Source organism: Asticcacaulis sp. AC402, assembly GCF_000495835.1.
Lineage (GTDB): Bacteria > Pseudomonadota > Alphaproteobacteria > Caulobacterales > Caulobacteraceae > Asticcacaulis.
In genome coordinates this window covers 115344-170959 of sequence record NZ_AWGC01000014.1, presented here as the reverse complement: position 1 = coordinate 170959, position 55616 = coordinate 115344, and the positions used below count along the sequence as shown (strand labels likewise).

The window sequence follows — 55616 nt, the reverse complement described above, 5'->3', positions numbered from 1 at the left end:
ATAGGCCAGTTCGGCATGGGCCAGAGCCCTGTTCTGGAACGCCACGCGAAACCGGGTGTCGCCCTGCATCGGAAAGCTGGGCACCGTGACCTTCAGCGCACAGACGCCGACACGCGACGGCACCATCTCGCCAACCGCTATCAGCTTCCAGTTAACGCCGCAGTCGTCGGAAATAACCGTCTGGGTATTGGAGGTCGCCCGTTCGCAAGCTGCCAGAAACAGCAAAGGCAGGGCCAGAAAAAAAAGATGTTTGCGCATGAAAAAGTCCCCTCAAAAAAAGAATCGTATCGTGGAAGCTGATCGGACAATCGTCAAGGGTCGCAAAAATCGCCTGAGTTCGGTTGACAACGAAAACGCCAAAATGTATTAGCACGATAACACATTGATACAACATCCAAGAGGAGGAAAGCTGTCATGACCGACGTCTGCCCACATGGTACAGCACTTTCCGGCGACATCACGGGATAGTTTCCCTTGCGCACCGCAGCCGGCTGACGTATCAGCCCGCTGGCACACCCGGAGACACGCGTATGGCGGCCGACCATCCCAGCCTCAAGGACGACATCACCCTTCTGCATCAGGCCTTCCTGGAGCTAAAAAGCCAGGAGGAGGTCAAGGATTTCCTGACCGACCTGTGCACGCCGAAGGAGATCCGGGCCCTGGCGGAACGCTTCCGCGTCGCCTGGCTATTGGATGACGGTGAAATGTCCTACCGCCAGATCTCAGACCAGACCGGCGTCTCGACCACCACAGTCACCCGTGTCGCCAATTTTCTGAACAATATGCCTCATCAGGGCTACCGCGCGGTGCTCGCCCGCATGAAAACCGATAAAAAACAGAAGACCTGAATTATGACCGAACCCCGCCTCCGCATCGCTGTCCAGAAGTCCGGCCGCCTGGCCGAACGCTCGCTGGAGCTGATCACCGGCGCTGGCCTGCGCGCCATCCGCGGCGCCAACGAACTGCTGTACCGGGTCGAAAATCATCCGATCGACCTGCTGCGGGTGCGCGACGACGACATTCCGACCTTCGTGGACGACAATGTCGCCGAGCTGGGCATCGTCGGCTTCAACGTGCTGAAGGAACACTTCCCGGACAAGGACCTGGAAGATATCATCGTGATGCGCTTAGGGTTCGGCAAGTGCACGCTGAAACTGGCCGTGCCGACCGGTTTCGACTACCAGGGGCCGCAGAGCGTCGCCGGCAAGCGCATCGCCACGTCATATCCAAATATTCTGAAACAATGGCTGAGCGAGAACGGCATCACCGCCGACATCGTCGAGATGCGCGGCGGGGTCGAGGTCGCACCGCGGATGCATATTGCGGACGCCATCTGTGACCTGGTCTCCACCGGCACCACGCTGGAGGTCAATAACCTCAAGCCCGTCGAACTGGTGCTGAAATCCGAGGCCGTCCTGATCAAGGCACCGCACGCCCCACAACCCGACCTGGCGCATATCTACGACATGGTGGTGCGTCGCTTCGACGGCGTCACCAAGTCGACCGGTGCCAAGTACGTCATGATGAACGCGCCGCGCGATCATCTCGATGAGATTATCGCCCTGATCCCCGGTTCCGGCAGCCCGACCATCATGAGCCTGGTCGACCCGTCCATGGTCGCCATCCATGCCGTGTGCGACGAAAGCGTCTTCTGGGAGACCCTGGACCGGCTGAAGGCGGCGGGCGCCTCGGCCATCCTGGTGCTGCCCATCGAAAAAATGATGCCGTGATGCGCACCTTCATCTGGAAAGAACTGGATGGGACGCAGCGCAAGGCCGCCCTCGCCCGGCCGAAAAACCGCCGCGACCCGACTGTTTTGGCGCGGGTGCGCGAGATCTTCGACGATATCGGGGCGCGCGGCCTGGACGGTTTACGCGACTGGGCGGTGAAACTCGACGGCTACGCGCCGCGTTACATCAAATTGGGCGAAAGCACTGTCGATGCTGCACGCGCCCAACTGACATCAGACGATCTCGCCGCCATGGAACTGGCTATCGAGAATGTCCGCGCCTTTCAGCAAGCGGAACTGCCCGGCGACGGCCCCGTCATTTCGCCCAAGCCGGGCCTGTCCTTGCGACGCCTTTTCCGCCCGATCACCACGGCTGGCCTGTATATCCCGGGCGGCCTGGCGCCACTGTTCTCGACCCTGATCATGACCGCTGTGCCGGCAGCCGTCGCCGGCGTACCCAACCGCGTCTGTATCACGCCGCCGGCGAAGAATGGCTCGATCCACCCAATGATGATCGCCTGTGCCGCAGCTTCTGGACTGAATGAAATGTGGGCTGTCGGCGGCGCCCACGGCATCGCCGCCCTTGCGCTTGGTGTCCTTGATGGCGTTCCCGCGGCCGACAAGCTGTTCGGCCCCGGCAACAAGTATGTCACCGAAGCGAAGAGATACGCCACCGAGCGCGTCTCGGGCCTGGCTATCGACATGCCGGCCGGCCCGTCGGAACTGCTGGTTATCGCCGACGATACGGCCAACGTGAAACTGGTCGCCGCCGACCTGCTCAGCCAGGCCGAACATGACGCCGACGCCCAGGTCATCCTCGTCGCCCTATCGGCTGACATCGCACAACGCGTTATCGCCGAGGTCGCCGTCCAGGTCGAGGGTCTGCCGCGCGCCGCTATCGCCAAGGCATCCCTCAATCAAGCCCGCGTCTTTATCGTTTCTGGCATTTCTGAAGCGTCCCACGTGTCCAATCTTTACGGCCCTGAGCACCTCGCCATCCAGATAGAGGACGTTGATGCCATCGTGCCGCTGCTGACCGCCGCAGGGACCATTTTTGCCGGCACCTATGCCGCCGAAACCTTCGGCGACTATGCCGCCGGCCCCAGCCACGTCCTGCCGACCGATGGCGCTGCCAAGGCCTATGACGGCATCACGGTGCGGTCCTTCCTGACCAGCTTTGTGGTTCAGAAGGCGACCCGCGAAGGCGCCGCCGCCATCGCCCCTGCCGCCGCCCGCCTCGCCCGTCTGGAAGGTCTTGAAGCGCACGCCCTGGCCGCAGATTTCAGGCTGGAGGTGTAGCGTGACGGAAGCAAGAAAAACCACCAAAACCCCCGAGGTTTTGATCCATGTTTAACTCTCCCTTCTCGTCTCTCGGCGGACAGGCTCTTGAGTCGATCCCGCCCTCGCTTGAGCCGCTGCGCGAGCGCATGGCCGCCTTCTACGGTGTCGAGCAACACCAGTTGAGCGTCACCCGCGGCGCCTCGCACGGCCTGGAAATCCTGATGCGCCGCCTGCGCGTCCACGGCCACGAATTCATCTGGGCCGGCCAGGATCACTATATCGAGGACTTGTGCAGCGTCTATAACCTGACCATCCGAAAGCCGCCCCAAACCGGCACCTTGACGCGTGGCGGCGGCTTCTACCTGATCGACAACCCCAGCCAGACGGACGGACGAGCGCTTGATCTCGTTGCCGCCCGCACCCTGGCGGTCGAGATCTTCCCGACCTTGCTGGTCATCGACGAAAGCTATGCCGACGCCTCCAACAACTCGCTGACCGAACTGGCGACCGGCGAGCCCAATGTCATCGTGTTGAAAAGCATGTCCTTTTTGTTCGGCATGTCCGGCGCCCGTGTCGGCGCCCTGATCGCCAACACCAAGACGCTTCAGGGTTTACTGAAGTATTGCGAGCCCCACCCTTTGCCGACGCCGTCGGTGCGCGCTGCCGAAAGCGCCCTGTCGCCGTCGCGCGCCTTGTCGGTCCAGGCACGCATTGACCTTATCCGCAGTGAACAGGCACGCCTGCGCGGTTGCCTCAAAGACTCCAGTCTGCTGGAATCGTTCGACCTGAACGACGGCCCCTTCCTCCTGCTGCGACCGAAGAACCTGATCGCCACCCAGACCGCCTTGAAACGCCTGGGCCTGTCGCCCCAGGTGACGCCGACCGGTCTGCTGATGGCGCTGGGCGATATCGCCACCAACAACCGCATCCTGAAGGCGCTTGACGTCGCCGACGAAACCAAGCCGCCCCGCGTCGGCGAGGTCATGCGCGACACCAAGGAGACGCGGATTTCGGTCCTGGTCAATCTCGACCAGCCCAAGCCCGTCAAGATCGAGACCGGCATCGGCTTCTTCGACCACATGCTGGACCAGGTGGCGACCCACGGCGGCTTCTCGTTGCAACTGGCCTGCGAAGGCGACCTGCACATCGACGGCCACCACACGGTCGAGGACTGCATGCTGGCTTTCGGTTCAGCACTGAAACAGGCGCTGGGTGATCGCATCGGCATGGCCCGTTTCGGTTTCGTCCTGCCGATGGACGAGACCGAGGCCAAGGTCAGCATCGATCTGGGCGGCCGGCCGTTCTGCGTCTTCAAGGGCGATTTTCAGTCGACACACATCGGCGACTACCAGACCGAGATGACCGGCCACGCCTTCCGTTCGCTGTCGGAAACTTTGGGCGCCTCGATCCATGTCGAGGTTAGCGGCGGCAACGACCACCACAAGACCGAGGCCTGTTATAAGGCCCTGGGCCGGGCGCTGCGCCAGGCGACGCGCATCGAAGGCGACGCATTGCCCTCCACCAAGGGCATGCTGGCATGATCACGATCGTTGAACTCGGGTGTGCGAATACCGCGTCTGTACTTTTTGCTTTGGAACGGCTGGGCGTCGAAGCGCGTCTGTCGTCCGATGCCGAGGAAATCGCCGCGGCGACCAAAGTCGTCCTCCCGGGGGTCGGCGCCGCCGGCTTCGCGATGAGCCGGATCCATGAGCTGGGATTATTCGCGCTTCTGAGAAATCTCAAAAGCCCGATACTTGGCGTGTGCCTCGGTCAGCAGCTATTGTTCGACAGTTCGCAAGAGGGTGACGTCGAATGCCTGGGGCTGATTCCCGGCCGCGTTACCCGGATGGAGGGCTCGAAAGACCTGGTCGTGCCGCACATGGGCTGGAACCAGCTTCAGGTCACCCTCGACGATCCGCTGACCGCCGGCGTCTCGAACGGCGACTACGCCTATTTCGTCCACTCGTTCGCCTGTCCCGTCAATGATTTTACCCTCGCGACTGCCACCTACGGCGCACCCTTCGCTGCCATGGTTCGCAAGGGCCAGGTATGGGGTTGTCAGTTCCACCCGGAGCGGTCATCGGTCGCCGGCGCCCGGATTTTGGAGAATTTCGTCAAGCTTTAGTTCGAGTACCCCTCACCTCAACTCTTTCCCCTCTAGTGGGGCGAGGGTTGGGGTGAGGCGTTGGTTGTGTCACGCAAGGACTTTGCAGAACAAAATGATTCTCTACCCCGCCATCGACCTGATCAATGGAGAATGTGTCCGCCTGTCGCAGGGCCGGTTTGACGCCGTCACCAAGTACGACTCCGACCCGTTCAAACGACTGGGCCTGTTCAACGGCGAGCATGCGCAGTGGGTGCACATCGTCGATCTGGACGGCGCCAGGGCCGGATCGCCGCAGCAACACGACCTCATCGGTCGGCTGGCCAAGGCGTCCCAGGCCAAGATCCAGACCGGCGGCGGCGTCCGCACGCGCGCCCACGTCCAGACCCTGCTCGACGAAGGCGTGTCCGCCGTCGTCGTCGGGTCGGCCGCGGTCAAGAACCCGGACGAGGTCCGCGGCTGGCTGAGCGATTTCGGCAAGGACCGAATCACCCTGGCTTTAGACGTCCTGCCAACGACCGACGGCGATTTCGACGCTGCCCTGCATGGCTGGGTCGAAGGTTCGGGCATTTCGCTGTGGGACGTGTTGGACTACTACCCGGTGGGCATTGCGCAGCGCATATTGGTTACCGATGTGTCGCGCGACGGCATGCTTATGGGACCGAACATGGCGCTGATGACGGCCTTGCGGCGCAAGCGGCCTGACCTGGAAATTCAGGCTTCGGGCGGGGTCCGTTCGATTGAGGACCTTTACGAACTCAAGACCCTTGGTGTCCACGGCGCCATCGTCGGCAAGGCGATTTACGAGGGATTGATAGATTTAAAGGCCGCTTTAAATGTTGGCTAGACGCATCATCCCCTGTCTCGACGTCAAGGACGGCCAGGTCGTCAAGGGCGTGCAGTTCATAGGCCACGAAGTGCTGGGCGACGCCGTCAACATGGCACTGCGCTACCGTGACGAAGGCGCCGACGAACTGGTGCTGTACGACATCACGGCGTCATCGGAGGGCCGGACGGTCGACTACAACTGGGTCCGCGACATCGCTCGCGCGCTCGATATCCCGTTCTGCGTCGCCGGCGGCATCCGTTCGGCCGAACAGGCGGTCAAATGCCTGAACAGCGGCGCCGACAAGGTGTCGATCAATTCGCCGGCTTTGGAACGGCCCGACCTGATCAACGAACTGGCTGACATGGCCGGGTCGCAATGCGTCGTCGTGGGTATTGATAGTCGTGAAATGGACAACGACTATTACGTCCATCAGTATTCCGGCGATCCGGACAAGATCCGTCAGGCCGGACGCCGTACCCTGGACTGGGTCGTAGAGGCCCGCGACCGTGGCGCCGGCGAGATTGTGCTCAACTGCATGAACCAGGACGGGGTTCGCAAGGGTTACGACCTGAAGCAATTGCGTCTGGTGCGCGACCTGCTGGATATTCCACTGGTGGCGTCGGGCGGCGCCGGGTCACCGGAGCACTTTGTCGACGTGTTCGACCAGGCCGACGTTTCGGGCGCTTTGGCGGCCAGCGTCTTCCACAAAAAGATCATTCACATCCCTGACCTGAAGCGCGACTTGCGCCAGGCCGGGATAGCTGTGAGACAATAACTATGCCCGAGCAGCACCACCTGCCCAACCCCCTCAGCGTCGCCGACATCGCCCGCATCGACTTCGCCAAGTCCGGCGGACTGGTGCCCGCTATCGTGCAGCATGTCGACACGCGTCAGGTCCTGATGCTGGGCTATATGAACGCCGACGCCTTGCGCGAAACCCTGACCGGCGGGCAGGTCGTGTTTTATTCCCGTTCGAAAGACCGGCTCTGGCGCAAGGGCGAAACTTCGGGCGATGTGCTCGTGCTGGACCACGTCCTGGCCGACTGCGACGAGGACGCGCTTCTGGTACTGGCGCGACCAGAAGGCCCGACCTGCCATACCAAGACGACGTCTTGTTTCGGAATGGAGACCGCGCCGGGTATCGGTTTCATGGCTCACCTCGCCAAGGTGGTCACTGAGCGCGCCCTGGCATCACCGGCCGATAGCTACACGGCCCGGCTGATGCACAAGGGGATCGCCAAGATCGCCCAGAAGGTCGGTGAGGAAGGGCTGGAAACGGCGCTTGCCGGCCGCGCCGGCGATCTCGACGAACTGCATAACGAAGCCGCTGATTTGTTGTATCATCTTAGCGTCCTGTTGATGGCCCGGGAGACAGGGTTAGGGCCTGTGCTGGATATCCTCAGGGAACGGCACAAAGGCTGACCGTTTACGCGGGCGATAGGGGAAACTATGCGGCTTGGCGTTTATGTGCCCCCGGTTATCCGGGGTATCTTCCATCCGGGCGACCGGATCGACCGGCTGACCTTCTTCTATTACGGATTAATACTGATCCTGATCCAATATGTCTTCCCGGTCCTCCTGCTGGGCCCCGGACTGTTCGCCGCCGATTTGCCGACAGGCCTGGCGATTTTCCGCGACAGTGTTCAAATGGTGATCGGTTTAGTTGTGCTCTATGGCCAGTTTTGCCTCTATGCCAAGCGGCTGCACGATATCAATCTCCCGGCTATTGTGGCCATGCTGCTGTTCAGTGGCCTTTTCGTCGAACTGTTTTTGCCGGTGACCGCGGCTGATTTCGATCCGATGACAGCTGCGCCGCTCACCTGGCAGGCCACCGCGGTTAGCCTTGTCGACAAGGCCGTCACGGTCGGGCAACTGTTCCTGCTGATCATCCCCGGACTCCGCCGGCCCAACCGATATGGCTTTAGTTCCAGTGGGATCGAACTGCCGCGGTCGAAGCCGCTGGAAGGCTGAGCCTTCGCGTCTTCGCGTCTTCGCGTGAGGCATCCTTTCTTCGACCGAGTTGTCGGCGACGACGGCGAGCGTTTCACGCGAAGGCGCGAAGACGCGAAGAAGACACGACGTCTCAATCCTCAGCCAGGTTCTTGCCCAGATGTCTGCGCAGGCCCAGACGCTGCTCGAAGGTCATGTCACCCATCAGGCCGCGACGGTCGGGCGGAAGGTGCTCGGCCGGCGGGCCGTTCTTTTGGAAGACGAAGTGGTCAAACATGCCTTTCCAGGCGTCGCGCTGATCCTCGGGCAAATCACGCACAGCCAGCATCGCCAGGACCAGGGCCTGCATCGGCTGGCCGCCGGCCGCCTGGATATCCAAAGCCGGGTTCCACCAGTAGTTCATCTGAACATTGAAACCGCCCGACGACACGACATGGTGCCACCACATGTACGGGATGTAGAGCACGTCGCCCGGTTCCAGGTCGGCCACCGTCGCCGATTTCAACGCCTCGGCGAAGCGCGGATGGGTCGCGAAATCCGGGCTTTCGAGGCTGGCCATCGAGGTTGGCACGTTCGACACCGTGCGTTCGAACGGCCCCATATACAGGTTCGGCAACTGATCGGGCGGGAAGAGGATAAAGCGTTTCTTGCCGCCAATCATGCACACCAGGTTTTCCGACAGGTCGAAATGAATTTGGGTGATCGAGGTGTTGCCGATCCAGATACGCGGCTCGGCCTCAACGCCGGGCAGTTGGTTCTCGGCCTTCATCCGCGGCAAATGGTCCCTGACCGGCGCCGACTGGATGTAGATATGTTCGGCATCGGGCTCGTTCTGGATTTTCCGTAAGCGTTCCAGAGTTACCGAGACCGGCAAATTGCCGCGCTGGAAGGTAAAGCCGTCAATGGTGGAGTTGTAGAAGAATCTGCCGTCCCCCGTTGGCTGGCGAAAGGTCGCCGCCGGCGTGCCGTTGTCGCAGGATTTGAGATAGTCGATCAGGGCGTCGGGGGATTTCAGCGCCGCCCGGACGGACGGCCAGTCGCGTACCACGCCTTTGAAAATGACAGGTGTTTTCGCTTTGGCTACCGCCAGGGACAGGGTGGCCAGAGTGACATCGTCACGGGATTCGACAGCGGGAAACGGCGGCATGGTGCCAGCGATATCCTATTGTCTTGGCGGCGACAACATCCCAGCCTTTGCGAAACTGCGGGACAAACACATATGTCTTTGTTACCGCCCAGGCGAACTTTGGCATCTTTCTGATGCCGCGAAGCGGCCTTGTCTGTCCATTCGTGGCTTCAACCCCTTCCTGCCAAATGTCGCTACACGAGCGTTCAGGAAACCTTGCCGTCAATGTGGTCGGTGGAAAACATCCCACATGCAATAGGCCTGTACAGGACACTGAGTCATCGCGTAAACTTGGTTAACAGGGTTACGGAGGTTGGGATGATCGATCTGACATGGAATACCCACGGCCGCATCGGCCGTCGCGCCTACAAGGACACCGCCGGTAAGCTCGACTGGATGACGGTCCTGGGTATCATCCTGGCCTCGGTTGTGGCGGTCACCTTCACCAAACACAACATGCCGCTGTCCATTGCCGCCGTCGCCGTCATCATTGTCGTCATCCTCTACCTCCAATACCGCGCCGCGCAGCTGTCGATCCGAAGACTGCATGATCGCGGCTTGCCCGGCTATCTCCTGTGGCCGGTCCTGCTGGTGGGCCTTGGCGTGACGGGATTCGGCGCCTGGGTGCTGGTGAAAGCCATGTATTCCGGCGATTTTCTGGCGTTTTTCTTTGCGCTTTTCGAGCTTGTTACCCCCTTCTTTCAGTTGGTTGTGTTCAATGGCATCGGCACAATCGCCTTCGTCCTGCTGGCAGTATACAACGTGTTTGTCGCTTACAATCTCAGCGCCGAAGGAAAACCCGGCGACAACCGCTACGGCCCCGGCGCTGACACGTGACGGAACAGCCCCGGAACGGACAACAAAACGGACAAATTCCTGTCCGCAATCTGATGAAATCCTTTGCTAAATTAGCCCTTTGCGGCTAGCTTTCCCGCGTTGGGAGAAACCGATCCTGTCCGCTTCGCGCAAAGGCCGTTGACGTGAACCTGAGTCGGGCCACAGGATACTTGAATGAAATCACGCCGCCCCCCGCTGAACCTGACCGAACCGAAAGGCATCCGCCGACGTACCCCGCGCGGTGATCTTGTCAGCGAGGACGCCTTTGAGCCTGTGGACTCTGCCGCCGAGGACATCCTCGAGTCGCCGCTCACGACGACAGCGCCCGAGGCACCGGAAACGACTGATTTCGATATTCCTGAAACAGTATTCGGGCCTGAAACCGTATTCGGGCGTGAGGCGGTTTTCGGCGCCGAATCTATCGCCGCCAAACCCAACGCCCCAAGAGCCAGCGCCCCCCAAGCGAGCGCCCCCCAAGCGAGCGCAAAGTTGACTCCCCCGCCAGAGGCCACTCCGCCGGCCCGCCCGGCCTCCGCGAAGACTTCGAACGAGGAACCTGTGCGCCGCGACCTGTCGACCCTGAAGGTCGAGCCCGAGGGCGTCATGAAGGCCACCGGAGCTTCACCCACGCTCTTTTGGGGCGCCACCGCCCTGGTCAGCCTGCTGTGGGCCGGTGGACTGGCAGCCTTCGTCCTGGGGGCACAGGGCTCGTTGAGCGCCTTTGCTTCGGAGCCTGTGCGTCTCGCCATACTGGCGTTCCTCGCTCTATTCCCCATCGGCCTGATTTTCGCCTCCGCCTTTGCCCTGCGCAACGCCGCCGCCCTGTCGCGCCAGACCCAGCGCACCGCGGCCCTGGCCGACGCCCTGCTGGCGCCCGCTGCCTCGGCCGCGTCGCAAACCACCGAACTGGTCGACGCCCTTCGCAACCAGGTCGACCACGCCGTCCGCGCCGTCCGCCTGGCCCATGCCGATATCGCCGAACTCAGTAACCGGCTGAAAAGCGAAACCGATCGGCTGCAGGACGCCGCCCAGATCGCCCGCGCCGCCACGGCCAGCATCACCCGCTCGCTGGAACACGAACGCGACGCCGTCGCCGTGATGACGCAATCGCTCAGCGCCCAGTCGAGCGGCATCATTGAAGCCGTCGATCGACAGGCCCGCATGGTCGCCGATGCCTCGGACCTCGCCCAGACGCAACTGCGCGAAGCCGAAGCCTCTCTGGCCTCCACCGCTTCCGACATGATGGGCGCCGCTTCGGATGTGTCCGACACGGCCCGGCGCATTTCCGACGATCTGGACCGTCAGACCCAGCGCCTGGAAACCGCCGGCTCCGGCGTAGCCGACCAGATCCGCAGCGTCGAGGAAGGTCTGTCGCAGCAGCGCGCCGGCCTGGTCTCGGCCGCCCTGAGCTTGCGCGCCGACCAGGAGGACTTTGCCGTCCATATCGAGAACCAGCGCGCCCAGCTGACCGAGGCCCTGTCGATCACCCGTGTCGCCACCGTTGACCTGGGCGAGACCTCGGCGCGCGGCATCGACGTGCTGCGCGACATCGTGCTGACGGCGCAAGAGAACTTCCGTTCCGTCATGGGGGCTGCCGAAAACGAACGTACGGCGTTCGAAACCCGCATCCACGCCACCTTGTCCAACATCTCGACCATGGCCGCTGACGCCCGCGACGATCTGATCTCCGAAACCCGCCGCGCACTTGATCAGTTGACCACGTCGGCCAGCGAGGCACGCAAGGCCGCCGACCAGGCCGCCCAGACCGCACAGAACCGCGTCGACCGGCTCAACGAAACCATATTTGAAGCCAGCAAGAAGGCCGACGAGGTCTTCGACTCGCGCTTCAACGCCGCCCGACGTCTGATTGAGAATTCGGCCGAATTGATCGCCGAGGCCGGCGACCAGACCGCCGAAAAGCTGGACCAGAGCTTCTCCCATGCCCGCGAAGCGATTACTGAGGTCGCCGCCGCGCTGAACGAACTGACCAGTTCGGCCGACCAACTTCCCATTATGGCGCGCGATCGTCTGGACGAGATCCGCAAGGCGGTCGAAGACGGGGTCGCCGCCATGACCGCGGCTGCCCGGCGGGCCGCTATCGAGACCGAAGCCGTCGACCAGGCTTTCCAGGATCGCGTCAAGCGCAATTATGACATGTTGACCGAGGCGGTCCGCCTGATGGGGGTGATTTCCGGCGAGCAGCCCCTGCCGCAGAACACCGCGGACGCGGCAGTGCGCGACCGCGACTATGGCCGAAATGTCCCGGCGCGCCGTCCCGCCGAACCGCCGGCAGCGCCGGCTGCCCAGCCGGCGCCTGCTTTGCGCACGACACCGCCTACAGCCATGAGCCAATCGGCCCAACGCCTGCGCCTGTCACCCGTTAGCGAGACTCGTCCCTCCCCGGGACCTCAGCTGGCAACACCCCGGCCTGCACCGCAGGCTCAGCCGCAAGCCCAGCCTTTGGCTGCCAACAAGGGCGGCGCCGACGGCTGGTCGTGGCGCGATCTGCTGAACGGCATGGACAGCACCACCGAAAGTCGCGCCGAGGCCTCGGTCCAGACCTATGAGCCAGCGCCGTCTGCGCCCCAGCCGCCGCATGATCCCGAGTTCGACAGCCTGGACGACATCATGATCAATGAAGTCGCCGCCATGGGTGTCGACGCCGTTGCCCTGCTGTCGCGGTCGCGCATCGAGGAAACCATTTCCGCCATCATGGCCGAGGACAATGAGGGCGCGCGCATGGTCGTTCGCCGCGTCGCGCCGGCGGCCATCCGCCGGCTGAGCCGGCGCTTGCTGACCGACGCCAACCTGCGTCAGCAGGCGAACGACTTCGCCACCTATTACGACCAGCAGATCAATATGGCGCTAATGTCGAAGGAGCCGTCTCGGGCGTTGAACGATGTGCTGGCGACCGATCCCGGCAGGGCTTACCTGCTGCTGGATGCGGCGATTTCCGATCTGATTTAAGGTTTGGAACCGCGAATGAACGCCAATAAACGCGAATTTCAGAGATTGGCCGGCCGAGGCATGTGGAAACTTGAAACCCGAGCGCCATTGGCGCTCAAGATTTGCGTTCATTCGCGTTCATTCGCGGTTCCAAAGCTTCTTCCTGGCTTGTCATGAGACTTGTTGTACGCGACGAAACCTTCCCGATCTCCGGGCACTTTACCATTGCCCGCGGTTCGAAGACCGAAGCCAGGGTCATCTATGTCGAACTTCATGATCGTGATTTTATCGGCCGTGGTGAGTCCGTGCCCTATGCCCGTTACGGGGAAAGCCTCGAAGGTTGTCTCGAGCAGTTGGAAGCGGCACGGCATCGGATCGAAACCTCGCTCAATTTCAGCGAACTGTATCAGATTCTGCCGGCCGGAGCAGCACGCAACGCCGTCGACTGCGCCCTGTGGGACCTGAACGCCAAGCGGACCGGCATTCCGGCATGGAAGACGGCCGGGTTACGCCGGTTCGATCCGCTGAAGACGGCCTTTACGCTGAGTTTGGATACGCCCGAGGCCATGGGCCAGCAGGCCAAGGCCAATAGCCGCCGGCCGATGCTGAAACTGAAAATCGGCGGTGCTGACGATATCGATCGGGTGGCCGCGGTTCGGCACAATGCGCCCAATGCCCGGCTGATCGTCGACGGCAACGAAGGTCTGTCGTTCGAGGACCTGCAACGGGTGGCGCCCGAGTTGAAACGGCTGGGGGTTAAGCTGATCGAGCAGCCGCTGAAAGCGTCAGAAGACGAGCAGTTGTTGAATTATGAGTGCCCGGTGCCGTTGTGCGCCGATGAAAGTCTGCATACCCGCGCCGAGTTGGACCGGGTATCGCGGCTATATGCGGTGGTCAATATCAAGCTCGACAAGACGGGCGGTTTGACCGAGGCGCTGGCCTTGAAGACGCGGGCGCTGGAGGCCGGCATGGGCATCATGGTCGGGTGCATGGTGGCGACGTCGCTCAGCATGGCGCCGGCGATGATTTTGGCCCAGGGGGCGGAGTATGTCGATCTCGACGGTCCGCTGCTGCTGGCCCAGGATCGCGAGAACGGATTGGAGATTACCGGTTCGGTGCTGCATCCGCCCAGGCCGTCGTTGTGGGGGTAAGGCCCGTGGCGCGTAGACTGGTTTTCGGGTTGGTCCTCATTCCGCAAGACGTTTTAACACGAACCACACGAACCGCCGCTGCGCGGCATCAAGACAAAAAACCCGCTTCGCGGTCAGAGTAAATTGACCTTAAGTTCGTGTCTGTTCGTGCCGTTCGTGGCAAGAATCTTTGCGTCAATGCCGAGACACCAGCAATTCAGGTGGCCGCCAGAAACCGCTCGCGTTTCAGATACAACCAAGTCGCACTGAACAAGCCCACGCCTGCTAAACCCGCCATCAGGCCATAGCCGCCGACACCGAAGGCGGCGAACACCGCCCCCGAGGCAAGGGTGCCGATACCCATCATGACCCCGTTGGCATAGGCGGCGTTCACGGTCTGGGCCAGGCCCTCATAGCCTTTCGGCGCTAAGCGATAGATCAGTTCCAGCCCGGCCATATAGACCGCTGCGAAACTGAACAGATGCAGCAACTGTAAGGGCCACAGGAGCCACAGTGGTGGTCCGAACGCCATCACACCCCAGCGCACTACCGTTAGAACGGCCGCCAGGATCAGCATCCGCCACGGCCCCGTCCGGCGGCGAAAGCGGTCGGCAAACATCATGAAGGCGATCTCCCCGACCACTCCGACCGCCCACAGATAGCCGCAGGTCGCCATTGACAGGCCACTGTCCTTCCAGATCAGGGTCGAAAAGGCGTAGTAGAAGCTGTGCGACGCCTGCAGACACCCAACCGCCAGCAACAGCCAGCACAGGCCGCGATTGCCTGCCAGGACACGCAATCTCTGCCACGACGATTCCGAACCTTGAAGGTGTCGCAGGTCTTGCCGTGGCTCGGCCGGCAGGACGAACCGCGCCGACACCGCCATAAGCCCCGCCGATGCTACGACCCACAGCAGAATCAGGTCCGATGGCGCCCATGCCAAAAGCAGGCCCAGGAGCACCTCGGCGACTACGAAGGCGAACGATCCGACCGAGCGCGGGATGGCATAGTTAAATCCCTGGCTGCGCGAAAGTTGAATCGTCATCGAATCGATCATCGGCGACAGGCTGGTCGAGCAGGTATAGGCGCAGGCATATAGGATCAGGAAGGCGGTGAAACGCCATGGACCGTACAGCTCCGACAGGCCCATTGTGGCGTAGATCAGCGCCGCTGCGGCCGCAAACACCATCATAGGTGTCCGGTACAGCGTGAACCGGTCAGCCCACAGGCCGCTGGCCGGCCCGGATACGGCACGCAACAGCAAAGGCAATGCCAGGATCATGCCGATCTGTGCGCCGCTCATGCCGTGATCGGCCAGCCACACCGGCATAAACGGCAGACTGGCGCCGGTCATTGAAAACAGCAGGATGTAGAAGACGGCCTGCCGCTTTTGTGTCGTGAAAAAGGTTGTGGCTTGCGCCATTTGGGCCTTAGAGTGATACCGGAAACCTGTCGCCTCCGAAAACTTACCTCTTGTCTTAGAGCTCATGACCGATTCTGCCAATTCGAAGCCCAGGCCCGCGCCGCGCCTTTATCCCGACATCGAGCCGTTCGACACCGGCTATATGGCGACGGAAGGCAAACATCGTATCTATTACGAACAAAGCGGCAATCCCGCCGGCCTGGCCGTCGTCGTGCTGCACGGCGGTCCCGGCGGTGGCACCTCGCCCAACCTGCGTTGCTATTTCAACCCCGATGGCTACCGTATTGTCATGCTGGACCAGCGCGGCTGCGGCAAGTCGACACCCCATGCCTCACAAGACGTTTCGCTGGAGGATAATACGACCTGGCATCTCGTGGCCGACATTGAGCGGCTGCGCGAAAAACTGGGAATCGACAAATGGGTGGTGTTCGGTGGCTCGTGGGGTTCAACCCTGGCGCTGGCCTATGCCTTGAAACACACCGACCGTGTTGCAGCTCTGATCCTGCGCGGCATTTTTCTGGTGCGTAAATCGGAGCTCGACTGGTTCTACCAGGAGGGTGCGTCGCACCTCTATCCCGACATCTGGCAAAAATTCATAACGCCGATCCCTGCGACTGAGCGCGGCGACATGCTGAACGCCTATGTCCGGCGGCTAAACAGCGCCGATCGCGCCGAAGCCACGCGCTGTGCCCTGGCATGGAGCGGCTGGGAGGGCGATACATTGTCGATTGAGGGCCCTTCGGAAGCCGCGTCGAAATTCTCCGACCCCGAGTTCGCCCTGGCCTTTGCCAGGATCGAGAGTTGGTACTTTAAGAACGGCGGATTCTTTGAATCCGACAACTGGGTTTTGGAAAACATCCGCCGGCTCAAGGACGTGCCGGCGTGGATCATCCAGGGCCGCTACGACGTCGTTACGCCAATGACGACGGCTTGGGAACTGCACCAGGCGTGGCCGGAAGCGAAGTTCAACCTGGTCAAGAAGGCCGGCCATTCGTCCAGCGATCCCGGGATATTGGAAGGGTTGGTCGCGGCGGCGGATGAGGCTCTGGTGGCGTTGGGGACGTAACAGGCAGCGGCCTGTGGATTGTCGCCGCTTGCGTCTCGAGCCTCGCCGGCGGGCAGCACTTCGGCCCATAAAGGGCATCGGTTGCGTGACACCTCCCCGCACGTGGTGGAGGACAAGGCAGTAAGGGTTTTCGGAGAGCCGCCCTTTCCGGGTCAAGTTTCAAAACGCGCGCTCGGAAAATTGGCAGCCTTGAGTCAGGCAGCCGGAGGCAAGCGACGCAGGTATACGTCATTCCTGCAAGCGCAGCCGACGCACTGCTCGGCCAGGGATGCGGATTTTCCCTACTCGAAGGCAGCGAGGAGGGACGACTGCTTGGGCAACTCCTGGTAGCGGTGGACCTTGACGCCCAGGATCAGCCCGAAACCGGCCATCACCGTCAGCATGACTGACCCGCCATAGGACACCATCGGCATGGGAATCCCCACCACCGGGAAAAGGCCCATCACCATGGCTCCGTTGATCAGCACATAGCAGGCATAGGTCGCGATCGCTCCTGACGCCGCCAGCCGGCCAAAGTGCGAGTGCGACAAAGCCGCCATACGCAGTGCCATAATGATGATAAGGCCGTTCAGCAGCAACACCATGGCGCCGCCGACCATGCCCAGTTCCTCGCACACCGCTGCCATGATGAAGTCGGTATGCTTTTCCGGCAGGAAGTTCAACTGAGACTGCGAGCCCAGCCCCAGCCCCTTGCCCAGCAGGCCGCCCGAGCCCATGGCGATCTTGGACTGCAGGATGTGGTAACCGTCGCCGGATGGGTCGCCTTCGGGGTTGAGGAAGGTCAGGATACGTTTGCGCTGATATTCGTGCAGGATGAAGAAAAACGCCAGCGGAATCGAGGCCGCCGCGCCGACCGCCGCCGCTGCGATGGCCTTCCAGTTAAGGCCGGCCAGCACCATGACGGCGCCGCCGGTCAGCATGATCAGCATGGCTGTGCCCAGGTCCGGCTGGTGCATGACCAGACCCGACGGCACGGCGATCATCAGGGCCGGTACCAGCAGCCACCACGACCAGTTTGCGTCTTCGGGCTTGCGTTCATGGTAGAATTGCGCCAGGGCCAGGACGATGGCGAGCTTCATGAATTCCGACGGCTGGAACGACACCGGGCCGAACTCCAGCCAGCGCTGGGCGCCCATGCGGGTATCACCGAACAGCTCGACCAGGACAAGCAGGATCAGCGACACGGCATAGGCGGGATAGGCCATCCACAGCCAGAAGCGCAGGTCGACCACGGCCAGAATCAGGGCCATGGTCAGGAACAAAGCAAAGTTGCGAAGTTGCGTATAGGCCCACGGCTCCCAGCTCATGCCGCCGACGCTGTATTGGATCAGGGCACCGATACCGGCGACCATCAACAGCAGGGCGACGAAGACCCAGTCGATCTGGCCGATCTTGCTGTCGTAACGTTCCCGCTGACCGGGACGTGAAAGGGCGCTCTGAACCATTGTACTCTCTAATCCCCCGGCGGAGCTTCGGCCCGCAGGCCTTCATTGGGCATGTCGCTGGCGCCGGCAACCTCGCCGCGTTCCAGCGCCGCCTTGTCCAGCGCCGTGTTGACCGGGCCCGTGATGCGCTTTTGAATTTCCGGATCCTTGATCATGGCCAGGCGCATGATCTCGCGCGCCTTAGGGGCGGCGAAGCGGCCGCCGGCGACGCCATGTTGGACCACGACGGCACAGGCATATTTCGGTGCATCCGAAGGCCCGAAACAGACGAACAGGCCGTGGTCCTTGTACTTCCATTCCGCGGCCTTGCGCGTCCCGGCCTTGTCGTAACCGCGAACCTGAGCTGTGCCGGTCTTGCCGGAAATCTGAATGTTTGGCCCAAGATCAAGCTGCGAATTGGTCCTGCCGGTGCCGCCGGGTTCGTTGGACACCGCCCACATGCCGCCGCGCACGATGTCGAGGTGCGCCTTGGGGATGCCGAGGTCGGCATATTCCTTAGTGTGGTCGATGACCTGATCGCCGATCTTGCGCACCAGGTGCGGTTCGACGGCCTTCATGCCGTTGGCTATACGCGCAGTAAAGACGGCCAGTTGCAGCGGCGAGACGTTGACATAGCCCTGACCGATGGCGACCGACAGAGTTTCACCCGGATGCCATTTGGGATCGAGATGACGCGCTCTTGTGCTGCCGTTGAACCATTCGCGCTTCCATTGCTCGGTGGGGATAAGGCCCTTCTTCTGGCCGCCGATTTCGAAGCTGTCAAAAACATGGCCCAGACCCAGCTTGCCGGCGAACTTGGCGATGCGGTCGACGCCGGCGCGGTTGCACATGGCATAGAAATAGGTGTCGCACGAAAACTTGTGCGCGTTACGCATATTGACCGCGCCGTGAACACCGTGACAGCGGAAAAAGCGGTTGCCGGACTGCAATCCGCCGCGGCAAAAAACCTGTTCCTCCGGGTCAATACCGGCGTCGAGGATCGCCAGGGCGGTCGCCATCTTGAAAGTTGAGCCCGGCGCGAAAGTCGAGCCCACCGACTTGTCGAGCAGCGGCTTGCGTTCATAGTCGGCCAGGACGCGATAGGCCTTGGACGAGATACCCGAGACGAAAAGATTCGGATCGAAACTGGGCGCCGACAACATGCAGATGACTTCGCCGCTGTGGATGTTCATCATCACCGCCGAGCCGGAATCGGTGCCAAAGGCTTCCAGCGCACGGTTCTGGATGTCGAGGTCAAGGGTCAGGGTGACGTCCGTTCCGGGCTCGGGCGGAATAGAACCGTCGCCGTCTTCGCCGACCACCTTGCCGCCAGCGTCGACCTCTATCTTGCGCCCGCCGGCTGTACCGCGCAGCACATTGTCGAACGACTTTTCGATCCCCTGCTTGCCGATGCGGAAACTGGGGTGGTGCAGCAGGTTGAGGTCGGCATCCGCCCTCGTCTCCTGGACCTTCATATCGGCGGCATTGATCTTGGAGACGTAACCGACGACATGGCTGAAGGCGCCGCCGTGGTAATAGGCCCGAAGCTGATCCATGTCGGCGACCACACCGGGAATATCGGCAGCGTAAAGGCTGACCTTCGAAAAGTCCTCCCACGACAGATCACCGGCGATCAGGGTGGGGACCGAGCGCTTGTTCTGGTTGATGTCGCGCAGGATGCGGCGGCGCATAGTTATGGTCTGGGGCAGGATGTAGGACACCTGATCCAGCGTCGTATCGATGTCCTTGACCTCATTGGTCTCGATCATCACGCGAAAGGACGGGCGGTTGCCGGCGATGACCTTGCCGTTGCGGTCCAGGATGTCGCCGCGTGGCGGGGGAATGACGCGGAAATTGAACTGATTGCCAACCGACATCTTGGAGTACTTGCTGCCCTGCAGGATTTGCAGATGCGCCAGTCGCCCCGTCAGCGCGACCAGGCCAAACGCCACGAAGCCGCCCATCAGGAAGGCGCGCCGGGTGAAAACCCCCTGGCTCTTGTTGATATCGTTGAAGACGATCGACATTTCAGCCATGACGAACCGCCCTACTGAAATCGAACATCGGCATGGAGATACTTCTCCATGAGATACCACACCGCCGGAAAGAACAGAGTGGTGGCGAAGGCCTGCTCAAAAACGCCAAACAGGCGCGGCACGCTGCCAGTGTCGATGCTCATCACCACGGTGCAGAGCCCGAAGAAGACGAGTTCCGTCAACAGGAAGACGCCGAAAACGACGAGCCAGTCCTGGCCGATGATATAGGTGCGCGCAAACACCAGGACGGCATAGACCAGCATGAGGTTGAGCGTCCAGAAGCCCAGCGGCGCACCCCAGAAAAAGTCCAGGAAGATACCCAGCCCCCCCAGGACAAAGGGCGCAATATAGGATGGCCGGATCAAAGGCCAGGCAAAGGCCAGAAGCAGGGGCGTTACCGGTTCAGGCAGGTACAGGCCTAACGGCTGGAAGGCCGTCGCCAGGACAATGGTCGCGGCAAGGCTGATCAGCGCCGGCGCCAGAATCCAGTCCCACGGGCCGATAATCCTGGACGCCATGCCGCCGCGCATCCCCCGGTTCAGCGGGCTGCGTTCGAACAGGCCGCGCTTCATCAGGGGTTTCATGGCTGAGCCCCTGCTGGCGATGAAGAGGCGGCCGTCGAAGTCTGAGCCGCTTCCGGTGGTAATGCCGAACTGGACGACGACGAGGAGGCAGCGGCAGGACGCGGACGCGGTGCCGTCGAAGACGACGAAGCGCGATTTACCGGCCGCGCTGGGGTTGCGGCGGGCGATGCACTGCTGCTCGTGGCGGCGGCCGGGGCCGGGGCTTGAGATTGGGCCACGGATTGGGGATCCACCCTGGGCATGGCGGGCGGCGGCAGGATATCGCTGACGGGCGGACTGCGCAGAAGCGTGGAGGGGTCGGGCAATTGCGAGAAGTCTTTGAACTTGACGACCTTGACCAGTTCGATCGGGGCGCGGTTGGAATAGAGGCGCACGCGCCAGACGCCGTCGACGCCCTTGACCGCCTCGCCCACTGGCAGGCCGCGCGGGAAGATGCCGCCGTCGCCGGACGTCAGTATCTGGTCGCCGACGCGGACACTGTCCCTGCCGCGGACGAAGTCGAGCTTAGTGTATCCGGTATTGCCGTCGCCGTTCATCATGGCGCGGGCGTCCGAGCGCATAACCATGACCGGAACGTGCGAAGTGACGTCGGTCACCATCAGCACGCGCGACACGTCGGGTGAGACGCCGACGATGCGGCCGACCAGGCCCTGGTCGGTAATGACCGGATTTCCGAAGGTGATCCCCTTCTTCGAGCCGGCATCGATCAGGCGGTTATTGGCGAAGGGGCCGCGCGAAACCGATACCGAACGCGCCGCCACCATGTCCATTTCCGGCTCGGTGCGCAGGTTCAACAGCTTCTCGTAGCGCGAGTTGAGGTCGCGCTCCTGCTTGTACAAGTTTTCATACTGCGACAACTGGGCGACCTTCGTGCGAAGGACACGGTTCTCGCTGACCGCGAAGAAATAGTCGTCCAGCCAGTTCGTGCCGGCACCGACCTTTTGCACCGGCCAGGAGATGGCGTTGTTGACCGGTCCCGCGGCGCTGTCGAAGCCGGAGCGTTTGGCGTAGGCCTCCGCTTCGACCTGTTCACTGCGGTCGCCCAGCAGCATCAAGGCTGCGATGATACAGACCAGACCGACCACCCCCATCACCGCCCAGGTCATGGGCAGCTTGATGTGTTCGAAATGCTTGTTGTCTCCGTACGACACGCTACTCATCCCCTACTGTCGGAGAACTACAATGGTAATTTAGGTCCGCCGTCGGTCGCTTTCAGTCTACGCCGATTCTAGGTCAAAGTGGTTGAAGATTGAATGTCACTTTGCCCTAGTTTTTCTGACGCCTCATGTTTATCCCAAAATGCGGCCGCCCGTGCGGTGGAGCCACTTTCAGGCATGAGGCTAGGACATCGTGGCGTCAAGAATGCCCTTCATCCACCGGGGATGTTCGAGCACCCGGCCGCAGCCGATGGCGACGCAGCTCAGCGGGTCTTCGGCAACCGACACCGGCAATCCGGTCTGGTCGCGGATTTCGATATCCAGGCCGCGCAGCAAGGCACCGCCGCCGGTCAGCATGATGCCCTTGTCGGCAATGTCGGCCGCCAACTCCGGCGGAGTCGCTTCCAGCGCCACCTTGACGGCATCAATGATCTGGGCAACCGGTTCGGCCAGGGCTTCGGCTGCCTGCCGTTCCGACATGCGGACTTCGCGCGGCACGCCCTGCATCAGGTCGCGGCCCTTGACGTCGATGGCCATACCTTCGCCGTCGTGGGGGACGCGGGCAGTGCCAATGTCCTTCTTGATGCGTTCGGCGGTAGTTTCACCGATCAGCAGGTTGTGGTTGCGGCGCATGAAGTTGGTGATGGCTTCGTCCATCTTGTCGCCGCCGACGCGAACCGACTTGGAATAGACGATACCCGACAGCGACAGCACGGCGACTTCGGTGGTGCCGCCGCCGATATCGACGACCATCGAACCGGTCGGCTCGTGGATCGGAAGGCCAGCGCCGATGGCCGCTGCCATGGGTTCGTCCAGCAGGCCGACGCGGCGTGCCGAGGCATTGAGGCAGCTGTCGTTGATGGCACGGCGTTCAACAGCGGTGGCGCCCGAAGGCACGCACACGATGACCTTGGGGTTCACAAAGCCCTGACGGTTGTGAACCTTGCGGATGAAGTGCTTGATCATTTCCTCAGCCACTTCGAAGTCGGCGATGACGCCGTCCTTCATCGGCCGGATGGCCTCCATGTGGCCAGGCGTGCGGCCCAGCATCTGCTTGGCCTCGATACCCACGGCGTGGACGATCTTGCGGCCGCCGACATTGCGCAGCGCAACCACGGACGGCTCGTTGAGGACAATGCCCCGGCCCTTCATGTAGATCAGGGTATTGGCCGTACCGAGATCGATGGCGATGTCATTGGAAAATCCGCCGAAGAAGGACTTGAACATGGAGGAAACTGCCTTGGGACGCGTCTTTTTGGCGTCTGTAATCGATGCTTGGGATGCCCGGATACACCACCTGCCACGCCAAGGATTACGCCTTGAATCAACAGGTCAGAGCTGCCGGAATGGCTTCAATTGCCCTTAATGGGACCCAATTTCAAGAGGGTTGTCAGGCTTGCAAAGAAAAAGTTGTATTCACCCCCCGGAAGAATTGGTTAATCATTTGTATTCTCTCACTAATCATACCCGTGACAGCACGTGATCACGTATTATTGTCATCGTCTGTGCAAGGGCCGTTTCAGCCCTTGTTCTTGGCCCGCATGTACAGGGTCCGGGCCAGCAGCATCAAGGCCAGCCAGACCGCTGCGAGGGCTGCCATGGACAAGGCCAGTTTCCACTGTCCCTCGCCAGTAAAGGCGCTGAGTGACCCGCCCATGAGGGCGACCAGAATGATCTTGGGCAGGCTGCCCAGAGCGCAGCCTGCGGTGAAGCCCCAGAAGGATGCGTGGGAGGCGCCGAAGGCCATATTGACCACGATCGGCGGCGCCGTCGGGATGTTGCGCACAATGAAGGAGGCAGAAAAGGCGTTGTTGCCGACATAGGTCGAGAGCTTGTTGAGCCGGTCGCCGCCCAGTTTTTGCAGCAGCCCGGAACCAGCGAACCGTCCGATATAGAACTGCATTGCCGCCGCCACCTGGGTGGCGAACCAGCTGTAGAATCCGCCCCAGACCGGTCCGAACGCGACAACGCTGGCGGCGATCAGGACAAATTGCGGCGCGCCGACCAGACCGGAGACACAGAAGACGACAGTCACGATAACGATGGCCAGCGGAGAACGCGCATATTGCGCCATCCAGTGCTCGAGGCCGGACATCATCTCCTGGCCCCACGGTGACCGGCCAATCAGGATCACGCCGACGACCAGAGCCAGCAGCAGCAGGCTGACCCACACGGCGCGGATCATTTTGGCATCGAGATTGAGAAGAAAGTCTGAAACCTTTTCCCAGATTTGGTGTAGTTTATTGTGCATCGCACACCATTATGGCCTGAAGGATACACTTCAGACAAGTCTTCTATCTACGCAAGAGAATTTGACTCGTATGCACTATGAACCATGGACAAACGAGCGCCACCGGGTAAAGAAGGGGCTGCATTTTTCCGCCCCAGCTATCGATCCCAGAGGACCCGTCATGGCCGTGTTTTCCGAATCCGAGACCCTTAAACGGGTAAAGCCCTCGCCCACCCTGGCCGTTTCAGCCAAGGCGCGAGAACTGGTTCGCCAGGGCAAGAAGGTCATCAGCCTGTCGGCCGGGGAACCCGATTTTGACACACCGGAAAACATCTGTGATGCCGCCATAAAGGCGATAAAGCGTGGGGAAACCCGTTATACCGACGTCGATGGCATCCCGGAGCTGAAGTTGGCCATTGTCGACAAATTCAGGCGTGAAAACGGCCTGGAGTACAAGACGACCCAGGTATCGGTTTCCCCGGGCGGCAAGCCCGTGATCTACAACGCCATGATGGCATCGCTAAATCCTGGCGACGAAGTCATCGTCCCCGCCCCTTACTGGGTCAGCTACCCCGACATGGTGCTGCTGGCTGGCGGCACCCCCGTTTTCGCCATCGGCGAGATGGAGACCGGCTTCAAGCTGAAGCCCGAAACCCTGGAAGCGGCGATTACGCCGAAGACCAAATGGGTGATCCTCAACTCGCCTTCTAATCCCTCTGGCGCGGTTTATACCGCGGACGAACTGCGCGCCCTGGGCGAGGTACTGAAGCGCCATCCGCAGGTGTGGATCCTGACCGACGACATGTACGAACACATCCTGTTCGACGGATTCGAATACGCCACCATCGCCCAGGTCGTGCCGGAACTGTATGAGCGTACCCTGACCATGAACGGCGTGTCGAAGGCCTATTCTATGACCGGATGGCGCATCGGCTACTGCGCCGGGCCTGAGCCGCTAATCAAGGCCATGTCGAAGATCATTTCGCAGTCGACCTCCAATCCGTGCTCAATCGCGCAGTGGGCCGCTGTCGAGGCGCTGAACGGGCCTCAGGACTTTATCCCGCAGCGCAGCGCCATTTTCCAGAAGCGCCGCGACCTGGTCGTGGCCATGCTGAACGGCGCCAAGGGGATCCACTGCCCGACTCCGGAAGGCGCCTTCTACGTCTATCCGTCTGTGGCCGGTTGTATCGGCAAACAAACACTATCGGGCAAGATTATCACGTCGGACGAAGACTTCGCCGGCGAGTTGCTGCAGCAAGAAGAGGTGGCCGTGGTTCATGGCGCCGCCTTTGGTTTATCGCCTTTCTTCCGTATCTCTTATGCGACGTCGGAGGTCGTACTGACCGAAGCCTGCTCGCGCATCCAACGCTTCTGTGCCAGCCTGAAATAAGCGCCTGACGGCGAAGACTTTACTTTGTACGTGCGTTTTGCCTTTTGATAGCAACCCTCGATGACCTTGATTCATCGCGGGTTGGCACCAGAGCTTTTGCGAGGCGCCATCGGGACCGCCCTTTCGGCGGCGTTTGATCTGAAAAAAGCGAATACCAAGCGTCTTTCTTTATGGGGCTTGGTATAAGCCAAACGCCGGGTCTTGTCCCGAGAGACAAAACCGGGCAAGACTTCCACTATATGAGCATTTCGTCGCATTCCTGGCTGATCTCGCCTGCCCTTGTCCTGCTTGGACTGGCAGGTTCCGCCGTTGCGGCGGTCCTGTTCAGTCTTCTGGTGCTTTGGGGCGGCCCCGTCGACCGGCCGCGCGAACGCGGCGCCCACACCACCCCCACGCCGACCAGTGGCGGCCTGGCCATCATGGCCGCCTGCGGCCTGGTTACGGCCATAGCACTAGGGTTATTCGGCAACATGATCCCCGGGGGATGGTTCAATGGTGCCCTCCTGTTCGGGTTCGCCAGCCTGATGGGCCTGTCGGGTGCGCTGGATGACCTGATCGACCTTCCACCTAAGCTGCGTCTCGGTTTTCAGATCGGTCTGTGCCTGCTGTTTGCCTGGCTGTTCCACGTCGATACCCTGACCTTCGGCCCTGGTATGACTGTAACACTTCACCCCGTCATCAGCACGCTGGGCTGTACCCTGTGGCTGGTGCTGGGCATCAACACCATCAACTTCATGGACGGCGCCAACGGCCTGGCATCCGGCACACAGAGCCTGGCCCTGGTGGTTCTGGCCGGCCTGATCCTTCTGCTGGCGCCCATGGTGCCGCTGGGCAACGATCTCGGCGTGGTACTGCTGATCTGCCTGTGCGCCGCCGGCGCCCATCTCGGCTTTCTGCCCTTCAATCTCACGGGCAAGGCGTTCCAGGGTGATGCCGGTGCCCTGTTCGCAGGCGCTTTGATTACCGGTACCAGCCTCGTGGTCAAGGCCTACGGCATTGGCTCGGTGTGGTTTGGCGGTTTCCTCCTGGCGCCGCTGATCGTCGATGTGGTCCTGACACTGATCACCCGCCTGCGCCAGGGCAAGGACGTTATGCGGCCGCACAAGGAACATCTCTATCAGCTGTGGCTACAGCGCCGTGACCCAAGCCACTTCCGGCTGGCGGTCCGGGTATGGCTCCTGTGCGCCGTTTCCAGCGCCGTCGGCCTGGCGGCACGCGCTGTCGACCTGCTGTATCAGATCGATATTCGCTTCGCGTGCCTGACGACCGTAATCCTGTTGTACAGCCTGGTGTGGGGACGGGTTCGCCGCGAATTGCTCAAAAATCAGCCTTTAACCACATCGTCATCTTCTGGCGTCACCGCACCAGAAGTCCCATAACGAGGTCGTCTTCGTAGAAACCGGCCTCGTCATAGATCCGGTTCTTCAGACGCCCTTCGACGACAAACCCCAGGCCGTGGTACAACGCGAGAGCGCGAAGGTTGCTCGCACGGCAGCCCAACTCGACCCGGCGAATATGCTTAAGACCGCTTTCGATTTCGGTGATCAGCGCCGCGAACAGAGCCCGGCCTAAGCCCTGGCCCTGGAACTGCGGATGAATGGCGATGGTCAGGTCGCCGAAGACGTGGGCGAACTGCGACTGGGGCATCGGCCAGCCATGGATCTCGCCGACAACCCGGCCGTCAGCCATGACCAGCAGACTCAAGCCTGTCTGGGTTGCCTGGTTCAGAAAGCCAGCGACGTAGGTCGCCGTAATCTCTTCAGGCTTGCGCGCAAGGCCGCCTGACGCGGCTGCGGCCCGGTACATGGTCGTGATGCCGTCAAGATCATTCAGGGTCGAACGGCGAATGTCAGGCGTCATCGTCGTCTCCCGGCGTGGCGCGACCGGCCTTGATGCCGGCGCGTATTGCTTTTCCGGCGAGGCGTCGGCGCACCGAGCCCTTGGTCGGCTTGGTACGGATGCGCGGCGGCGGCGGCGGTTCGGCAGCCTTCTGGACCAGTTCGACAAAGCGTTCCAGAGCGGCCTTGCGGTTCATATCCTGGGTGCGGTGAGTCTGGATAAACAGCACCAGTTCACCCTGACTGTTGACCCTGCGACCACCCAGCCGGATCAGGCGCTGCTTGACGTCGTAAGGCAGGGTCCAGTTGTTGACGATCGAGAAGCGCAGCTCGACAGCGGTTGAGACCTTGTTGATATTCTGACCGCCAGCCCCTGACGCCCGCACGAAGCTTTCGTGCAGTTCGTCGTCAGGAACCGATAACTGGGGCGTGATGAAGACCATGCCGCCTTTTGGCGGAGAGCGTGGCCGATGTCCAGAGTTTGCGGATGGCGGCGCGGGGTGACAGGACCAGCGCCAGAAGCGGCGCGAGGCGCTCGATCATCGGTGTCGTCGCCCGTCCGGTTGGTCTGCCGTTCAGCTGTTGCACAGCGAGGCAGATGAAAAACCCGCTGGAATATTCCCGTTCACCGGCGTTAGAGCGGGATTTGTTTTTCCGCGCACTTTTTCCGGAACGTGGCTTTCACTTTACCGTATTGCGCCTTAACCCAGAGTGGCACTTAGCATCCAAAGGTGCTTTTCATGAGCCGCCAGGCGCGTATTGGCCAGGTCCTGCGACGGACCGTCGCCGGCCTTTTCAGATACCGCGACCAGCGCCTTCAGCGACGTGATTACCTGCCTGTGGCCTTCGGCCAGATCCCTGACCATGTCTTCGGCTGCCTTCGAAGGATCGCCTTCCGAGACGGAGGTCAGTTTGGCAAAGGCGGTATTGGTCATCGGCGCGGCTTGGCCCAAGGCGAGGATACGCTCGGCGATCTCATCCAGAGCCGTCCACTGTTCGGTGTACTGGTCCATGAACAGCAGGTGCAGCGAGCGGAAGGTCAAACCGCGGACATTCCAATGGTAACCATGGGTCTTCAGATAAAGGGTGTAGCTGTCGGCAAGAACCTGCGACAACGCCTTGCCAACGGTCTTGTCGTGATCGACCTCAGTGGAAACGACAGTATCAGCCATGATAACTCTCCCTATAAATACACCGCAACGAGATATGAACAGGGCTGTAAGGAATCAAGTAGGTTCGCCGGATTTCACCAATTGTCATAATTCGTGATCACGGTATTTGCTCGGCCATATTGCATCCTGCTCCGTTCTGGCTATTTTAAGGCTACCTTATGCTGAAAATGAGCATAAGGGTCGAAAAGGACCAGGCCGATGCCCGATAATGTTCTTGGCGCTACCGCTCCTCCGCTTGAGCGCAGGTTCCCCCTTGAGTTCACCCCGGCTGTCGAAGCCGAAACCGCGGTCATCCGCGGCCGTCTGGCCGGCAAGGTCTCCGAGTTGGAATGGCAGCTGCAGGCGCCTTTGATTGCAGCCATCAACCGGTTAAAAAAGGAAAAGAACGCGGTCGTCCTGGCCCATAATTACATGACACCGGAGATCTTCCACGGCGTCGGCGACTATGTCGGCGATAGCCTGGGCCTGGCGCGCGAAGCGGCCAAGTCCGATGCCGCCATCATCGTCCAGGGCGGGGTCCACTTCATGGCCGAAACCTCGAAGATCCTGGCGCCCGAAAAGACGGTTCTGATCCCCGATCTGCGTGCCGGCTGCTCGCTGGCCTCCAGCATCACCGGCGCCGATGTCCGCCTGATCAAGCAGCGCTATCCCGGCGTGCCCGTGGTGACCTATGTCAACACCACCGCCGATGTGAAGGCTGAAACCGACATCTGCTGCACCTCGGCCAATGCCGTCCAGGTGGTGGAATGGGCCGCCAAGGAATGGGGTACCGACCGGGTCATCATGATCCCCGACCAGTTCCTGGCGAAAAATGTCGCCCGCCAGACCCACATCAAGATCATCGCCTGGGCGGGCGCCTGCGAAGTCCATGAGCGCTTCGATGCCGACGATATCGCCCAGGTGCGCCTGGCCTATCCGGATGCGATTGTCCTGGCTCATCCGGAATGCCCGCCCGAGGTGATCGCCGCCTCGGACTTCACCGGTTCGACCACGGCCATGAGCGACTACGTGACGCGCAACAAGCCAAAGCAGGTGGTCATGGTCACCGAATGCTCCATGGCGGATAATGTCACCGCCGATGCGCCGGGCGTCGAATTCCTGCGGCCCTGCAACCTGTGTCCGCACATGAAGCGCATCACGCTGCAAGGCATTTATGACAGCCTGGTCAAACACCAGTTCGAGGTGACGGTCGATCCCGAACTGATCCCGCGCGCCGCACAGGCGGTGCAGCGCATGATCGACATGCCGCCACTCAAGGTCCCGGCTCGCTACGACATGGTCAAGGCCCGGCATCACGTCGATGTCGAGATGATAAGTTAATCCCCTCTCCCCGTTCTTTTGCCTGCCGGCGAGGCCGGGGAGAGTTTAGGGTTAGGGGCATACTGAACATTCAGGTGTTCAGCCGTTCTTGGAAGGCCCCTCACCCGATCGCCGTCACTTCGTTCGGCTCTCGTCCTCTCCCCTCAGGGAGGGGAGAGGGAAAGTCAGAAGGAGGCCTGTCATGGCCGCGAAAATCTATATCCATAACGGTCCCCTGGTCATCGGCGCTGGTCTGGCCGGTCTGTCGGTCGCGCTCAACACCGCTCCGCACAAGACCCTGGTCCTGGCACCCGTGGCGCTGGGCGTGGCCTGTTCCTCGGCCTGGGCCCAGGGCGGGATCGCCGCGGCCCTGTCGGACCAGGATTCGCCCGAGGCTCACGCCCGCGACACCATTGCCGCCGGCGCCGGTATCGTCGACGAACTGGCGGCCAAGACGCTGACGGATATGGGTCCGGAGACAGTACGTAAGCTCAACGAGATGGGCGCGCCTTTCGACCACGCGGCCAATGGCGACTTCGTCCTCAACCGCGAGGCTGCCCACGGCCTGGCCCGCGTGGCCCGCGTCGGCGGCGACCTGGCCGGCAAGGCGATATTGGAGGCGGTCGTCAATGCCGCACAGGCTGCTACGCATATCGAAATCTGGGAACCGAGTTTTGCCCTCGGACTGATCACATCGCACGAGGGAGATGTGATCGGCGCCGTGGTGCAGCACGGCGAACGGCGCGTCCATGTGTTTGCTCAGGCTGTGATCATGGCCAGCGGCGGATCGGGCGGGCTGTTCGCCGTTACAACCAACCCGGCCAACCTGCGCGGCGAAGGCATGGCCATGGCCGCCCTGGCCGGCGCTGTTATCGCCGATCCGGAATTCGTCCAGTTCCACCCGACGGGTTTGAAATTCGGCCTCGACCCGGCCCCCTTGGCCACTGAGGCCCTGCGCGGCGAAGGCGCTACCCTGGTCGACAAGGACGGTGTACGTTTCGCCTTCGAGGATCACCCCGATGGCGAACTGGCGCCGCGCGACATCGTCGCCCGCGCCGTGCATAAGGCGAACGCGTCGGGCCGTGGCGCCTTTCTCGATTGCCGTCAGGCCATCGGCGATCACTTCCCGGAGGAGTTCCCGACGGTGTTTGCCTCGTGTATGGCGCAGGGCGTCGACCCGCGTACCATGCCCTTGCCCGTCGCTCCGGCGGCCCATTACCATATGGGCGGCATCGCCACCGACATCTCCGGCCACACCTCCTTGAAGGGGCTATACGCCGCCGGGGAATGTGCCTCGACCGGCGTTCACGGCGCCAACCGCCTGGCATCGAACTCGCTGCTGGAAGCCGCGGCCTTCGGTGAAAGAGTTGGGGAGGCCGCAATAAAGGAACTGCGCAACCCCGATCCGAAGGATGCCATCATCCCAGAGGTGCCACCACTGGTTGCAAACGCCGACATTCAGCGCCTGCGCGACGCCATGAGCCTGCACGCCGGCCTGGTCCGCGACGCTGCGGGTCTCGGGGAACTGCTAAGGCTGATCGAAACGCTGGAAAGCCGCTATCCGGGCGCCCTGGCCCTGGTCAGTGCACGTCTGATTGTGGTTTCGGCCTTGCAACGCAACGAGAGTCGCGGTTCTCATTATCGCAGCGATTTTCCATTGCCTTCGGCAGAAGCGAAACGCACATTTACAAGCTGGACTGATGTCCGCGCACCACAAGGGGAATACGCCTGATGTATCTGACCGGCCTGCCTGACCTGCTTGTCGAACCCGTAATCAAGGACGCTTTGCGGGAGGATCTCGGCCTGGCCGGCGACGTCACCGCCCAGGCCGTCATCGCCCCCAATGCGCGTTTCAAAGCCGAATTCAAGGCGCGTGAAGACGGCATCTCCGCCGGTGTTGACTGCGCCCGCCTGGCCATGTCGCTGATGGATCCGCAGGCGCGCTTCGAAATCCTGCTGCCCGACGGCAGTCATGTCCAGCCAGGCGCCGTCATTGCCCGCGTCGAAGGCAAGGCGCGCGCCATCCTGGCCGCTGAGCGCGTGGCGCTGAACCTGCTGTGCCACCTGTCAGGCGTCTCCACCCTGACCTCGAAGTATGTCGCCACGGTCGAGGGTCTGAAGACCAAGATCGCCTGCACGCGCAAGACCCTGCCGCTGTTGCGCGCCCTGCAGAAACACGCCGTCAAGTGTGGCGGCGGTCATAATCACCGCTACGGGCTGGACGACGCCATCCTGATCAAGGACAACCACATTGCCATCTGCGGCGGTGTCGCTCAGGCCATGGAACGCGCCAAGGCGGGGGTCGGCCACACCATGAAGATTGAGATCGAAGTCGACTCGATCGCCCAACTGAAACAGGCACTCCCTTTTGGACCTGACGTGCTGTTGCTCGACAATTTCTCGCTGGATATGTACGCCGAAGCCGTAAAGCTGGCGGCTGGCAAGACCATCCTGGAAGCCTCGGGCGGGGTCAATCTCGATACGGTGCGCGCCATTGCCGAGGCGGGCGTGGATGTGATTTCTGTCGGAGCATTGACCCACTCGGCGCCGAACTTCGATATCGGCCTGGACGCGGTTTGATGGTCGCCGCGAACCATTGTACAACTACCCGTACAATAGGTGCCCTATGCGACATATCAGTTATTCAGCCTTCCGCGCCGACCTGGCCAATCAACTGGACAAGGTCAATGAGGACCATGCGCCGCTTCTGATCACCCGTCAGAACGGCGCACCGGCCGTCGTCATGTCGCTTGAGGATTTCTCGTCCTGGCAGGAGACCATGTATCTGCGGTCCAGCCCGAAGAATGCGCAACGTCTTGATGAGGCAATTGCCGAACTGAGAGCGGCTCGCGGTATTCAACGCGATTTGATCGAAGAATGAAGGTTACCTTCTCCGAACGCGCGTGGGAAGATTATCTTTACTGGCAGACTACCGATAAGGCGTTGCTGAAACGCATCAACGCGCTGATCAAGGACATAAGCCGATCACCGTTCGAAGGTATAGCCCAACCGGAACCGCTGAAGCATGAATGGTCAGGTTACTGGTCGCGTCGAATCGACCAGGAGCATCGGCTGATCTACGAAATTTTTCACGACGCCATTCTCATCGCTCAGTGCCGGTTCTATTATTAAACTCCGCCGCGGACGAAGCTAAACTTCGATACCCAAGTGCTCAGCGGCTTGTCGACCAAGGCGTCGAACAAGAAGGCCGTGATCATCGCCGCCAAAAGGGCCGTGGCCCAAAGCGCCCACTGCGCTGGCAGCCCCAGGCCCAGCATGGCCACGACTTTGGGCGTCAGGCTGAACCAAACCGCGCCAACCAGCGAGTGGGTTAGGAACAGGGCAAACGAGGCCCGGCCGAGGCGCTGCGTCACTACGGATTCGCGGAATGTTACGCCACCGGATACGGCCAGGACCGTGCCCAGCAGCATCAGGATCACCGTGTCGCTCAGAAGATGGCGCGGCAACAAGGCCAGGCCGCAAGCCGCTGCGAGCGCCACAGTCGCCAGCGGCCAGAACATGGCTTGGCTGAGGCGTAAACGGGCGGTGGCGCGCTCGATCAGATTGCCGAGAATGAACAACGGAATGGCGCGTAATAGCCCCCATGCCAGGGGCAGGTCGGCGAAGGCATGGCTTGCCAAGGTTTCGGACAGGACGTGCGCCGCCGCCAGAACGACGGCCGCGATACCGGCCAGCACGATGAGGGATCGATGGTGCACCCAGCGGGCATAGACCGCGAACAGGCCGTAACAGACCAGGAGGGCTGACAGGGTCCAAGTCGGAATATTCCAGGTCGGCGTGCCGATAATGCCCCAGCCATGCACCATGAAAGCCTGGGCAAACAGGGCATTGAGACCGTAGTGGTCGCCGTGGTTAGGCGGGAAACCTAGCAGGGTCGCCGTGACGATAAAAACGGCAAAGATCAGCAGCACCACGAGATGCGACGGCCACAGCCGGGCAAAGCGTTTCAGGAAGAAGTGGGTCGGGCGCATCTGCGATTGGGTCAGGCGGCCACCATAGGCGCGTGACAGCACGAAACCCGAAAGCATCAGGAATAAGTCCGTGGCCAACCAGCCCTGTTCGAAGATCGGGCTGACCAGGCGCAGATTGACCGGCGCCGACGGGCCAAAGTGGAACAGCAGAATAAAGGCCGCCGCCAGGAAACGCAGGACGTCCAGGCTGGCGCCCCCGCGCCGCGCCGGGAGATCCGCGGGGACAGCAGCACCGGGCACGAAGGGGGTGGAAAGAGGCTTCACCCCTTCTGAATACCGCAGGTGCGTTAAGAACCAGAAAAAAAGCCGCCCCGAAGGACGGCTTTTCATCTTATTTCTTTGCCGGTTCGGCGGGCTTGGGCGCTTCGCGCTTAACCCCGGCCTTTTCGCCCGGTTTCATGTATTTGACCAGTACGCGCTGTCCGATCAGGAAGGGCGTGCCGTCTGCCGATACAACGACCTCGACGACTCTTTCGTCGCTGGCTTCGTTGCCACTGTCCGACTTCAGTTTGCGCGCGCCGAAGGTCGCCGCGATGCGGATCACCTTGCCAATATAGGTCTTGGTCTGGTCGGCTTCGGGGATGATCTCGACCTCCTGGCCGACCGAAACATCCGGAATCGAGCTTTCGACGATTTCCGACCGGATGATGTGCGGCACGGCAGGTTCGAGATCGAACATAGTGGAGACGTTGAGCGTCGAGGCGCCGCCGCCTGGATTGGCATAGCGGCGGATAATCTTGCCGTCCATCGGGGCACGAACAATGGTCAGGTCGAGATTGTACTCGGCCTGGGCCAGTTGGGCGCGGGCCGTGGCGACCGCGGCCTGCTGCGTCCCAAGGGTCGCCTGGGCGGTGGCGATCGCATCGCGCGCCTGGTCGAGTTTCTGCTGCGCCACGAAGTTGGAGGGCGCCAGCATGGCCAATCGGTCATATTCGCGTTGCGCCGTGGTGATAGTGACCTGGGTCAGAGCCAGTTGGCTTTCGGCCTGACGGACCTGAGCGCGGGCACTGTTGACGGCCAGCAGACTGTCGCGGTTTTCCTGGCGCGCCAGTATCTGGCCCTTGGTGACCGTATCACCTTCCTGGACCAGGACCTCTTCGACGATACCGGCGCGGCGCGCGGCAACTTCGATGACGCCGCCCTCGACATCGACCTTGCCATTGGCAATGGCGGCATAGGGACTGGGCGGCGCCTTGACTTCGGCCTTGGGGTCAGCCTTACCGCCTGGCGCCGGCATGTTGCAGGCCGTGAGGGAGAAGCTGGCGGCGGCCGTCAGAATAACGGCAAGCGCTGTAGCGGAAACGGTTTTGCGAGACATGATGCTTCTTTGTTTCTCTTCGATATCAGGCGATTGAGGGCGGTTCCGAAATCATAGTGTCGCTCAGAATCTTCCCGTCTTCCATGTGAATGACGCGGTCGGCATAGGCTTCAAGGCGCGGGTCGTGGGTCACGACAATAACGGCGGCGCCCCGCTCCTTGGCAGCCTGATGCAGCAGTTTGATAACGACCTGACCGCTGACCGAGTCGAGCGCCGACGTGGGTTCATCGGCAAACAGCAGTTGCGGCATCTTGGCCAGCGCGCGCGCGATGGCCACCCGTTGCTTTTCTCCGCCCGACAGTTCTGCTGGCTTCTGATTGAGCCGATGCCCCAGGCCGACCGACTCCAGCGCCGCTACGGCACGCTTACGCACGTCTGCCTTGGGCACGTTGCAGTATTTCAGCACCTGCTCGACCTGCTGCGTCGCACTCAGGGCGGGAAACAGGTTGAACCCCTGAAAGATGAAACCGCAATGGTCAAGACGAAACTTGTCAATCTTGCTGCGCTTCTTTTTCCACAGGCTTTCACCCAGGGCCAGAACTTCACCTTCATCGGGCTGCATCAGGCCCGAGAGGGCGGCGATCAAGGTGGACTTACCCGAACCCGAAGGCCCCATGACCATGGTAACCTGACCGTGCCAGGCGGTGAAATCGACATTTTTCAACACCACCTGGCGCTGCTTGCCGATCTTGTAACCTTTGGTCAGTTGCTTGGCGTCCAAAGCTAATTTTGCGCTCATCGTAACAGATCCGCGGGCTGGCTCTTTTTCAGGACGCCGAGCGAAAGCAGGCCCGACAGGACGGCGATGGTGAGCAACATGACGCTGACGGCGATGATCGACCACAGCGGGTAAAACATGCCCAAGGCGAAGAATTTGGCCAGGTAGGTGACCCCGACCAGCAGGATGGCCGTCATGCCCAGGCCGGCCACACCAACCCAAAAACTGAGTTCCATAATGACAAGGCGAAGACTGCCCATCGATACGCCAAGGGCACGCAGGGATGCGAACTCTTTGATGTTGGCAAGGATCGCGCCTTGCAGGGTCTGCCAGGTAATGACGATGCCGATGAAGACCCCGACAACCAGCATGAAGCCGAGCAGGATAACGATAAAGGCTTCCTTGAACATCAAGGCCTGATTGCGCTCGGAGAGTTGTTCACGAGTCCAGGCCTTGAACTGCCCCTTGCCAATGACATTCAGTTCCTTGGCCACCTGCTCTGCCCGCGCCGGGTCAGATATCTTGACAAGGATCGTGCCGATACGGGGGCCCTCATCTGTGATATAGGTCAGCTTGGCCGTCTGGCGCGACATAAAGACCATGGCATTGAACATGCTGGGATAGTTTTCGACGGTTGCCCGCACCGTCACCGTTTTGCCGTTCAGCGTTGCCTTGTCGCCGACCTTGACGCCAAGCTTGGCCAGGCTGGTCCGATCGACGACGACGCTGTAGGGCTCCTGCAAGGCAACGATAACATTCTCCGGGAAGTCCGTCGGCAGGGTCACCGCATTTTCCATGGGATCGACGACAATAACCTGGACGCCATCCTTCTTGGACGGCTGTTCCGGAGTCGGAAAGTTTGACCAGAAGGCCCAGTTAACCGAATAGGGCATAACTTCCGTCACCTCTGGATGCTGATACAGCACCGGAATGTTACGCCGCGGCTGGGTAGAGCCAAAGCCCTCGGCATCGGTGGGAAGGATCATCAGATTGGCCGGGGACCGGTCGATCGTTGCGGTAAAGCTCTTGCCGATGCCCATGAACATGCCGACCATTGACATGACCAACAGTCCGGCGACCGCAAGGGCAATGACCGCGGCCATATAGCGCCGCCACTCATAGATTAGTGTCGATAGAGCGAGGGACATTATACCACTTCAAACGGCACCCAATCGTGCTGGGGCACCTTTTACGAGTTTCTTACAAAGGTCTAATTAAATCATCGTAACTTGCGTTACGAATTGGCAATGTTGCCCTGAGGACATAGCCATTCATCGAAAAACCGCGCTGACGGGCGGCACGCCCCGACAAAACTATCAAAGCGCCTTCCGTGCGGCAATGAAGTAGGCAAATCCCGACCAGAGCGATACGATCACGGCCGCCAACAGCAGAAGGTAGGCAAGAGCGAAAACGCCGCCGGCAAATTCCGGCGGCAAATCGAAGGCTGACCAGCTTTGCGCGAGCAGCATGGCACCCAGAGCCACGAGTTGTATCGTGGTTTTGGCCTTGCCGAGGAAACTGACCGGCACCTTGACGCCCTTGGCGGCGGCAGCTTCGCGAAGAGCGCTGACGGCGAATTCACGAAACAGGATAAAGGCCGCCGGCAGGGCGAAATATGGATCGCCGGTATTGATGGTGAACAGGCCCAATATCGTGCCACAGACCAGAATCTTGTCGGCGATAGGGTCCAGAATGGCGCCCCACTGGCTTTCGGCATGGAGCTTGCGCGCCAGTATACCGTCGAACAAATCGGTAAAGGCGGCAATAACGAAAGTGTAGAAACCCCAGCGCTGCAAGGCAAACAACGTTTCTGACGTGACATTCAGGAACGGGATACCGCCCATGGAGCCCGCCAGCAGACAGAACATGACGATCCCGGCCACCAGCCGGATCATGGTCAGGATGTTGGGGATGGGGTTGACCTGCTCACCAGTCATCGTAGACGCACCTTGGGCTTTCGGTTTAGCTTGCACGCGAGATAGCATGTTCCCATCGCAATACCAGTGCAATTTGTTGCCACAGTGGCACGATCGCCCTGATTTACCGGCCGGAGCTTGACGCGGCCCACGGTTTCCGTCTAAGGCGGCGACGTGCCGAAGGTGCTCCCGCCATGGCGGGAGAGAATAGGGAACCGGGTGAAAATCCCGGACTGTGCCCGCAACTGTAAGCGCCGAGTTTCTCTGCAATGCCACTGGGTCAAACCGGGAAGGTGCAGCGAAACGTTTGAGGCGCAAGTCAGGAGACCTGCCCGCGGCTGTCGTCCTTTGTGCCGCCGGGAAGTGCAGCACCAGCTCGGGAGCCCCCTTGAGAGACGATGCCATGTCAGCCGAAGGGCCGCGCATCGCCGTGGTCCATCGGCTTTCGTCTCTGACCGAAAGACCGCTTTACATGATCAGGCGCACCCTCCTCTTCACCGCTGCCTCCGCAGCTTTTCCCCTGTTTTCTCACGCAGAACCGATGACGGAAGTCGTCGTCACGGTCACCCGGCAGGCCCTGCCCGTCTCGCGGGTCGGCCAGGCCGTCGCAGTACTCGACGACCGCGATATCCAGACCTATCAGTCGGTTTATCTCGCCGATCTGCTCACTCGCACGCCCAGCCTGACCCTGACCCGAAACGGCGGCCCGGGTTCAGCGGCCAGCGCCTCGATTCGCGGCGCCGGCGCCGACCATACCCTGTACCTGCTGGACGGTATCCGCCTCAACGACCCGTCCCAGGTTGGCGGCGGTACTAATCTTGGCCTGATCGCCACCGACGACGCCGCCCGCATCGAAGTCCTGCGCGGCCCGCTGTCAACCCTGTGGGGCTCCGGCGCCCTGGGCGGGGTGGTCAGCATCACGACCCGCGAAACGAGATCGCCTCTGGAGGGCACGGTTGCGCTGGAAGGCTTCGAACATGGCGGTTCGGCGCGCGCGGCCGCTGGCGGAAAGGCCGGCCGCTTCACCTGGCGGCTGTTCGGCCAGACCCTGAAGGACGACGGTGTGTCGACCTTCGCCGGTGGACGTGAAACCGACGTCTTCACCCAGACCAGCCTGTCCGCCAAAGGCGCCTTGGCCGTCGCCGACAATGTTACGGTACGTGGCTTCACCACCTACAGCCGCAGCCGCAACGACTATGACGGTTACCCGGCACCGCTGTATGCGTTCACCGATACCGAGGAATATGGCCGCACAAGCACCCGTGTCAGCGCCATCGCATTACTGCATCGCTTCGACAGCGGCGAACAGACCCTGTCGATTAGCGAAAGCGAATCCAACCGTCACGACTATTTTAGCGATGGCTCGCAATTCATCGCCCTCGGCCAGATCCAGTCGGCCAACTATCACCTCCTGTACCGGCTAAGCGATAGCACGCGGCTGCTTGGCGGGGTCTCGTACGAGCGCGATACCATGCGCCTCGCCAGCCCGGCGCCGTGGGATCCGAATCCCGCGTCACAGAGCGTTTCGGTGACAACCTACGGTCTCTACGGGCAGGTCATGCAGGAGGTCGGGTCTGCGACGCTGGCTTTGAGTGCACGCCACAACGACAGTTCGAGTTTCGGCAACCTCAATATTGTCCAGGCTTCGGTCAGCGCGCCGGTCGGGCCGTTCCGCCTGCACGCCAGCGCCGGGACCGGGGTAAAGGCTCCCAGTCTGTATCAGTTGTACAGCGATTACGGCCAGCCCGGGCTGATGCCGGAAAATGGCGTCACGATCGACGCCGGGGCGGACTATGTCACGGATAGCGGCCGCATCGGCGTCACTGCCTTTACCCGCACGGTACGCGATCTCATCAATTTCCAGTACGACAACTGTCGCGTGGATCAGATGTATGGTTGCTATGGCAGTATCGATCGCTCGAAGGCTATCGGCGTCGAGTTGACCGGCCACTACAGCTTCGGCGCCTGGACGATCCGTGGCGACTACAGCTTCCTCGATACCCGCAATGACTCGCCGGGACAGACGGGCAAGGCTTTGCCCCACGCACCAGAGCAAGCGGGCGGCATCGATGTCGATTACCGCGTCACCGACCGCCTGTCACTGGGCGCCGGTCTGCGCCATGTCGGCGACAGTTTCGACAACGCCTCAAACAGCCGCGTGCTCGAAGGCTACGATCTTGTCGACCTGCGCCTGAGCTTCGACCTTACCGATCGGGTGCGCCTGTATAGCCGAGTCGAAAACGCCGGTGACGCTCGTTATGAAACGGCCAGCTTCTACGGCCAGCCAGGTCGGCGGGTGTGGCTGGGGATCAGCGCAAAGATGTTTTAACATCTCCCCCCCTTGAACAGGGGATTGCAGGCGTCCCGTGCCAGGGCAAGAGTGACCCTATATTGTAAGCCATTACCGAAGACTTTTTTTAAAAAGAGACCGCGGGGACGTCCATTCCTCGCGGTCTTTTTGCTGCGAGCCGCCGACGGACACCGATCAACACAGATTTTATGGCGATCCGGATAAAACCGAGACGCCGCATTTTCCCAAAAGAAATCTGCAGATGATACAGATTAGAGGGATTAAGAATCTAACACCAAGCCACTTTGACTTTGACATTCTTTCCGCAAGGGGACCCCTCCTGTATCGTCAGCTTAATGTGTCAGGTATGTCTCCGAACACCTGTCAGGCATGTCCCCGGTCCATACAAAGGGATGGGGAGGAGAAAAAAGAATATGTTCAATGGTTTCTTCTCCTCCCCATTTCAAATGGGGAGGTGCCGAGCAAGCGAGCCCAAAGGGCGAAGCGCGTCGAGGCGGAGGGGTCTGCCTACTGTCGATGTGTCAATCTTTTCGTTGATAGGTATAACACCAAGCCTCATAAAGAATGACCCTTGGTGTTCGCATTTTTTTAGCTCAAACGCCGGACTAGAGCGGGATGAGTTTTGATGGAATCCAAGTCCCGCTCTAAGTTTCTTTGTTTTGTCGCGCAATTTAACCGAAAAGTGCGGCACACTTTATCGGATTGCGCTCCAGGCGCCCCCCGTGGCGCCTCGCAAAAGCTCGGGCGCACCAGAAACGTACGCTGGCGCGCTTGCCAACCCGAAGGAGTGTCAAGAATTTCGCGGGTTGGTGTAATCTGTGTAGTCTGTGGAGCGTCTTAAACATAGATGCCGATACGCGGCTGGTTCAGGTCAAACCGGAAATCCGTGTTGATCCACATCCATCCGTGGTTCCAAAATCTTAACCAGCGCCGAAATCCGCCTTGCCGCCGATCTTGGCGACGACTTCGACACCTTCTATCCGCATAGTCTTATCGACAGCCTTCAGCATGTCATAGAGGGTCAGGGCCGCGACGCTGACCGCCGTCAGTGCCTCCATTTCGACTCCCGTCTGCCCGGTCGTCTTGACCTCAGCGGTAATCGAAAACCCGGGCAAGTCCAAATCTTCGACGATCTCGACCTTGACCTTGCTCAGCGCCAGCGGATGACACAGCGGGATCAGGTCCGCGGTTTTCTTGGCCGCCATCACGCCGGCCAGCTCGGCCGTCGACACCACCGCCCCCTTCGGCGTCTTGCCCTCACGTACCTGGCCGAGCGTTTCTGAAGCGCAAACCAGCCGCCCCACCGCCCGGGCAGTCCGCGCGGTCACTGCCTTGTCCGAAACATCGACCATGCGCGCGCGGCCGGCAGCGTCGATATGCGACAGATCGCTCATGACCACCTCTTCAGACTGACCGCATCGTCGGCGCGCGGCTCGACCCAGCGATTGACACCGTCGCCGACCTCGCGCTTCCACAAGGCGGCCTCCGACTTCAGCCGGTCCATCATGTAGTCGACAGCATCGAACGCCGCCCGCCGGTGCACCGACGCGGCAGCAACAAACACCACCGGCTCTCCCGTTTCCACCCGGCCACAGCGGTGCAGCACAGTTACGGCGCAAAGGTCGAAGCGCGCCTGGGCGGCATCAACAATATCGCGGATCGAGGCCTCGGTCATGCCGGGATACCAGTCGAGATAAAGGTAGTTGACCTCCTGAGCCTCGGAGCGCACCACGCCGGTAAAGGCGGCCACAGCGCCGTGATGGCCATGTTCGACCAGGAACTCGGCATGGGCGGCGGCGGCATTGAGCGGTTTTTCCAGAAGTTGAATCACCACCTAACCTCCAGAAAAGACGGAAAAAAACGCTACCTCGTCGCCATCTTGCAAGTCTTGGTCGGCGAAAACCTGGACTTGATTGACACTCATCCGAACATCTTTTGCATCGGCACCGGCCAGAACTCCGTCGCGCAAAGCGTACAAACGATCAGCCTCACGTGACATCTGTCGCACGCCCGCCACGTCTGCCATCCGGCCAAAAAACAGAACCGCAACCTGCGCCATTCTTCCCCATCCCGCCGCTGTAAAAATCGACGTAACGTAAACCATCCGCAAGAATCTACCCTTGGGCCAGTATAACGGCTTGATAATGGACCCATAACCGGTTCAATAGCCAACGATCAAGCCAAGCCTTCTCTCCGGATCTCCATGAGTCTCTCCAATTACCGGCTTTTGCGATTCCTGGCCCGGCTGTTCGGCAAGAAATCCAACCCTCTCCCCTTGCCCGACCCGTCTGATCCGGCGTCGTTCAAGGTGCTGCTGCATCGTCCCCAGGTCTATCTCGACACCGAAGGCCTGAAAGCCTTTTACAGCGGCAAGCGCATCCTCGTCACGGGTGCCGGCGGTTCGATCGGTTCTGAAATCTGCAAGCAGGCCCTGTCGCTGGGCGCTGGGCACGTCACCCTGGTCGATCACTCTGAACTGGCGTTGTATGAGATCGACCGCGCCATCCGCAACGACTTTCCCGGGGTCACCGCCCGGCCGGTCCTGTGTTCGATCCGGCGCAAGGAACGCTTTGCCGCCGTGGTCGCCGAGGCCAGACCCGACGTCATTTTCCATGCCGCCGCGCTGAAACACGTGCCGATGGTCGAGCTCAATCCGTGCGAGTCGGTCCTGACCAACGTTCTGGGGACGCAATATGTCATCGACGCCGCCAAGGCTGCCGGCGTCAAGCAACTGGTCCTGATCTCTTCGGACAAGGCCGTGGCGCCGTCGTCGCTGATGGGCGCCACCAAGCGCCTGGCCGAACACCTGATCCGCACCCAGATCTCCGATACCCATCAGGCCTGCGTCGTCCGTTTCGGTAATGTGCTGGGCTCGACCGGGTCGGTCGTGCCTTTGTTTAAATCGCAGATTGAGCGCGGCGGCCCGATTACCCTGACTGACAAGGACGTCGAGCGTTACTTCATGACCATTTTCGAGGCGGTCCAGCTGGTCCTGACCTCGGCCATGTATAATGCCCAGACGCCAGACCATAAGTCCGGCCTGTACATCCTGGAGATGGGCACGCCGATCAAGATCATGGATCTGGCGACCCGAATGATCAAACTTTACGGCCTGCGTCCGGACAAGGACATCAAGATCACCTTTACCGGCCTGCGTGAGGGCGAAAAAATCACCGAAGCCCTGGTCGACGACAACGAGATCCGCGAGCAGGTCCAACCCGGCATCTATGAGGTCGTCAATCAGGCCCATGTCGAGGCGGTCAGCGACGAGATCATGCAGACCCTGTACGGTCTGTCCCAGGAAGGCCACGACGAACAGGCCAAGACCATGGTCTTCAACCTGGTCAAATCGCTGCGCGCCGTCTGACTTGCGCTTGCTTCCTCCTGTTGCTTGCCGCATAGCTGGTTGCGGATAAAACGGAGGCGCGCATGATCGCCCTTGCCCTTCACGGCGGCGCCGGCGCGCGCCGGGGCCGAGACTACTCTACCGAAATCGCCCATATGCGCGAAGTCGCCACCCAAGCTCGTGAAAGCCTGCGCGCCGGTGGCCGAGCCTTCGATGTCGTCACCGAAGCCGTTGTGGCGCTGGAAGATTCCGGCCTCTATGTTGCCGGCCGTGGTGCCTCGCCCAACGCCGCTGGCCAATTCGAGCTGGACGCGAGCCTGATGCGCGGCGCCGACCAGGCCTGTGGCGCCGTTGCGGTCTTGCAAAACTTCCAGAACCCGATCCTCGTCGCCCGGGCTGTTCTGGAAAAAACGCCCCATGTCATGCTGGCCGGGGATGGCGCCGTTCAGTTCGCGACTGACCAGGGCATGACGCCCCTGCCCGGCGGCGAGACCTGGTTCACCCGCGCTGGACGTTTTGAGTCCAACCACCCGCCGGGCACGCTGAACCACGGCACCGTCGGTTGCGTTTGTCTCGATTCCCACGGCGAACTGGCGGCGGCGACCTCGACCGCAGGTGTGTTCGGCAAGCTGCCTGGCCGGGTCGGAGACACGCCGTTGATCGGCGCCGGCACCTGGGCTGACCCGCAGACCGCCGTCTCCTGCACCGGTCAGGGTGAGTACTTCATCCGCGTCAACGCCGCAGCACAACTGGCGTTTCGCCATAGGTCCGGCGAAGGCCTCGACGAAGCTGCCAATGACGTCCTGGGCCAGATCGCCGGCATGGGCGGTGAAGGCGGGCTCATCGCCGTCAACGCCGCGGGTCACGTCAGCGTGCCGTTCCGCTCCCAAGGCATGAAACGCGCCTGGTTTAGCGGCGATGGAGACATTTTCTCGGAAGCGTACTAAAATGCGTTCGGCTGGCCTGCGAAGTGCCAGTTTCTGCGTTTCCGGTGCTCACGTACTAAGCTCTGGTGTGCTAACGCTTCGCGCCTTGAGCACGGTACGCTCCGCTCCGGGTCTCGAAACCAGCACTTTTCGTCTCAGCCTGACGCATTCTCAAAGCTGTCTACAGGTTAAGCCATGCCCGAGCCCCATTTTCGTCTCAAGGACGCGCTAGGCTTCGAACCGAGAAGTCGGATTTTTGGCGTCAGGCGCAGTTCAGTGGATTTTGAGTCAGCATTAGCGTTGTCGCGGTTTGGGCTGGGTAGTACCGTCGCCGGGCTTGAAGCCCTGCCGGGGCCAGCGCGCGACATGATACACGATGAAATTGACCGCGGCCGCGTCGCCATGCCGGGCCAGGGCCGCCTCCCCACCTCCAGCCAGTTGATCGCCGAAGCCGCCGAATTCTTCCGCAGCCGCAAGGCTTCAAGTGACGACAAGACCGTCTCGCCGGTCAGCGCCGCGCTGGATGCCGAAATCACTGCGCGCTACCATGACGTCCTGATGACAGCGCCGGTCGGCTTCGGTGAGCGGCTGGTCATGTTCTGGATGAACCACTTTGCCGTCAGCGTCGACAAGGGATCATCGGTCCATATTTCGACCGGCGCCTATGAGCGTGAAGCCATCCGGCCCTATGTCTACGGACGGTTCACAGACCTGCTGCTGGCGGTCGAAACCCATCCGACCATGCTCTACTATCTCGACAATGTTGCATCGACCGGCCCCAACTCGAAGGTCGGCCAGAGCATGGGCCGCGACATCAACGAGAACCTGGCGCGCGAAATCCTGGAACTGCATACACTGGGCGTTGATTCCGGCTACAGCCAGGCCGATGTTACCGCCTTTGCCCAGGCCTTGACCGGCTGGAGCGCGTCGCGCCGCGCCCATGACAAGGCGCCGGTCGGCGAATTCACCTTCCGCGACAACCAGCACGAGCCCGGCGAAAAGACGATCCTCGGCGAAAGCTACCGCGAGGACGGCTTCTTCCAGGCCGCCGACATCATGGTCGGGCTGTCGCGCCATCCCGCGACGGCCAAGCACATCTCGACCAAGCTGGCCCGCCATTTCGTCGCCGATGATCCGCCGGGCAGCCTCGTCAACCGCCTGGCCGAAACCTGGATGGCCACCGACGCCGATCTACCGTCGGTCTACGCCATCTTGATCGACTCCGAGGAGTCGTGGGTACCGGCGCCGGCCAAACTGCGCACACCGCAGGAACATCTGATCGCCATGCTGCGCGCCACCGATACCCGATTGGCGCCCGGCCTGATCAAACGCGCCCTGACCGCCATGGGCCAGCCGCTATGGAAACCGCCAGGGCCCAACGGCTTCCCGGACATAAGTGCCGCCTGGCTCACCCCCGAAGGCCTGAGCGCCCGAATGGAGGTGGCCGCCCTGGTCGCCGCCAGGACGGCGCGCGATACCGATCCGCGGGAATTTGCCCCAGCCATCCTGGGGCCGCGCCTGAACGATACGACGCTTGATGCCATTGCGCGCGCCGACACCCTGCGCCAAGGCATCAGCCTGGCTTTCATGGCACCCGAGTTTATAAGGCGATGACCATGATCAACCGTCGACATTTTCTGAGGGTCACGGGTACAGCCGCCTTCGGGGCGTTTATCCCGCACATTGCCTCAGCGGCCGGGGCCCGCGATCCACGTTTCGTCACCATCATCCTGCGCGGCGCCCTCGACGGCCTGGCGGCCGTACCACCGGTCGGCGACCCGGGTTACAGCCGCCTGCGCCAGAACCTGGCCATCGGCAACACCCTGCCGCTGGACGCCATGTTCGGCCTGCATCCGTCCGTGAGCAATCTGGCGCGCCAGTACCAGGCGGGCCACGCCGCTGTCATCCATGCCAGTGCCACCGCCTACCGTGACCGGTCGCACTTCGACGGCCAGGACGTGCTTGAGTCAGGCTATCCGACGCCCGGCCACATCAAAACCGGCTGGCTGAACCGACTGCTGGTGGCCCTGCCCGGCGCCCAGCGCGCCGGTGGCACCGGCCTGGCCGTCGGGCCGGTGCCGCCGCTGGTCATGCGCGGCGCAGCCGAGGTCATGGGTTGGGCGCCATCGTCCTTAAGCCTGCGCGACGACAACCTGCCCCCGCGCATCCTGGCCATGTATCAGGACAGCGACCCCGCTTTGGCCAAGGCGTTCGACACCGCCCTGGCGACCGACCGGCTGGCGGGTGAAACCACCGGCGAGGCGCCTGGCAAATACCCGATGACCGCCATGGCGTCCGGCGCAGCACGATTACTGGCGCGCGACGACGGCCCGCGCGTAGCGGCCCTGGCTTTCAACGGCTGGGACACTCACGCCAGCGAAGCCAAAAAGCTGGCGGAGTTGCTGACCGACCTGGACGGCGCCCTGGCGGCGTTCGAGACCGAACTCGGGTCCAAATGGCGCGACACGGCCATTCTTGTCGTCACCGAGTTCGGTCGCACAGCCGCCGTCAACGGCACCCAGGGCACCGACCATGGCCAGGCGACGGTCGCTTTCCTGGTGGGCGGCGCGGTCAAGGGCGGACGGGTGATCAGCGACTGGCCGGGTCTGAGCCCCGCCCAATTGTACGAAGGCCGCGACCTGATGCCGACCACCGACCTGCGCGCGGTGATCAAGGGCAGCCTGACTGAGTTGTACGACCTGTCACCGTCGGTGCTGGCCAGCGACATTTTCCCGGATTCGGCGGCGATCAAGCCGGCGACCGGCTGGATCACGTAACCCCAGACGACGGTACATATCCTGATCATGCCGGGATCGTGTCTTGCATATCGCCCTTGCACATCCATACACCATCCGTACGGATTGCATATGGATGGCTTTATGAACGCGATGACGCCACGGGCGAAGTTTCCCGACAGCGAGAAGATCACCATCAACCTGGGCTATGTCGACCTGGGTCAGATCGACCTGCTGGTCCAGGAAGGCTTCTATGCCAACCGCACGGACCTTATCCGTACGGCCATCCGTAGCCAGCTCGAGCGCCACAATGATGCGGTGAAAAAATCCGTGGCGCGACACGACCTCGATATCGGTCTGCGCCACTACAGCCGCCAGGACCTCGAAACCGCCCGGTCTCACAGGGAAGTGATCCATATCCAGGTGCTGGGCCTGGTCACTCTGGCGACGGACATCGATGCCGAACTGGCCCGCGCCACCATCGGCTCCATCCGTGTCCTGGGAGCGCTTCAGGCCCCGGCGGAACTCAAGGCCGCTCTGGCCGACCGCATCCATTAATTTAAGTCGCGTACATATCATGAAACTGTTCCCCAAGATCGACATGAAGGAAGCTACCCGGCTGACCAAGCTGGGCAAGCTTCAGGAAGCACTGGCTGTCCTCAGCGGAAAAGCGCCCAACCACGGCGAGGTCGATCCGGACGTCATAGATATGACGCCACCATCGACGACGAGCGCTGCCTGGACCGCTTCGACGGCGCACGAGGGCAAGCCGCGGCCCTATCGGAGGGGAGCCGGAACCGCGTCGTTGCCGGAGGGCAGGCACTTCGCGACCTTTTCGTTTGCCAATGCGGCAGGGCAACGCGATTACAAGCTCTATACTCCAAGCCATTACGACGGATCACCCATGCCTCTGGTCGTCATGTTGCATGGCTGTACGCAATCTCCGGACGACTTCGCCACGGGTACCGGGATGAACCGGCTTGCGGAGGACCACGGTTTTCTTGTCGCCTATCCGGCGCAGCCACAAAATGCCAATGCCAACCGGTGCTGGAACTGGTTCAGGCCGGAAGACCAGGTCCGCGACCGCGGCGAACCGGCGATTATCGCCGGCATAATCCGCCAGATCATGGACGACCATGCAATCCTGCCGGCTCAGGTTTTCGCCGCCGGGTTATCTGCCGGCGGGGCAGAGGCCGCCATCCTCGCCGTGACCTATCCCGAGCTCTTCGCGGCTATCGGCGTCCATTCCGGACTGGCCGCCGGTTCGGCCCACGACATACCGTCGGCCTTTGCCGCCATGAGCCAGGGCGCAAAGCCAGCGGGCCGGCCGGGCGGCATACCCATCCCGACCATCGTCTTTCATGGCGACGCCGATCACACGGTCCACCGAAGCAACGGCGATCAGGTGATCGCGCAGTGCGTCGCCGGCCATAGCCTGGCATCGCAGATTCATGAGGGCGTGTCAGCCGGCGGCCGGGCCTACACCCGAACCGTGACGTCGGAGACTGGTGGCCGGGTTCGCACCGAGCACTGGCGCATCCACGGCGCCGGCCACGCCTGGTCGGGTGGCAATGCGGCCGGTTCCTACACCGATCCCAAGGGGCCTGACGCCAGTCAAGAGATGTTGCGATTCTTTTTCGAAGCTGCGCGCAGGCCGTAATCGACGGTCTGCGACACCCTGACACATCCGATATTTCCGAAACGAAACCCCGGTTTTGAGATATTTTCCGACCGCAGGATCCCGCACGCCAGGATTTAAGCGCAGCGCACAAAAAGCCGCCAACCTTACCATGTTGTAATCATAACTCATTGATTTTACGTAATAATTAATTCCAGTTCATGACTTGGTATTAATTTGAACTATGCACGCTCGGGGCGCATATGACGGACATCAACATGCTTCACAAGGAGTTAAGCACATGTCCACCCCCGTCCTTACCGCTTCCGCCCTGTTCGTCGTGACCCTGTTCATGATCGTTTCCCTGGTCACCGCAACCGGCCCGTCGAACACCTTGCAAAACAGTCTGGCCAATGTCGAAGCCACCGCTTCGAACGGCTAATTCGTTCTCAAACCGCATTCAAAAGGAAACCTGTCATGACCCGCACCATCCCCACAATCTTCGCCCTGGCCACCTTCACCAGCTTCATGGCGATCGCCCTGTTGAGCCTGGGCCAGTTCTAGAGCGCGATGTGTTTTGATGGACTCAAAACCCCGCTCTGCTTTTTTGTTTTGTCGCGTAATTAATCCGAAAACGGGCACGACCGTGCTGTGGTGTCCACTTTATCGGATTGCGCTCTAATCTTTTCAGTAAGCCTAAGCGCAAAACAAGGCGCGTGGAGCAAAAGCTCCCGCGCCTGTTTCTTCGGCTGTAACACCGATCAATCCTCGCGGCTGTTGCGGTTGCGGTCCAGTTCCTCTTCCAGGGCATGTTTGCATGCCACCGGATCGACCATGGGACCAAACTTGGTCTCCGACGATCCAGTACCGGTTACCGTGATATTGCCGTAGTTGAGCAGGCGGCCGAGGAAGCTTTGATAGACGTGGATGCTTTCGACCTTGGACAGGCGCTGTTCGGAGGTCGTACGCGACAGCAGGCCAAACTTGGCGATCACCCGCCGGTCGGTCAGCACAAAATCGGAGTTAAAATAGTAGATCAGGGCATTGACGAACCCGCCCAGCGCCACCAGCGCCAGGATGACGAAGAACAAGCCGTTGCTGATGAAATGAAAGAGCCCGCTGACGATGCCCTTGAACTCCGGATCACTGTCGAGATCGAGCTTGATATCGCCGGCCTTCCAGTTGAACACGCCCCACATGACGCTGAGCACGGCGGCGAAGATGATCAGCCGGACGAATGGCGTGACGAAGATGGCCCAGTGGACCTTGGCATCATAGAGAATTTTTTCGCCCGGCCTCAAAGCCGTATCGACATAGCGCGCCATCTGTAAGCCCCTTTGGAAATGGTTAACGCACTATAACCCGGAATGGTAAAATGACCAATGACGGAAAGGCACGCGCATGTTTCTTTGCCCAGAAAGTTCCGCTAAGCTCGCCCACGCCTTCTGGGGGTCCCATGATCACCACGCTCAGCCTTGCCGGGTATCGCTCCTTGCGAAATGTGTCGCTGGAGCTGGAAGCCCTGAATATCGTTACCGGCCCCAATGGTTCCGGTAAGTCCAGCCTGTATCGCGCGCTGCGCCTGCTGGCCGAGATCGCCCAGGGCGGCGTGGTGCGGCTTCTGGCGCTGGAAGGCGGCGTCGATTCGGCGCTATGGGCCGGGCCCGGAAAAGGCCCTGTCAGCATTCGACTGGGATATGCCACCGATGATTACGGCTATGCCATCGACCTGGGTCTGCCGATCCCCGGTCGGTCCATGTTCAACCTCGATCCGGTCATCAAGACTGAAAGCCTTTGGGTCGGGCAGATACTGCGCCCACGCAATGAACTGGCCCGGCGCGGCGGTCCCATGGTCAAGGTGCGCGACGGCAACCACAATTGGCACGTCGTTCCTACGGATCTGGCACCTTTCGACAGTATGATGACCCATGCCGGCGATCCGCAGAACGCCCGCGAACTCCTGATGCTGCGCGAGTTCATGCGCAACTGGCGCTTTTATGACCACTTCCGCACCGATCGCGACGCGCCTGTACGCCAGCCGCAGATCGCCACACGGACCCCCGTCCTCAGCGGCGCTGGTCACGACCTGGCGGCGGCCATCCAGACCATATATGAAATCGGCTTTCCTGAGGATTTCAACGCCGCGCTGGCTGATGCCTTTCCGGGCGCCAGCGTAGATATCTCCAGCAAGGGCGCCTATTTCGAGCTGTCCATGGCTCAGCCAGGCCTGAACCGGCCTTTGCAGACAGCGGAACTCTCCGACGGCACCCTGCGCTATCTGCTGCTAATTGCGGCTTTGTTGTCACCGCGGCCGCCGCCCCTGATGGTGCTCAACGAGCCCGAGATGAGTCTGCATCCCAGCCTGCTGCCGCCGCTGGGCCGGTTGATCGCCAAAGCATCCCAGCGCTGTCAGATGATCGTCGTATCGCACGCGCCGGAATTGGTGGCCGCCATCGAAGGCGCGGCGCCAGCGCGGAAAATCGCGCTCTTCAAGCACAATGGTGAGACCCGGATCGAAGACAACGAACCGCCACCTTGGGAATGGCCGGACCGTTAGAACCCATGCCACTCCAACCCGCCCGGCAGGCCTTGGGCAGCGAAATCGACCTGCAAGACGCGGCGCCGCGTCCGTGACTCCGAACGATCGGATGCATGCAGAATAAGGGTGGAATAGGCCCAGACGTCACCCGCCTGCGCACGGCAGCTCAGGTTTGGCATGGATCGCGCCAAAGCAGCCACCTCCGCCGCGGGCACGCGACCACGACGGTGAGATCCGAGTGCGACTGTCAGGGGGGCATTGTCGGCGTCACAGTCATCGAGATGCAGGCGCAAGGTGATCATGCCCGCCATCACGGATATCGGTGGTTCGACATGGGGGATGCCATCCTTGACCGACCACGGACCATAGCCCACCGTCTCACAGCGTTCGCGTACGGCGATGGTGCGATCCTGATGCCATGCGACACTCCAGTTGGTTTCGGAGGTCTTGTCGAAAACAACGGCGCGGACCGGAAACGCTCCTGGCCCGATCATCCGCGAAGCCACTTCGGTCAGGGCCGGCAGGACCGCATCGAGGCCACGGGTCAAGCGCACACCAGGACGGCCTTTAAGTTCGGGTTCCAGCCACTCGCACAGCCGCGCGACGGCATCGGAATCGAGAACCGCCGAAAAATGGGCCGCGCCGTCACGTTCGAACGCGGCCAGATCCATCGGCTCAGCCCGGCTTGACCATGTTTTCCGGACGAACAAACTGGTCGAACTCTTCGTTGGTCAGGTAGCCGCCGCCGACGGCTTCTTCGCGCAGGGTGGTGCCGTTCTTATGGGCGGTCTTGGCGATCTTGGCGCAGATATCATAGCCCAGACGGCCATTCAGCGCCGTTACCAGCATCAGCGAGTTTTCCAGCCCGCGCTTGATATTGTCCAGCCGCGGTTCAATGCCGACGACACAGTTGTCCGTAAAAGACACCGCCGCATCGGCCATCAGCCGCACCGACTGCAGGAAGTTGTAGGCCATGACCGGGTTGAACACGTTCAGTTCGAAATGGCCCTGGCTGCCGGCAAAGGTCAGGGCTGCGTGGTTGCCGAAGATCTGGACGCAGACCTGGGTCAGGGCTTCACACTGGGTCGGATTGACCTTGCCCGGCATGATCGAGGAGCCCGGCTCGTTTTCCGGCAGGGCCAGTTCGCCCAGGCCCGAACGCGGGCCGGAGCCTAAGAAACGGATGTCGTTTGCGATCTTGAACAGCGAGGCGGCGACTGTATTGATGGCGCCGTGGCTGAACACCATGGCATCGTGGGCGGCCAGGGCTTCGAACTTGTTCGGCGCTGTGGTGAAGCCCATGCCAGTGATGGCGGCGATGCGTTCGGCCACCCCCTCGGCAAAACCGATCGGCGCGTTGAGACCTGTGCCCACAGCGGTGCCGCCCTGGGCCAGTTGCATCAGCTTGGGCAGGGTCTGCTGGATACGCTCGATGCCGTTGGTCAACTGTTGCGTATAGCCGGAAAACTCCTGGCCGAGCGTCAGCGGCGTGGCGTCCTGGGTATGGGTGCGACCGATCTTGATGATGTCTTTCCACGCCTCGGCCTTGTCGTTCAACGCATTGCGCAGGACCTGAAGCGCCGGCAGCAGGCGGTGGACGATTTCTTCGGCGCAGGCGACGTGCATCGCGGTCGGATAGGTGTCGTTCGACGATTGCGACATGTTGACGTGGTCATTGGGATGGACCGGCTTCTTGGTGCCCATCTCGCCGCCCAGGATCTCGATGGCGCGGTTCGAAATGACCTCGTTGGCGTTCATGTTCGACTGGGTGCCGGAACCGGTCTGCCACACCACCAGTGGGAAGTGGTCATCCAGCTTACCTTCGATCACCTCGTTGGCGGCCTGGACGATGGCGGCAGCAACCTTGGGGTCCAGCTTGCCCAGCGCCAGGTTGGTTTCGGCGGCGGCGCGCTTAACGATACCCAACGCACGCACGATCGGCAGGGGCTGCTTTTCCCAGCCGATCTTGAAGTTGCCGAGCGAACGCTGCGCCTGAGCGCCCCAATACCGGTCGGAAGCGACTTCGATCGGGCCAAAGGTGTCGGTTTCAACGCGGGTTTTGGACATGGAACGGGTCTCCGAAGGGGTTGAGGGGGGCTCGCTGCCGGACGGTCCGGCCTGGACGGCATCGACCGATTCGAATTTTGCCGTTTCGAACTTCGCTCCGGTGCCCGGACGTTTCTTGTCCTTCTTTCCCCAGCCAAACATGGGCCACTCCTCACAACAAATGCCGGGAACTCCTAGAGCCGGACCCGTTAAAGTGCAATGAAAAACCATCCCGAAGACGATCGCCCTTCGCGGCGCAGCGTAAAGGTCACAGGGACACTATTGGCAGGGTATCTCTTGAGCTGGGACGCCCTCGCCGTCATAACGGTGGATGCGGCATTGCGTCGGGTCGTAACCACTAAGGTCCAGGCCCGGGGTCTTGCCAAGAGCGCCCTGCACCACCGGACGGACATCGCCGGCTTGTGGCAGGCTCGACAGCTTGCGCACAAAGACCGCTTTTAGACGTTGGGAAACGGTCGGCCGCTCCGGCTCCAGATTGCCCGCCATCACCAGAAGCGGCCGCCAGGTCCGGGTCGCCGCCTTCTTCGCCTCTGGCGTAGCGTCGACAGGGATTTCGACGGGGTTGGCGCGGCCGAGATTGACCACGAATACATTGACCTGCTTCGGATCGCTGCCGGCGCGCAGTTGCCGCGCCAGGACATGCGCCCGGCTGCGCGCCAGTTCGAACTGTTCTGTCGCATCGCCTTCGGGCGAAGCGGCACCGACCACGACGATGTAGGACTCATGGTCCAGCGGCTTGACCAGCCGGCAGCTGTCGGCTTCCAGAGTGGCGACCGAGTTGTACACCCACACGCCCTGGGGCGTCTGGAAGCCGGCGGCATCGTCGAAGGCCCGGCAGGTCAAGTCTATGGCCCTCAGGGGTCGGGCGACGCTGGGCTCGGACAAGCGCATCAGGGTGTAGATCAGCAATCCCAGCAGGGCCAGCATCACCAGGGCCAGCGCCCGCTGCGCCAGGGTCGGGCCCGGCGGCGCCTGACGGGCGCGTTGGGCAATCTGGCGCTTGATCAGGTACATACGTGCGCTGGTCAGGCCGTAATAGGCGGCTACCGCCTGAAGCAGGAACAGCCCCAGCAGAGTCACCACCGTCCACGGATCGAGCTGGATTTCCTCGGTCAGTTCCGGTGCAAGCAGGTAGTTGTTCAACGTCATCAGCAGGACGGTGACAAACATGCCTATGCCGAGCAGACGGGTAACGCCGTGGATATGGTCGCTTTCCGGCGTATCGGACAGGCTCAGCAGGCCGTCAACGGCCTGGGCGCCGCTCAGCTGGCTGCGCAGGCTGTGAGTTTCACTATCCAACTCTTTGATGCGCGCCTGCAACGGCGCGACGGTGTCGAAACCGGCCTCGATGAACAGATTGGCGATGTCCTGCGTCAAGGCTTCGACCCGAGCTGTGCTGGCCGTGGCCGCCTGATTCAGCTGGGCAACCCCCGCATCCACGGCCGCCAGGGCAGCAGCATAGTGCGGCCGCGCCAGGCCAGCCGTGTCGGCATCCGGCGCGTCCTCGATCTGGCCCGCCTTGAAATCGGTGTGCAGGCGAAGGGTATGGAACTCGCCCGACTGCCGCACCAGCCAGCCGCGCCGGGTGGTCTCGCCGGCCAACTCGGCCTGAACGCTGAGGATCTGGTCGCGCAAACCGCTCAGACGGGTCAGTTCGCGCACCCGGACATCGATATGCTGGTTGACGTGCTTCTGCTGGTCAGAGGTGCTGACTTTGCGGAAGAAGGACATGACTTTGCGAAGAAGTCCCTGCTCGCGGCTGGTTAGCAGCGACCAGACGACAATGCCGGCCGCGACCGCATAGACCGCCATCATCACCGAGCAGAAGATGAGATAGGGCAGCGGCTGGTCTTTGGGCGCGGCAAAGAAGGCGGCATAGTCCTCGCGCACGATGTTGTGGTCGGCGCCCGCGGCAACCTGCTTGAACTCGTTGACGACGAAGGCGGCGAAACTGACCAGGGTGCCCAGCGACATCAGGAAGACGGCCGGTCCACCCAGGCCGCTATCTGTCGCGCGGTCGTCGATCATCTGACTGAACAGCACGATGACCACCGACAAGGCGGCATAGATCAGGATTTGCAGGAACCAGAACGCGGGCCAGGCCGTATCGTTGCCCGCAACCGCGCTGCCGCCCAGGCCGGCGGCCAGATAGGAGATGACGACATAGGCCAGCCCCAACAGGATGGCGCGCGAAAAATCGCCCAACCCTGCCGCCTGCCCTTTGCCAAATGCGGCCGGAGCCTTTTGCTCCGCTGCCTGTGTGGTCGCCATGCCCCTGCGTCTTGCCCCGTTTTGAAAGATTACGAAACATTAACCACGTTGCGACCGCAACGAACGAACGACGGCGACTGCCCGATTATTCGGAACTGTGTCGAATCGGCCACCCGCTAACGGTACACATTTAGAGCGGTATGCGTCTTTATGGAATCAAAACCCCGCTCTAAGTTTTTGTTTTATCGCGCAATTTATCCGAAAAGTGCTGCACACTTTATCGGATTGCGCTCTAGACAATCTCAGCCAGAAAACCTCCCGTCTGGCGCGCCCACAGCCTGGAATAGAGGCCGCCGGCCTGAATCAAC

Annotated in this window: 54 protein-coding genes and 1 riboswitch (2 of these 55 cut by a window edge); of the genes, 29 read left to right on the top strand and 25 right to left on the bottom strand. The window is 61.4% G+C overall.

From position 1 onward, the window contains the following. On the bottom strand, positions 1–258 hold the start of the coding sequence (locus ABAC402_RS29350) for a hypothetical protein (protein ID WP_023449316.1). The gene continues 438 nt to the left of window position 1, outside the view; the window shows 258 of its 696 coding nt (coding positions 1–258); its start codon is at positions 256–258; the stop codon falls past the left edge of the window. 272 nt (positions 259–530) lie between these two features. Between ABAC402_RS29350 and ABAC402_RS29345 the strand changes: the two genes are divergently transcribed. The 9 genes from ABAC402_RS29345 to ABAC402_RS29305 all read left to right on the top strand — a co-directional run bounded on the left by ABAC402_RS29345 (position 531) and on the right by ABAC402_RS29305 (position 7914). Beyond that, positions 531–848, top strand: coding sequence for a YerC/YecD family TrpR-related protein (locus tag ABAC402_RS29345; protein WP_023449314.1), 318 nt, complete (start codon positions 531–533; stop codon positions 846–848). 3 nt (positions 849–851) lie between these two features. Beyond that, a complete protein-coding gene (gene hisG, locus ABAC402_RS29340; protein ID WP_023449313.1) occupies positions 852–1730 on the top strand; it encodes an ATP phosphoribosyltransferase in 879 nt (292 codons plus the stop codon). Next, the gene (gene hisD / locus ABAC402_RS29335; protein ID WP_023449312.1) at positions 1730–3028 is read left to right on the top strand and encodes a histidinol dehydrogenase; all 1299 of its coding nucleotides are present in this window, start codon (positions 1730–1732) and stop codon (positions 3026–3028) included. Before hisG ends, hisD begins: the two co-directional genes overlap by 1 nt. Positions 3029–3075: 47 nt before the next feature. Continuing rightward, positions 3076–4551: an imidazoleglycerol-phosphate dehydratase HisB gene (gene hisB / locus ABAC402_RS29330; RefSeq protein WP_023449311.1), complete on the top strand. Its 1476-nt coding sequence runs from the start codon at positions 3076–3078 to the stop codon at positions 4549–4551. Further along, positions 4548–5135, top strand: coding sequence for an imidazole glycerol phosphate synthase subunit HisH (hisH, locus tag ABAC402_RS29325; RefSeq protein ID WP_023449310.1), 588 nt, complete (start codon positions 4548–4550; stop codon positions 5133–5135). The genes hisB and hisH overlap by 4 nt, the downstream gene beginning before the upstream one ends. 94 nt (positions 5136–5229) lie before the next feature. Continuing rightward, the gene (gene hisA / locus ABAC402_RS29320) at positions 5230–5961 is read left to right on the top strand and encodes a 1-(5-phosphoribosyl)-5-[(5-phosphoribosylamino)methylideneamino]imidazole-4-carboxamide isomerase (protein ID WP_023449309.1); all 732 of its coding nucleotides are present in this window, start codon (positions 5230–5232) and stop codon (positions 5959–5961) included. Next, positions 5951–6718, top strand: coding sequence for an imidazole glycerol phosphate synthase subunit HisF (gene hisF, locus ABAC402_RS29315; protein WP_023449308.1), 768 nt, complete (start codon positions 5951–5953; stop codon positions 6716–6718). Before hisA ends, hisF begins: the two co-directional genes overlap by 11 nt. Before the next feature lie 2 nt (positions 6719–6720). After that, the gene (hisIE, locus tag ABAC402_RS29310; RefSeq protein WP_023449307.1) at positions 6721–7365 is read left to right on the top strand and encodes a bifunctional phosphoribosyl-AMP cyclohydrolase/phosphoribosyl-ATP diphosphatase HisIE; all 645 of its coding nucleotides are present in this window, start codon (positions 6721–6723) and stop codon (positions 7363–7365) included. A 27-nt stretch (positions 7366–7392) separates the two neighbouring features. After that, positions 7393–7914, top strand: a complete 522-nt coding sequence (locus ABAC402_RS29305; protein ID WP_023449306.1) for a DUF805 domain-containing protein — start codon at positions 7393–7395, stop codon at positions 7912–7914. A gap of 112 nt (positions 7915–8026) precedes the next feature. Here the strand turns inward: ABAC402_RS29305 and ABAC402_RS29300 are convergent, their stop codons facing one another. Beyond that, positions 8027–9040 (bottom strand): cupin-like domain-containing protein, encoded by a 1014-nt coding sequence (locus ABAC402_RS29300; protein ID WP_023449305.1) that lies wholly within the window; start codon positions 9038–9040, stop codon positions 8027–8029. A gap of 297 nt (positions 9041–9337) precedes the next feature. On the opposite strand from ABAC402_RS29300, the gene ABAC402_RS29295 reads away from it, so the two are divergent. From ABAC402_RS29295 to dgcA, 3 genes are all read left to right on the top strand, one after another. Then, positions 9338–9856 (top strand): DUF805 domain-containing protein, encoded by a 519-nt coding sequence (locus tag ABAC402_RS29295; RefSeq protein WP_023449304.1) that lies wholly within the window; start codon positions 9338–9340, stop codon positions 9854–9856. Between the two features lie 174 nt (positions 9857–10030). Next, positions 10031–12823 (top strand): hypothetical protein, encoded by a 2793-nt coding sequence (locus ABAC402_RS29290; RefSeq protein ID WP_023449303.1) that lies wholly within the window; start codon positions 10031–10033, stop codon positions 12821–12823. A 152-nt stretch (positions 12824–12975) separates the two neighbouring features. Next, positions 12976–13953: an N-acetyl-D-Glu racemase DgcA gene (dgcA, locus tag ABAC402_RS29285; protein ID WP_031235507.1), complete on the top strand. Its 978-nt coding sequence runs from the start codon at positions 12976–12978 to the stop codon at positions 13951–13953. Between the two features lie 196 nt (positions 13954–14149). Here the strand turns inward: dgcA and ABAC402_RS29280 are convergent, their stop codons facing one another. Then, complete coding sequence (locus ABAC402_RS29280) at positions 14150–15355, bottom strand: MFS transporter (RefSeq protein WP_023449301.1); 1206 nt, start codon at positions 15353–15355, stop codon at positions 14150–14152. Positions 15356–15419: 64 nt separating this feature from the next. Between ABAC402_RS29280 and pip the strand changes: the two genes are divergently transcribed. After that, entirely contained in the window at positions 15420–16421 is a 1002-nt protein-coding gene (pip, locus tag ABAC402_RS29275; RefSeq protein ID WP_023449300.1) for a prolyl aminopeptidase, read from the top strand. A 281-nt stretch (positions 16422–16702) separates the two neighbouring features. Here the strand turns inward: pip and rodA are convergent, their stop codons facing one another. From rodA to ABAC402_RS29245, 6 genes are all read right to left on the bottom strand, one after another. After that, positions 16703–17866 carry a rod shape-determining protein RodA gene (gene rodA / locus ABAC402_RS29270; protein WP_023449299.1) on the bottom strand — a complete coding sequence of 388 codons (1164 nt, stop codon included), beginning with the start codon at positions 17864–17866 and terminating at the stop codon, positions 16703–16705. A gap of 8 nt (positions 17867–17874) precedes the next feature. Continuing rightward, positions 17875–19881, bottom strand: coding sequence for a penicillin-binding protein 2 (gene mrdA, locus ABAC402_RS29265; protein WP_023449298.1), 2007 nt, complete (start codon positions 19879–19881; stop codon positions 17875–17877). Positions 19882–19892: 11 nt separating this feature from the next. Then, a complete protein-coding gene (locus ABAC402_RS29260; protein ID WP_052025293.1) occupies positions 19893–20465 on the bottom strand; it encodes a hypothetical protein in 573 nt (190 codons plus the stop codon). Further along, positions 20462–21625 carry a rod shape-determining protein MreC gene (gene mreC / locus ABAC402_RS29255; protein ID WP_023449296.1) on the bottom strand — a complete coding sequence of 388 codons (1164 nt, stop codon included), beginning with the start codon at positions 21623–21625 and terminating at the stop codon, positions 20462–20464. Before mreC ends, ABAC402_RS29260 begins: the two co-directional genes overlap by 4 nt. A gap of 180 nt (positions 21626–21805) precedes the next feature. Next, a complete protein-coding gene (locus ABAC402_RS29250) occupies positions 21806–22849 on the bottom strand; it encodes a rod shape-determining protein (RefSeq protein WP_023449295.1) in 1044 nt (347 codons plus the stop codon). Positions 22850–23141: 292 nt separating this feature from the next. Beyond that, positions 23142–23873: a TVP38/TMEM64 family protein gene (locus tag ABAC402_RS29245; protein WP_023449294.1), complete on the bottom strand. Its 732-nt coding sequence runs from the start codon at positions 23871–23873 to the stop codon at positions 23142–23144. Between the two features lie 160 nt (positions 23874–24033). On the opposite strand from ABAC402_RS29245, the gene ABAC402_RS29240 reads away from it, so the two are divergent. Together ABAC402_RS29240 and ABAC402_RS29235 are read left to right on the top strand one after the other, a co-directional pair. Next, complete coding sequence (locus tag ABAC402_RS29240) at positions 24034–25242, top strand: pyridoxal phosphate-dependent aminotransferase (protein ID WP_023449293.1); 1209 nt, start codon at positions 24034–24036, stop codon at positions 25240–25242. Between the two features lie 239 nt (positions 25243–25481). Then, positions 25482–26621 (top strand): glycosyltransferase family 4 protein, encoded by a 1140-nt coding sequence (locus tag ABAC402_RS29235; protein WP_023449292.1) that lies wholly within the window; start codon positions 25482–25484, stop codon positions 26619–26621. Here the strand turns inward: ABAC402_RS29235 and ABAC402_RS29230 are convergent. From ABAC402_RS29230 to ABAC402_RS29220, 3 genes are all read right to left on the bottom strand, one after another. Beyond that, positions 26599–27102 (bottom strand): GNAT family N-acetyltransferase, encoded by a 504-nt coding sequence (locus tag ABAC402_RS29230; protein ID WP_023449291.1) that lies wholly within the window; start codon positions 27100–27102, stop codon positions 26599–26601. The two genes, ABAC402_RS29235 and ABAC402_RS29230, sit on opposite strands and share 23 nt — an antisense overlap. After that, positions 27092–27523: an alternative ribosome rescue aminoacyl-tRNA hydrolase ArfB gene (gene arfB, locus ABAC402_RS29225; RefSeq protein ID WP_023449290.1), complete on the bottom strand. Its 432-nt coding sequence runs from the start codon at positions 27521–27523 to the stop codon at positions 27092–27094. The genes ABAC402_RS29230 and arfB overlap by 11 nt, the downstream gene beginning before the upstream one ends. A gap of 258 nt (positions 27524–27781) precedes the next feature. After that, positions 27782–28252, bottom strand: a complete 471-nt coding sequence (locus tag ABAC402_RS29220) for a Dps family protein (protein ID WP_023449289.1) — start codon at positions 28250–28252, stop codon at positions 27782–27784. Between the two features lie 198 nt (positions 28253–28450). On the opposite strand from ABAC402_RS29220, the gene nadA reads away from it, so the two are divergent. The 5 genes from nadA (at position 28451) to ABAC402_RS29195 (ending at position 32683) form a co-directional block, all read left to right on the top strand. Further along, on the top strand, positions 28451–29572 hold the full coding sequence (nadA, locus tag ABAC402_RS29215) for a quinolinate synthase NadA (protein WP_023449288.1): 1122 nt from the start codon (positions 28451–28453) through the stop codon (positions 29570–29572). A 181-nt stretch (positions 29573–29753) separates the two neighbouring features. Then, entirely contained in the window at positions 29754–31283 is a 1530-nt protein-coding gene (locus ABAC402_RS29210) for an L-aspartate oxidase (protein ID WP_023449287.1), read from the top strand. Then, positions 31283–32131: a carboxylating nicotinate-nucleotide diphosphorylase gene (gene nadC, locus ABAC402_RS29205; protein WP_023449286.1), complete on the top strand. Its 849-nt coding sequence runs from the start codon at positions 31283–31285 to the stop codon at positions 32129–32131. The genes ABAC402_RS29210 and nadC overlap by 1 nt, the downstream gene beginning before the upstream one ends. A 46-nt stretch (positions 32132–32177) precedes the next feature. Further along, positions 32178–32432 (top strand): type II toxin-antitoxin system Phd/YefM family antitoxin, encoded by a 255-nt coding sequence (locus tag ABAC402_RS29200; RefSeq protein ID WP_023449285.1) that lies wholly within the window; start codon positions 32178–32180, stop codon positions 32430–32432. Then, positions 32429–32683 (top strand): Txe/YoeB family addiction module toxin, encoded by a 255-nt coding sequence (locus ABAC402_RS29195; protein WP_023449284.1) that lies wholly within the window; start codon positions 32429–32431, stop codon positions 32681–32683. Before ABAC402_RS29200 ends, ABAC402_RS29195 begins: the two co-directional genes overlap by 4 nt. Here ABAC402_RS29195 and ABAC402_RS29190 read toward each other — a convergent pair. The 5 genes from ABAC402_RS29190 to pgsA all read right to left on the bottom strand — a co-directional run bounded on the left by ABAC402_RS29190 (position 32680) and on the right by pgsA (position 37516). Beyond that, positions 32680–33807 carry an acyltransferase gene (locus ABAC402_RS29190; protein ID WP_031235502.1) on the bottom strand — a complete coding sequence of 376 codons (1128 nt, stop codon included), beginning with the start codon at positions 33805–33807 and terminating at the stop codon, positions 32680–32682. The two genes, ABAC402_RS29195 and ABAC402_RS29190, sit on opposite strands and share 4 nt — an antisense overlap. A 67-nt stretch (positions 33808–33874) precedes the next feature. Beyond that, positions 33875–34861, bottom strand: coding sequence for an HlyD family secretion protein (locus ABAC402_RS29185; RefSeq protein WP_023449282.1), 987 nt, complete (start codon positions 34859–34861; stop codon positions 33875–33877). Between the two features lie 25 nt (positions 34862–34886). Then, entirely contained in the window at positions 34887–35600 is a 714-nt protein-coding gene (locus ABAC402_RS29180) for an ABC transporter ATP-binding protein (protein WP_023449281.1), read from the bottom strand. Further along, entirely contained in the window at positions 35597–36727 is a 1131-nt protein-coding gene (locus ABAC402_RS29175) for an ABC transporter permease (protein WP_023449280.1), read from the bottom strand. The genes ABAC402_RS29180 and ABAC402_RS29175 overlap by 4 nt, the downstream gene beginning before the upstream one ends. Before the next feature lie 168 nt (positions 36728–36895). Then, positions 36896–37516 (bottom strand): CDP-diacylglycerol--glycerol-3-phosphate 3-phosphatidyltransferase, encoded by a 621-nt coding sequence (pgsA, locus tag ABAC402_RS29170; RefSeq protein WP_023449279.1) that lies wholly within the window; start codon positions 37514–37516, stop codon positions 36896–36898. Between the two features lie 143 nt (positions 37517–37659). Then, positions 37660–37846, top strand: a riboswitch (cobalamin riboswitch). Between the two features lie 52 nt (positions 37847–37898). On the opposite strand from pgsA, the gene ABAC402_RS29165 reads away from it, so the two are divergent. Then, positions 37899–39824, top strand: coding sequence for a TonB-dependent receptor domain-containing protein (locus ABAC402_RS29165; protein ID WP_023449278.1), 1926 nt, complete (start codon positions 37899–37901; stop codon positions 39822–39824). 902 nt (positions 39825–40726) lie between these two features. On the opposite strand, the gene moaC is transcribed toward ABAC402_RS29165, so the two are convergent. The 3 genes from moaC to ABAC402_RS29150 are packed head-to-tail and all read right to left on the bottom strand — an operon-like array spanning position 40727 to position 41865. Further along, complete coding sequence (gene moaC, locus ABAC402_RS29160; RefSeq protein WP_023449277.1) at positions 40727–41200, bottom strand: cyclic pyranopterin monophosphate synthase MoaC; 474 nt, start codon at positions 41198–41200, stop codon at positions 40727–40729. Next, a complete protein-coding gene (locus ABAC402_RS29155) occupies positions 41197–41640 on the bottom strand; it encodes a molybdenum cofactor biosynthesis protein MoaE (RefSeq protein WP_023449276.1) in 444 nt (147 codons plus the stop codon). Before ABAC402_RS29155 ends, moaC begins: the two co-directional genes overlap by 4 nt. Continuing rightward, entirely contained in the window at positions 41641–41865 is a 225-nt protein-coding gene (locus ABAC402_RS29150; protein WP_023449275.1) for a MoaD/ThiS family protein, read from the bottom strand. A 144-nt stretch (positions 41866–42009) separates the two neighbouring features. Between ABAC402_RS29150 and ABAC402_RS29145 the strand changes: the two genes are divergently transcribed. The 7 genes from ABAC402_RS29145 (at position 42010) to ABAC402_RS40195 (ending at position 48873) form a co-directional block, all read left to right on the top strand. Beyond that, positions 42010–43173 (top strand): SDR family NAD(P)-dependent oxidoreductase, encoded by a 1164-nt coding sequence (locus tag ABAC402_RS29145; RefSeq protein WP_023449274.1) that lies wholly within the window; start codon positions 42010–42012, stop codon positions 43171–43173. A 62-nt stretch (positions 43174–43235) separates the two neighbouring features. Beyond that, a complete protein-coding gene (locus ABAC402_RS29140) occupies positions 43236–44099 on the top strand; it encodes an isoaspartyl peptidase/L-asparaginase family protein (protein ID WP_023449273.1) in 864 nt (287 codons plus the stop codon). Between the two features lie 255 nt (positions 44100–44354). After that, positions 44355–45692, top strand: a complete 1338-nt coding sequence (locus ABAC402_RS29135; protein ID WP_235079941.1) for a DUF1800 family protein — start codon at positions 44355–44357, stop codon at positions 45690–45692. Between the two features lie 2 nt (positions 45693–45694). Continuing rightward, on the top strand, positions 45695–46855 hold the full coding sequence (locus tag ABAC402_RS29130; protein ID WP_031235498.1) for a DUF1501 domain-containing protein: 1161 nt from the start codon (positions 45695–45697) through the stop codon (positions 46853–46855). A gap of 102 nt (positions 46856–46957) precedes the next feature. Continuing rightward, entirely contained in the window at positions 46958–47371 is a 414-nt protein-coding gene (locus tag ABAC402_RS29125) for a hypothetical protein (RefSeq protein ID WP_031235497.1), read from the top strand. Positions 47372–47390: 19 nt separating this feature from the next. Further along, positions 47391–48473 carry a PHB depolymerase family esterase gene (locus ABAC402_RS29120; RefSeq protein WP_023449269.1) on the top strand — a complete coding sequence of 361 codons (1083 nt, stop codon included), beginning with the start codon at positions 47391–47393 and terminating at the stop codon, positions 48471–48473. Between the two features lie 259 nt (positions 48474–48732). Then, a complete protein-coding gene (locus ABAC402_RS40195; RefSeq protein WP_023449268.1) occupies positions 48733–48873 on the top strand; it encodes a hypothetical protein in 141 nt (46 codons plus the stop codon). 319 nt (positions 48874–49192) lie between these two features. Here the strand turns inward: ABAC402_RS40195 and ABAC402_RS39195 are convergent, their stop codons facing one another. Further along, a complete protein-coding gene (locus tag ABAC402_RS39195) occupies positions 49193–49756 on the bottom strand; it encodes a PH domain-containing protein (protein ID WP_023449267.1) in 564 nt (187 codons plus the stop codon). Between the two features lie 131 nt (positions 49757–49887). On the opposite strand from ABAC402_RS39195, the gene ABAC402_RS29115 reads away from it, so the two are divergent. After that, positions 49888–50988 (top strand): AAA family ATPase, encoded by a 1101-nt coding sequence (locus tag ABAC402_RS29115; protein WP_023449266.1) that lies wholly within the window; start codon positions 49888–49890, stop codon positions 50986–50988. Here ABAC402_RS29115 and ABAC402_RS29110 read toward each other — a convergent pair. From ABAC402_RS29110 to ABAC402_RS29095, 4 genes are all read right to left on the bottom strand, one after another. After that, positions 50985–51641: a phytanoyl-CoA dioxygenase family protein gene (locus ABAC402_RS29110; protein WP_023449265.1), complete on the bottom strand. Its 657-nt coding sequence runs from the start codon at positions 51639–51641 to the stop codon at positions 50985–50987. The two genes, ABAC402_RS29115 and ABAC402_RS29110, sit on opposite strands and share 4 nt — an antisense overlap. A 4-nt stretch (positions 51642–51645) precedes the next feature. Then, complete coding sequence (gene fumC, locus ABAC402_RS29105) at positions 51646–53037, bottom strand: class II fumarate hydratase (protein WP_031235495.1); 1392 nt, start codon at positions 53035–53037, stop codon at positions 51646–51648. Positions 53038–53295: 258 nt separating this feature from the next. Further along, complete coding sequence (locus tag ABAC402_RS29100; RefSeq protein WP_023449263.1) at positions 53296–55308, bottom strand: hypothetical protein; 2013 nt, start codon at positions 55306–55308, stop codon at positions 53296–53298. A gap of 232 nt (positions 55309–55540) precedes the next feature. Further along, positions 55541–55616, bottom strand: the 3' portion of a protein-coding gene (locus tag ABAC402_RS29095) for an ABC transporter ATP-binding protein (RefSeq protein WP_023449262.1). 1772 nt of this gene lie beyond the right edge of the window; the window shows 76 of its 1848 coding nt (coding positions 1773–1848); its start codon lies beyond the right edge, outside the window — the gene reads right to left on this strand; it ends in the stop codon at positions 55541–55543.

What these genes read in the sequence shown, in the direction of transcription:
- ABAC402_RS29200 (WP_023449285.1), top strand. Translation starts at nt 32,178, where the DNA reads ATGCGACATATCAGTTATTCAGCCTTCCGCGCCGACCTGGCCAATCAA.
- nadC (WP_023449286.1), top strand. Translation starts at nt 31,283, where the DNA reads ATGTATCTGACCGGCCTGCCTGACCTGCTTGTCGAACCCGTAATCAAG.
- ABAC402_RS29125 (WP_031235497.1), top strand. Translation starts at nt 46,958, where the DNA reads ATGAACGCGATGACGCCACGGGCGAAGTTTCCCGACAGCGAGAAGATC.
- ABAC402_RS40195 (WP_023449268.1), top strand. Translation starts at nt 48,733, where the DNA reads ATGTCCACCCCCGTCCTTACCGCTTCCGCCCTGTTCGTCGTGACCCTG.
- pip (WP_023449300.1), top strand. Translation starts at nt 15,420, where the DNA reads ATGACCGATTCTGCCAATTCGAAGCCCAGGCCCGCGCCGCGCCTTTAT.
- hisH (WP_023449310.1), top strand. Translation starts at nt 4,548, where the DNA reads ATGATCACGATCGTTGAACTCGGGTGTGCGAATACCGCGTCTGTACTT.
- pgsA (WP_023449279.1), bottom strand. Translation starts at nt 37,516, where the DNA reads ATGACTGGTGAGCAGGTCAACCCCATCCCCAACATCCTGACCATGATC.
- ABAC402_RS29345 (WP_023449314.1), top strand. Translation starts at nt 531, where the DNA reads ATGGCGGCCGACCATCCCAGCCTCAAGGACGACATCACCCTTCTGCAT.
- mrdA (WP_023449298.1), bottom strand. Translation starts at nt 19,881, where the DNA reads ATGGCTGAAATGTCGATCGTCTTCAACGATATCAACAAGAGCCAGGGG.
- ABAC402_RS29185 (WP_023449282.1), bottom strand. Translation starts at nt 34,861, where the DNA reads ATGTCTCGCAAAACCGTTTCCGCTACAGCGCTTGCCGTTATTCTGACG.
- ABAC402_RS29115 (WP_023449266.1), top strand. Translation starts at nt 49,888, where the DNA reads ATGATCACCACGCTCAGCCTTGCCGGGTATCGCTCCTTGCGAAATGTG.
- nadA (WP_023449288.1), top strand. Translation starts at nt 28,451, where the DNA reads ATGCCCGATAATGTTCTTGGCGCTACCGCTCCTCCGCTTGAGCGCAGG.
- fumC (WP_031235495.1), bottom strand. Translation starts at nt 53,037, where the DNA reads ATGTCCAAAACCCGCGTTGAAACCGACACCTTTGGCCCGATCGAAGTC.
- mreC (WP_023449296.1), bottom strand. Translation starts at nt 21,625, where the DNA reads ATGAGTAGCGTGTCGTACGGAGACAACAAGCATTTCGAACACATCAAG.
- ABAC402_RS29150 (WP_023449275.1), bottom strand. Translation starts at nt 41,865, where the DNA reads ATGGCGCAGGTTGCGGTTCTGTTTTTTGGCCGGATGGCAGACGTGGCG.
- ABAC402_RS29250 (WP_023449295.1), bottom strand. Translation starts at nt 22,849, where the DNA reads ATGTTCAAGTCCTTCTTCGGCGGATTTTCCAATGACATCGCCATCGAT.
- hisIE (WP_023449307.1), top strand. Translation starts at nt 6,721, where the DNA reads ATGCCCGAGCAGCACCACCTGCCCAACCCCCTCAGCGTCGCCGACATC.
- ABAC402_RS39195 (WP_023449267.1), bottom strand. Translation starts at nt 49,756, where the DNA reads ATGGCGCGCTATGTCGATACGGCTTTGAGGCCGGGCGAAAAAATTCTC.
- hisF (WP_023449308.1), top strand. Translation starts at nt 5,951, where the DNA reads ATGTTGGCTAGACGCATCATCCCCTGTCTCGACGTCAAGGACGGCCAG.
- ABAC402_RS29300 (WP_023449305.1), bottom strand. Translation starts at nt 9,040, where the DNA reads ATGCCGCCGTTTCCCGCTGTCGAATCCCGTGACGATGTCACTCTGGCC.
- ABAC402_RS29240 (WP_023449293.1), top strand. Translation starts at nt 24,034, where the DNA reads ATGGCCGTGTTTTCCGAATCCGAGACCCTTAAACGGGTAAAGCCCTCG.
- ABAC402_RS29235 (WP_023449292.1), top strand. Translation starts at nt 25,482, where the DNA reads ATGAGCATTTCGTCGCATTCCTGGCTGATCTCGCCTGCCCTTGTCCTG.
- arfB (WP_023449290.1), bottom strand. Translation starts at nt 27,523, where the DNA reads ATGGTCTTCATCACGCCCCAGTTATCGGTTCCTGACGACGAACTGCAC.
- ABAC402_RS29165 (WP_023449278.1), top strand. Translation starts at nt 37,899, where the DNA reads ATGTCAGCCGAAGGGCCGCGCATCGCCGTGGTCCATCGGCTTTCGTCT.
- ABAC402_RS29100 (WP_023449263.1), bottom strand. Translation starts at nt 55,308, where the DNA reads ATGGCGACCACACAGGCAGCGGAGCAAAAGGCTCCGGCCGCATTTGGC.
- ABAC402_RS29280 (WP_023449301.1), bottom strand. Translation starts at nt 15,355, where the DNA reads ATGGCGCAAGCCACAACCTTTTTCACGACACAAAAGCGGCAGGCCGTC.
- rodA (WP_023449299.1), bottom strand. Translation starts at nt 17,866, where the DNA reads ATGGTTCAGAGCGCCCTTTCACGTCCCGGTCAGCGGGAACGTTACGAC.
- dgcA (WP_031235507.1), top strand. Translation starts at nt 12,976, where the DNA reads ATGAGACTTGTTGTACGCGACGAAACCTTCCCGATCTCCGGGCACTTT.
- hisG (WP_023449313.1), top strand. Translation starts at nt 852, where the DNA reads ATGACCGAACCCCGCCTCCGCATCGCTGTCCAGAAGTCCGGCCGCCTG.
- ABAC402_RS29195 (WP_023449284.1), top strand. Translation starts at nt 32,429, where the DNA reads ATGAAGGTTACCTTCTCCGAACGCGCGTGGGAAGATTATCTTTACTGG.
- ABAC402_RS29290 (WP_023449303.1), top strand. Translation starts at nt 10,031, where the DNA reads ATGAAATCACGCCGCCCCCCGCTGAACCTGACCGAACCGAAAGGCATC.
- hisA (WP_023449309.1), top strand. Translation starts at nt 5,230, where the DNA reads ATGATTCTCTACCCCGCCATCGACCTGATCAATGGAGAATGTGTCCGC.
- ABAC402_RS29230 (WP_023449291.1), bottom strand. Translation starts at nt 27,102, where the DNA reads ATGACGCCTGACATTCGCCGTTCGACCCTGAATGATCTTGACGGCATC.
- ABAC402_RS29110 (WP_023449265.1), bottom strand. Translation starts at nt 51,641, where the DNA reads ATGGATCTGGCCGCGTTCGAACGTGACGGCGCGGCCCATTTTTCGGCG.
- ABAC402_RS29175 (WP_023449280.1), bottom strand. Translation starts at nt 36,727, where the DNA reads ATGTCCCTCGCTCTATCGACACTAATCTATGAGTGGCGGCGCTATATG.
- hisD (WP_023449312.1), top strand. Translation starts at nt 1,730, where the DNA reads ATGCGCACCTTCATCTGGAAAGAACTGGATGGGACGCAGCGCAAGGCC.
- ABAC402_RS29245 (WP_023449294.1), bottom strand. Translation starts at nt 23,873, where the DNA reads ATGCACAATAAACTACACCAAATCTGGGAAAAGGTTTCAGACTTTCTT.
- ABAC402_RS29210 (WP_023449287.1), top strand. Translation starts at nt 29,754, where the DNA reads ATGGCCGCGAAAATCTATATCCATAACGGTCCCCTGGTCATCGGCGCT.
- ABAC402_RS29305 (WP_023449306.1), top strand. Translation starts at nt 7,393, where the DNA reads ATGCGGCTTGGCGTTTATGTGCCCCCGGTTATCCGGGGTATCTTCCAT.
- ABAC402_RS29180 (WP_023449281.1), bottom strand. Translation starts at nt 35,600, where the DNA reads ATGAGCGCAAAATTAGCTTTGGACGCCAAGCAACTGACCAAAGGTTAC.
- hisB (WP_023449311.1), top strand. Translation starts at nt 3,076, where the DNA reads ATGTTTAACTCTCCCTTCTCGTCTCTCGGCGGACAGGCTCTTGAGTCG.
- ABAC402_RS29295 (WP_023449304.1), top strand. Translation starts at nt 9,338, where the DNA reads ATGATCGATCTGACATGGAATACCCACGGCCGCATCGGCCGTCGCGCC.
- ABAC402_RS29220 (WP_023449289.1), bottom strand. Translation starts at nt 28,252, where the DNA reads ATGGCTGATACTGTCGTTTCCACTGAGGTCGATCACGACAAGACCGTT.
- ABAC402_RS29140 (WP_023449273.1), top strand. Translation starts at nt 43,236, where the DNA reads ATGATCGCCCTTGCCCTTCACGGCGGCGCCGGCGCGCGCCGGGGCCGA.
- ABAC402_RS29260 (WP_052025293.1), bottom strand. Translation starts at nt 20,465, where the DNA reads ATGAAACCCCTGATGAAGCGCGGCCTGTTCGAACGCAGCCCGCTGAAC.
- ABAC402_RS29120 (WP_023449269.1), top strand. Translation starts at nt 47,391, where the DNA reads ATGAAACTGTTCCCCAAGATCGACATGAAGGAAGCTACCCGGCTGACC.
- moaC (WP_023449277.1), bottom strand. Translation starts at nt 41,200, where the DNA reads ATGAGCGATCTGTCGCATATCGACGCTGCCGGCCGCGCGCGCATGGTC.
- ABAC402_RS29145 (WP_023449274.1), top strand. Translation starts at nt 42,010, where the DNA reads ATGAGTCTCTCCAATTACCGGCTTTTGCGATTCCTGGCCCGGCTGTTC.
- ABAC402_RS29130 (WP_031235498.1), top strand. Translation starts at nt 45,695, where the DNA reads ATGATCAACCGTCGACATTTTCTGAGGGTCACGGGTACAGCCGCCTTC.